This window comes from Paenibacillus sp. J22P143 (genome assembly GCF_059692035.1).
Genome location: NZ_JCAUAQ010000012.1, coordinates 57,672 through 115,049, shown reverse-complemented (window position 1 = coordinate 115,049; position 57,378 = coordinate 57,672). Strand labels below are relative to the sequence as shown.

57 protein-coding genes and 1 pseudogene (2 of these 58 running past the window's edge) are annotated in these 57,378 nt (G+C 46.5%); 20 read left to right on the top strand and 38 right to left on the bottom strand.

The window, feature by feature from the left end:
• The 3 genes from AC58PQ_RS17735 to AC58PQ_RS17725 all read right to left on the bottom strand — a co-directional run.
• On the bottom strand, positions 1 to 531 hold the 5' portion of the coding sequence (locus tag AC58PQ_RS17735; protein WP_497243739.1) for a polysaccharide deacetylase family protein. Its footprint begins 474 nt before the window's first position; only the first 531 of its 1,005 coding nucleotides appear in the window; it begins with the start codon at positions 529 to 531; the stop codon falls past the left edge of the window.
• A 467-nt stretch (positions 532 to 998) separates the two neighbouring features.
• Positions 999 to 2,645 (bottom strand): ATP-binding cassette domain-containing protein, encoded by a 1,647-nt coding sequence (locus AC58PQ_RS17730; protein WP_497243737.1) that lies wholly within the window; start codon positions 2,643 to 2,645, stop codon positions 999 to 1,001.
• Complete coding sequence (locus tag AC58PQ_RS17725) at positions 2,636 to 3,475, bottom strand: ATP-binding cassette domain-containing protein (RefSeq protein ID WP_497243735.1); 840 nt, start codon at positions 3,473 to 3,475, stop codon at positions 2,636 to 2,638. Before AC58PQ_RS17725 ends, AC58PQ_RS17730 begins: the two co-directional genes overlap by 10 nt.
• A 118-nt stretch (positions 3,476 to 3,593) precedes the next feature.
• Between AC58PQ_RS17725 and AC58PQ_RS17720 the strand changes: the two genes are divergently transcribed.
• The 4 genes from AC58PQ_RS17720 to AC58PQ_RS17705 all read left to right on the top strand — a co-directional run bounded on the left by AC58PQ_RS17720 (position 3,594) and on the right by AC58PQ_RS17705 (position 7,707).
• Complete coding sequence (locus AC58PQ_RS17720; protein ID WP_497243733.1) at positions 3,594 to 4,208, top strand: biotin transporter BioY; 615 nt, start codon at positions 3,594 to 3,596, stop codon at positions 4,206 to 4,208.
• 202 nt (positions 4,209 to 4,410) lie between these two features.
• A complete protein-coding gene (locus tag AC58PQ_RS17715) occupies positions 4,411 to 5,892 on the top strand; it encodes an S-layer homology domain-containing protein (protein ID WP_497243731.1) in 1,482 nt (493 codons plus the stop codon).
• A 144-nt stretch (positions 5,893 to 6,036) separates the two neighbouring features.
• Positions 6,037 to 7,209 carry a beta-propeller fold lactonase family protein gene (locus AC58PQ_RS17710; protein ID WP_497243729.1) on the top strand — a complete coding sequence of 391 codons (1,173 nt, stop codon included), beginning with the start codon at positions 6,037 to 6,039 and terminating at the stop codon, positions 7,207 to 7,209.
• A 189-nt stretch (positions 7,210 to 7,398) separates the two neighbouring features.
• Positions 7,399 to 7,707, top strand: coding sequence for a hypothetical protein (locus AC58PQ_RS17705; RefSeq protein ID WP_497243727.1), 309 nt, complete (start codon positions 7,399 to 7,401; stop codon positions 7,705 to 7,707).
• A 23-nt stretch (positions 7,708 to 7,730) separates the two neighbouring features.
• Here AC58PQ_RS17705 and AC58PQ_RS17700 read toward each other — a convergent pair whose 3' ends face one another.
• Together AC58PQ_RS17700 and AC58PQ_RS17695 are read right to left on the bottom strand one after the other, a co-directional pair.
• The gene (locus AC58PQ_RS17700) at positions 7,731 to 8,426 is read right to left on the bottom strand and encodes a response regulator transcription factor (protein ID WP_497243725.1); all 696 of its coding nucleotides are present in this window, start codon (positions 8,424 to 8,426) and stop codon (positions 7,731 to 7,733) included.
• Positions 8,423 to 10,633, bottom strand: a complete 2,211-nt coding sequence (locus AC58PQ_RS17695) for a sensor histidine kinase (RefSeq protein ID WP_497243723.1) — start codon at positions 10,631 to 10,633, stop codon at positions 8,423 to 8,425. Before AC58PQ_RS17695 ends, AC58PQ_RS17700 begins: the two co-directional genes overlap by 4 nt.
• A 605-nt stretch (positions 10,634 to 11,238) precedes the next feature.
• Between AC58PQ_RS17695 and AC58PQ_RS17690 the strand changes: the two genes are divergently transcribed.
• From AC58PQ_RS17690 to AC58PQ_RS17680, 3 genes are all read left to right on the top strand, one after another.
• A complete protein-coding gene (locus tag AC58PQ_RS17690; protein WP_497243721.1) occupies positions 11,239 to 12,003 on the top strand; it encodes a hypothetical protein in 765 nt (254 codons plus the stop codon).
• A 93-nt stretch (positions 12,004 to 12,096) separates the two neighbouring features.
• Positions 12,097 to 12,798 (top strand): response regulator transcription factor, encoded by a 702-nt coding sequence (locus AC58PQ_RS17685; protein ID WP_497243719.1) that lies wholly within the window; start codon positions 12,097 to 12,099, stop codon positions 12,796 to 12,798.
• Positions 12,795 to 14,384: a sensor histidine kinase gene (locus AC58PQ_RS17680; RefSeq protein ID WP_497243717.1), complete on the top strand. Its 1,590-nt coding sequence runs from the start codon at positions 12,795 to 12,797 to the stop codon at positions 14,382 to 14,384. The genes AC58PQ_RS17685 and AC58PQ_RS17680 overlap by 4 nt, the downstream gene beginning before the upstream one ends.
• Here AC58PQ_RS17680 and AC58PQ_RS17675 read toward each other — a convergent pair.
• Together AC58PQ_RS17675 and AC58PQ_RS17670 are read right to left on the bottom strand one after the other, a co-directional pair.
• A complete protein-coding gene (locus AC58PQ_RS17675) occupies positions 14,346 to 16,271 on the bottom strand; it encodes an ABC transporter permease (protein WP_497243715.1) in 1,926 nt (641 codons plus the stop codon). The genes AC58PQ_RS17680 and AC58PQ_RS17675 overlap by 39 nt on opposite strands.
• Complete coding sequence (locus tag AC58PQ_RS17670; RefSeq protein WP_497243713.1) at positions 16,258 to 17,025, bottom strand: ABC transporter ATP-binding protein; 768 nt, start codon at positions 17,023 to 17,025, stop codon at positions 16,258 to 16,260. The genes AC58PQ_RS17675 and AC58PQ_RS17670 overlap by 14 nt, the downstream gene beginning before the upstream one ends.
• A gap of 176 nt (positions 17,026 to 17,201) precedes the next feature.
• Between AC58PQ_RS17670 and AC58PQ_RS17665 the strand changes: the two genes are divergently transcribed.
• Both AC58PQ_RS17665 and AC58PQ_RS17660 read left to right on the top strand, forming a co-directional pair.
• A complete protein-coding gene (locus AC58PQ_RS17665; protein ID WP_497243711.1) occupies positions 17,202 to 17,873 on the top strand; it encodes a response regulator transcription factor in 672 nt (223 codons plus the stop codon).
• The gene (locus tag AC58PQ_RS17660) at positions 17,870 to 18,904 is read left to right on the top strand and encodes a sensor histidine kinase (RefSeq protein WP_497243709.1); all 1,035 of its coding nucleotides are present in this window, start codon (positions 17,870 to 17,872) and stop codon (positions 18,902 to 18,904) included. The genes AC58PQ_RS17665 and AC58PQ_RS17660 overlap by 4 nt, the downstream gene beginning before the upstream one ends.
• 375 nt (positions 18,905 to 19,279) lie before the next feature.
• On the opposite strand, the gene AC58PQ_RS17655 is transcribed toward AC58PQ_RS17660, so the two are convergent.
• From AC58PQ_RS17655 to AC58PQ_RS17640, 4 genes are all read right to left on the bottom strand, one after another.
• Positions 19,280 to 19,777, bottom strand: a complete 498-nt coding sequence (locus AC58PQ_RS17655) for a hypothetical protein (protein WP_497243707.1) — start codon at positions 19,775 to 19,777, stop codon at positions 19,280 to 19,282.
• An 11-nt stretch (positions 19,778 to 19,788) separates the two neighbouring features.
• Positions 19,789 to 20,271: an amidase domain-containing protein gene (locus AC58PQ_RS17650; protein ID WP_497243705.1), complete on the bottom strand. Its 483-nt coding sequence runs from the start codon at positions 20,269 to 20,271 to the stop codon at positions 19,789 to 19,791.
• A gap of 377 nt (positions 20,272 to 20,648) precedes the next feature.
• Positions 20,649 to 21,017, bottom strand: a complete 369-nt coding sequence (locus tag AC58PQ_RS17645) for a hypothetical protein (RefSeq protein ID WP_497243703.1) — start codon at positions 21,015 to 21,017, stop codon at positions 20,649 to 20,651.
• 946 nt (positions 21,018 to 21,963) lie between these two features.
• Entirely contained in the window at positions 21,964 to 22,701 is a 738-nt protein-coding gene (locus AC58PQ_RS17640) for a ThuA domain-containing protein (RefSeq protein ID WP_497243701.1), read from the bottom strand.
• Between the two features lie 200 nt (positions 22,702 to 22,901).
• Here AC58PQ_RS17640 and AC58PQ_RS17635 point away from each other — a divergent pair, with 200 nt between their 5' ends.
• The gene (locus AC58PQ_RS17635; RefSeq protein ID WP_497243699.1) at positions 22,902 to 23,858 is read left to right on the top strand and encodes an AraC family transcriptional regulator; all 957 of its coding nucleotides are present in this window, start codon (positions 22,902 to 22,904) and stop codon (positions 23,856 to 23,858) included.
• Between the two features lie 43 nt (positions 23,859 to 23,901).
• On the opposite strand, the gene AC58PQ_RS17630 is transcribed toward AC58PQ_RS17635, so the two are convergent.
• The 3 genes from AC58PQ_RS17630 to AC58PQ_RS17620 all read right to left on the bottom strand — a co-directional run bounded on the left by AC58PQ_RS17630 (position 23,902) and on the right by AC58PQ_RS17620 (position 26,024).
• Positions 23,902 to 24,717 carry an SPL family radical SAM protein gene (locus AC58PQ_RS17630; RefSeq protein ID WP_497243697.1) on the bottom strand — a complete coding sequence of 272 codons (816 nt, stop codon included), beginning with the start codon at positions 24,715 to 24,717 and terminating at the stop codon, positions 23,902 to 23,904.
• A gap of 82 nt (positions 24,718 to 24,799) precedes the next feature.
• Complete coding sequence (locus tag AC58PQ_RS17625; RefSeq protein ID WP_497243811.1) at positions 24,800 to 25,387, bottom strand: methylated-DNA--[protein]-cysteine S-methyltransferase; 588 nt, start codon at positions 25,385 to 25,387, stop codon at positions 24,800 to 24,802.
• 94 nt (positions 25,388 to 25,481) lie between these two features.
• Entirely contained in the window at positions 25,482 to 26,024 is a 543-nt protein-coding gene (locus AC58PQ_RS17620) for a bifunctional transcriptional activator/DNA repair enzyme AdaA (protein WP_497243695.1), read from the bottom strand.
• 153 nt (positions 26,025 to 26,177) lie between these two features.
• Here AC58PQ_RS17620 and AC58PQ_RS17615 point away from each other — a divergent pair, with 153 nt between their 5' ends.
• Positions 26,178 to 27,122 carry a DNA-3-methyladenine glycosylase family protein gene (locus AC58PQ_RS17615; RefSeq protein WP_497243693.1) on the top strand — a complete coding sequence of 315 codons (945 nt, stop codon included), beginning with the start codon at positions 26,178 to 26,180 and terminating at the stop codon, positions 27,120 to 27,122.
• 22 nt (positions 27,123 to 27,144) lie between these two features.
• Here AC58PQ_RS17615 and AC58PQ_RS17610 read toward each other — a convergent pair whose 3' ends face one another.
• From AC58PQ_RS17610 to AC58PQ_RS17590, 5 genes and pseudogenes are all read right to left on the bottom strand, one after another.
• On the bottom strand, positions 27,145 to 27,309 hold the full coding sequence (locus AC58PQ_RS17610) for a hypothetical protein (RefSeq protein ID WP_497243691.1): 165 nt from the start codon (positions 27,307 to 27,309) through the stop codon (positions 27,145 to 27,147).
• Between the two features lie 184 nt (positions 27,310 to 27,493).
• Entirely contained in the window at positions 27,494 to 28,327 is an 834-nt protein-coding gene (locus AC58PQ_RS17605) for a hypothetical protein (protein ID WP_497243689.1), read from the bottom strand.
• A 98-nt stretch (positions 28,328 to 28,425) separates the two neighbouring features.
• Entirely contained in the window at positions 28,426 to 29,634 is a 1,209-nt protein-coding gene (locus tag AC58PQ_RS17600) for a multidrug effflux MFS transporter (protein ID WP_497243687.1), read from the bottom strand.
• 391 nt (positions 29,635 to 30,025) lie between these two features.
• Positions 30,026 to 30,651, bottom strand: a pseudogene (locus AC58PQ_RS17595) (endonuclease); the annotation flags it as partial.
• A gap of 58 nt (positions 30,652 to 30,709) precedes the next feature.
• The gene (locus AC58PQ_RS17590) at positions 30,710 to 31,843 is read right to left on the bottom strand and encodes an NADH:flavin oxidoreductase (protein WP_497243685.1); all 1,134 of its coding nucleotides are present in this window, start codon (positions 31,841 to 31,843) and stop codon (positions 30,710 to 30,712) included.
• A 158-nt stretch (positions 31,844 to 32,001) separates the two neighbouring features.
• Between AC58PQ_RS17590 and AC58PQ_RS17585 the strand changes: the two genes are divergently transcribed.
• A complete protein-coding gene (locus AC58PQ_RS17585; protein ID WP_497243683.1) occupies positions 32,002 to 32,331 on the top strand; it encodes an ArsR/SmtB family transcription factor in 330 nt (109 codons plus the stop codon).
• Positions 32,332 to 32,576: 245 nt separating this feature from the next.
• On the top strand, positions 32,577 to 33,611 hold the full coding sequence (locus AC58PQ_RS17580) for a glycosyltransferase (protein WP_497243681.1): 1,035 nt from the start codon (positions 32,577 to 32,579) through the stop codon (positions 33,609 to 33,611).
• A gap of 75 nt (positions 33,612 to 33,686) precedes the next feature.
• On the opposite strand, the gene AC58PQ_RS17575 is transcribed toward AC58PQ_RS17580, so the two are convergent.
• Positions 33,687 to 35,825 (bottom strand): glycosyltransferase, encoded by a 2,139-nt coding sequence (locus AC58PQ_RS17575; RefSeq protein ID WP_497243679.1) that lies wholly within the window; start codon positions 35,823 to 35,825, stop codon positions 33,687 to 33,689.
• A gap of 193 nt (positions 35,826 to 36,018) precedes the next feature.
• Between AC58PQ_RS17575 and AC58PQ_RS17570 the strand changes: the two genes are divergently transcribed.
• Genes AC58PQ_RS17570 through AC58PQ_RS17555 form a run of 4 tightly spaced genes read left to right on the top strand, consistent with a single transcriptional unit; the run spans position 36,019 to position 38,888 of the window.
• Positions 36,019 to 37,044, top strand: a complete 1,026-nt coding sequence (locus AC58PQ_RS17570) for a GHMP family kinase ATP-binding protein (RefSeq protein ID WP_497243677.1) — start codon at positions 36,019 to 36,021, stop codon at positions 37,042 to 37,044.
• 2 nt (positions 37,045 to 37,046) lie between these two features.
• Complete coding sequence (locus tag AC58PQ_RS17565; RefSeq protein ID WP_497243675.1) at positions 37,047 to 37,631, top strand: D-sedoheptulose-7-phosphate isomerase; 585 nt, start codon at positions 37,047 to 37,049, stop codon at positions 37,629 to 37,631.
• Between the two features lie 4 nt (positions 37,632 to 37,635).
• Positions 37,636 to 38,340, top strand: a complete 705-nt coding sequence (locus AC58PQ_RS17560) for a nucleotidyltransferase family protein (protein WP_497243673.1) — start codon at positions 37,636 to 37,638, stop codon at positions 38,338 to 38,340.
• Positions 38,337 to 38,888: a D-glycero-alpha-D-manno-heptose-1,7-bisphosphate 7-phosphatase gene (locus AC58PQ_RS17555; protein ID WP_497243671.1), complete on the top strand. Its 552-nt coding sequence runs from the start codon at positions 38,337 to 38,339 to the stop codon at positions 38,886 to 38,888. Before AC58PQ_RS17560 ends, AC58PQ_RS17555 begins: the two co-directional genes overlap by 4 nt.
• A 231-nt stretch (positions 38,889 to 39,119) precedes the next feature.
• Here AC58PQ_RS17555 and AC58PQ_RS17550 read toward each other — a convergent pair whose 3' ends face one another.
• From AC58PQ_RS17550 to AC58PQ_RS17480, 15 genes are all read right to left on the bottom strand, one after another.
• The gene (locus AC58PQ_RS17550; RefSeq protein WP_497243669.1) at positions 39,120 to 39,698 is read right to left on the bottom strand and encodes a hypothetical protein; all 579 of its coding nucleotides are present in this window, start codon (positions 39,696 to 39,698) and stop codon (positions 39,120 to 39,122) included.
• Between the two features lie 120 nt (positions 39,699 to 39,818).
• Complete coding sequence (locus tag AC58PQ_RS17545; RefSeq protein WP_497243809.1) at positions 39,819 to 40,427, bottom strand: SMI1/KNR4 family protein; 609 nt, start codon at positions 40,425 to 40,427, stop codon at positions 39,819 to 39,821.
• Between the two features lie 294 nt (positions 40,428 to 40,721).
• Positions 40,722 to 40,952: a hypothetical protein gene (locus AC58PQ_RS17540; RefSeq protein WP_497243667.1), complete on the bottom strand. Its 231-nt coding sequence runs from the start codon at positions 40,950 to 40,952 to the stop codon at positions 40,722 to 40,724.
• A gap of 50 nt (positions 40,953 to 41,002) precedes the next feature.
• Complete coding sequence (locus AC58PQ_RS17535) at positions 41,003 to 41,197, bottom strand: DUF4177 domain-containing protein (RefSeq protein ID WP_497243665.1); 195 nt, start codon at positions 41,195 to 41,197, stop codon at positions 41,003 to 41,005.
• A gap of 56 nt (positions 41,198 to 41,253) precedes the next feature.
• Positions 41,254 to 41,589, bottom strand: coding sequence for a hypothetical protein (locus AC58PQ_RS17530; protein WP_497243663.1), 336 nt, complete (start codon positions 41,587 to 41,589; stop codon positions 41,254 to 41,256).
• Between the two features lie 107 nt (positions 41,590 to 41,696).
• The gene (locus tag AC58PQ_RS17525; RefSeq protein WP_497243661.1) at positions 41,697 to 42,065 is read right to left on the bottom strand and encodes a VOC family protein; all 369 of its coding nucleotides are present in this window, start codon (positions 42,063 to 42,065) and stop codon (positions 41,697 to 41,699) included.
• A 111-nt stretch (positions 42,066 to 42,176) separates the two neighbouring features.
• The gene (locus AC58PQ_RS17520; RefSeq protein ID WP_497243807.1) at positions 42,177 to 42,545 is read right to left on the bottom strand and encodes an ATP-grasp domain-containing protein; all 369 of its coding nucleotides are present in this window, start codon (positions 42,543 to 42,545) and stop codon (positions 42,177 to 42,179) included.
• A 29-nt stretch (positions 42,546 to 42,574) separates the two neighbouring features.
• Positions 42,575 to 42,919 carry a hypothetical protein gene (locus AC58PQ_RS17515; RefSeq protein ID WP_497243659.1) on the bottom strand — a complete coding sequence of 115 codons (345 nt, stop codon included), beginning with the start codon at positions 42,917 to 42,919 and terminating at the stop codon, positions 42,575 to 42,577.
• 217 nt (positions 42,920 to 43,136) lie between these two features.
• The gene (locus tag AC58PQ_RS17510) at positions 43,137 to 43,664 is read right to left on the bottom strand and encodes a hypothetical protein (RefSeq protein WP_497243657.1); all 528 of its coding nucleotides are present in this window, start codon (positions 43,662 to 43,664) and stop codon (positions 43,137 to 43,139) included.
• Positions 43,665 to 43,856: 192 nt separating this feature from the next.
• On the bottom strand, positions 43,857 to 45,479 hold the full coding sequence (locus AC58PQ_RS17505) for a response regulator transcription factor (RefSeq protein WP_497243655.1): 1,623 nt from the start codon (positions 45,477 to 45,479) through the stop codon (positions 43,857 to 43,859).
• A gap of 2 nt (positions 45,480 to 45,481) precedes the next feature.
• The gene (locus AC58PQ_RS17500; RefSeq protein WP_497243653.1) at positions 45,482 to 47,272 is read right to left on the bottom strand and encodes a sensor histidine kinase; all 1,791 of its coding nucleotides are present in this window, start codon (positions 47,270 to 47,272) and stop codon (positions 45,482 to 45,484) included.
• A gap of 107 nt (positions 47,273 to 47,379) precedes the next feature.
• Positions 47,380 to 48,723 (bottom strand): ABC transporter substrate-binding protein, encoded by a 1,344-nt coding sequence (locus AC58PQ_RS17495; protein ID WP_497243651.1) that lies wholly within the window; start codon positions 48,721 to 48,723, stop codon positions 47,380 to 47,382.
• Between the two features lie 148 nt (positions 48,724 to 48,871).
• Positions 48,872 to 49,702, bottom strand: coding sequence for a carbohydrate ABC transporter permease (locus tag AC58PQ_RS17490; RefSeq protein WP_497243649.1), 831 nt, complete (start codon positions 49,700 to 49,702; stop codon positions 48,872 to 48,874).
• Positions 49,703 to 49,718: 16 nt separating this feature from the next.
• Positions 49,719 to 50,663 carry a carbohydrate ABC transporter permease gene (locus AC58PQ_RS17485; protein ID WP_497243647.1) on the bottom strand — a complete coding sequence of 315 codons (945 nt, stop codon included), beginning with the start codon at positions 50,661 to 50,663 and terminating at the stop codon, positions 49,719 to 49,721.
• A gap of 165 nt (positions 50,664 to 50,828) precedes the next feature.
• A complete protein-coding gene (locus tag AC58PQ_RS17480) occupies positions 50,829 to 52,274 on the bottom strand; it encodes a DEAD/DEAH box helicase (protein ID WP_497243645.1) in 1,446 nt (481 codons plus the stop codon).
• Positions 52,275 to 52,464: 190 nt separating this feature from the next.
• Here AC58PQ_RS17480 and AC58PQ_RS17475 point away from each other — a divergent pair, with 190 nt between their 5' ends.
• On the top strand, positions 52,465 to 53,211 hold the full coding sequence (locus tag AC58PQ_RS17475) for an ABC transporter ATP-binding protein (protein ID WP_497243643.1): 747 nt from the start codon (positions 52,465 to 52,467) through the stop codon (positions 53,209 to 53,211).
• Entirely contained in the window at positions 53,208 to 55,169 is a 1,962-nt protein-coding gene (locus AC58PQ_RS17470) for an FtsX-like permease family protein (RefSeq protein WP_497243641.1), read from the top strand. Before AC58PQ_RS17475 ends, AC58PQ_RS17470 begins: the two co-directional genes overlap by 4 nt.
• A 2-nt stretch (positions 55,170 to 55,171) precedes the next feature.
• Here AC58PQ_RS17470 and AC58PQ_RS17465 read toward each other — a convergent pair whose 3' ends face one another.
• The 3 genes from AC58PQ_RS17465 to AC58PQ_RS17455 are packed head-to-tail and all read right to left on the bottom strand — an operon-like array spanning position 55,172 to position 57,093.
• On the bottom strand, positions 55,172 to 56,167 hold the full coding sequence (locus tag AC58PQ_RS17465) for a sensor histidine kinase (RefSeq protein ID WP_497243639.1): 996 nt from the start codon (positions 56,165 to 56,167) through the stop codon (positions 55,172 to 55,174).
• Positions 56,164 to 56,844, bottom strand: a complete 681-nt coding sequence (locus AC58PQ_RS17460) for a response regulator transcription factor (protein WP_497243637.1) — start codon at positions 56,842 to 56,844, stop codon at positions 56,164 to 56,166. The genes AC58PQ_RS17465 and AC58PQ_RS17460 overlap by 4 nt, the downstream gene beginning before the upstream one ends.
• Before the next feature lie 51 nt (positions 56,845 to 56,895).
• A complete protein-coding gene (locus tag AC58PQ_RS17455) occupies positions 56,896 to 57,093 on the bottom strand; it encodes a GNAT family N-acetyltransferase (RefSeq protein WP_497243635.1) in 198 nt (65 codons plus the stop codon).
• A 100-nt stretch (positions 57,094 to 57,193) separates the two neighbouring features.
• Here AC58PQ_RS17455 and AC58PQ_RS17450 point away from each other — a divergent pair, with 100 nt between their 5' ends.
• Positions 57,194 to 57,378: the 5' portion of an AraC family transcriptional regulator gene (locus tag AC58PQ_RS17450; RefSeq protein ID WP_497243633.1), read on the top strand. It continues 697 nt past the right edge of the window; only the first 185 of its 882 coding nucleotides appear in the window; its start codon is at positions 57,194 to 57,196; its stop codon lies beyond the right edge, outside the window.

The following is a 57,378-nucleotide window of genomic DNA, read 5'->3' as shown; positions in this document are numbered from 1 at the left end:
CAGCACCGGTTTATCGGGCACCGTGAGCCCGCTTCCATTTTCAATAAGGCTAATGAATGTAGTGAGAGAAATGGGAGTGTACCCGTGGTCATGCAGATATTTCATCTGTTCCTCTAGCTTCGTTGGGGAAATAACGACCACATTTCCTGGGTCAATTGTGACGCTGTGGTAGTTGAGTACTGGGATGCTGACTTTGGATGGAGAAGGTGTCGCAGTGACAACCGCAACGGGCCTGTAGGTGTCCGTTGTAACGGATGGTGTTTGATGTGGGGGTATGTCCACTTGAAGGGATGATGTTGGAGTTGGAACTGTGTCCTCTTGAAGTTGGCCCGGCTGTTCGAGCTCGTCCGGTGTAACGGCTGGAACCTCCATCTGTGCTGGCGCTGGAGATTCGACCAATTCCTCGGCTTGTACTTCTATATAGATTGGAGCTGATGAGGGATTGAGTCCAATGATGACAAGGAGAAAAAGCAGGGTTAACAGCCCTGCTAGCAGCGAGTAAAATAGGAATCTCTTTCTTTGGATGTTCATAGCTCACCAACCATTTCTAGAGTAATTGTCTATTACTCCATTTGTAAGCAATGGTTGAGAGAAATATTCCTAGATTTAGAGGGATGTGTGAGTTTCCAGAGTAACTTCACTCGTTGAGCCTCCTACTCGTACGAGTTAGTTCACCTTCGCCCATTTCACGAACGCCAAAGAAGCTCACCTGCTGCCCGTGGGCTCCACGAACAACCAAAAGCCAGGGGTGACGAGCACCCCCGGCTTTTGGTTTATCCGCCTTCGGTTATGCCTAACGGACCTGACAGCCTCTATTTCATGAAATATAGGCAATTTCGATTTCTAACGGACACAAGGATCGCTATTTGCTGATTTGTGTGCTCCAATGTACCTTTCGAGTGGAAATAACGGCAATGACGTCCGTTAGAATTGGATATCCCTGTTTTTGGGTCAAATAACGACTCTGATGTCCGTTAGATTTTCGTTAGCCGATGAAATTATGTGAAAATCAGAAGTCCCCATGCTAGTAGAGCTCCCACCACTAAGATCGTGTCCCCCCGCTGCCACTCAAGCGTGTTCTTCCGTAGAAGCAACATCTTGCCGTCGATTTGTTTCATCTCCATTGCAACTGTCATTTGCTCCGCTTTGTGGAACATCGCAAGTAATAGTGGAACAACCAGTGCCGGAATGTCGCGCACACGAACACTGCCTGGACGGACAGATGCTTTGCCTCGGGCACGTACGATTATCGAGAATTGCTGCCACTCCCGCAAGATGAGCGGAATGAAACGAAAAAGAAACGAAACGGCCAAGGAGAAGGAGGCCACTGGCAGCTTCACCTTGTGCAAGTATTTCAATGCCCAGTTCAGTCCCTGTACGAGCTGACCATAAGGGGTCGACATCGCGAGCCAATAACCGGCCAATAGGACCACAAATAAACGTGTCAGTATGAAGGTTGTGCTCCAGCCACTTTCGACATTGTAGCCCAGCGGTGAGAATTCAATCCCTGCCAGTGCGACGGAGAAGATTAAGAAAATCGCATAGGACATCGCGATTTTTCTGATCCCGCTCAGGACACTTCGCGGGAGGCCGAGAAACGCGCAGCCGACGAGCCCTGCGGCCACCGCGAGGCTGCCCCAGCCCTGCTGCCCCATCGTCCCGATGGCGAGCAGCAGATAGAGCAGCCACTTCGCGCGCGGGTCCAGCCGCAACCACCCCGCCAGCGGTGAGGGTGGTTGCAGCTGCCGCTGCGGTGGCTGCGCCACGCTTGCTGCGCGCGCGGCAGCTGGCGCCGAGGCGCTGCCGCCTTCGCGCAGCGCAGCCAAGATCGCCGACGCGGCAAGCGCCGGCGTGAGCCGATCCGGCGCGATGGCGATGCCAACGCGCGCCAGCTCTAGTGCGGCCTCCGCGCAGCTCGGGAGGCCAACCCCGGCGCGCGCCAGCACTTCGGGCGCGCGGCAAAGCTCTTGCGGCGAGCCGTCGAAGACGAGCTCGCCATGGTCTAGTACGAGGACACGGTCCGCTAGCGGAAAGAACGTGTCCAGGTCATGCGTGGCGATGACGAGTCCGCCACGGGTTCGCTCGCGCAGCATGCGCAGCAGCTCGCGCACGGCGGCCGCCTCGAGGCCGGCAGTTGGCTCATCCATGAGGAGCCAATCCGGCGCCGTGGCGAAGGTGGTCGCCAGCGCGAGCCGGCGCTGCTCGCCGCCGCTGAGCGCGAAGGGCGAGCGATCCATGGCGAATACGCCATGGGGATCAAGCGCATGCGTCGTCTCGCGGATGCGCCGTTCGCGCGCTTCTTTTTCCAATTTATACGGCCTGAGCGAATAAGCGAATTCTTGGCGGATGCTGCGTGCGAACAACTGCTGTTCCGGAAACTGGAAGGTTAAACCGAATCGCAGCATTTGCTTGGAATCAACTTTTGTAGACTTGAGCCATACGGGCTGTTCGTCCAGCGTAATCGTTCCCGATTGTGGCTTAAGCAGACCCGACATTACTTGCAGCAGCGTGGATTTCCCCGATCCTGCATGGCCAATAAGCAGCGTCATTGTTCCCTCTTGCAGGGTGAAGCTTATATCTTGGAGCAGCGTCACATCCGGTGAATCCGGAGCAGTTACTCCTACTCCCTGCAATGTTATCGACATGAGATCGCCTCCGCCAGCTCTTCCATATTCAGCGGAAGGGGTTGTAAAGTGAGACCCTGCTCTCGCAGATTCATCGCCGTTTGTATCGCAAAAGGCGGATCAAAGCCAAGCTCCACACAAGGTGAAGATTTCTCCCCGTCACGTTCAGCTTCTCCATAAAAGAACTTGCGCGGATCCCCATCAAAGGTAATCCTACCCGCTCCAAAACCGATCACACGGGTAGCATCCGCTACCTCTTCTAGCCGATGTGAAATCCAAACAATCGTCGTTCCACGTTGATGTGCTTGACGTACAGCTTCGCGAACTTCTTTGCGAGAAGCAGGATCCAGCATCGCTGTGGGTTCATCCAATAGTAGAATCTCTGGCTGAATAGCAAGTGCAGCTGCTAGATTAACGAGCTGCTTCTGCCCGCCTGATAAGGTAGCCATCTTACGCTCTGGTGAAAGTGATAAGCCAACAGCGGATAGCACATCCACATACCATGTCCTGCGTTCCTCTGCCGTTAGCTGCTGCGCTTGCGGTAGGAAGTCTAATTCCTCTGCGATCGTTTCTCCTATGAACTGTGCTTCAGGCAACTGGAGTACGCCTCGTGTCGTCGAAGTTACATCATCCGTTCTACGCTGAATTTGCCCTTCCGACAACGGGTTCAACCCTAGCAGCACGCTAGCAAGTGTACTTTTCCCGCTTCCATTTGGGCCCACTACAGCTATCCACTCACCTCTATGAATGTCTAGCGAAACGCCCGACCACACGCGCCGCCCTTCTCCCGACTCCATTCGATAGACGATAGAAGCATTCTTTAATGACATCAATTTCTCACTTGTAGGCATATGTAAAAAGTTCCTTTCACTTTTCTAGCAGTTGTGCTATCATCTCTATTGTCAACTTCATTTTGTCGTTCGGGTTTACAATGGATTAACAATACCAGAAACAGGAGTGGTCAACAATATGAAACTTACGTTACGTGGCGTTATTTTCAGTGCTTTATTTGCAGCTATTCTCGTCTTATTCAGCTTCGTAAAAGTCCCTCTTCCTACGTCACCTGTACCCATTACGCTTCAAACATTAGCCGTTATGCTTGCTGGAGGTTTACTAGGCGCACGATACGGATTCCTAAGTATGGCTCTTGTCATCGTACTTACCGCGCTGGGCTTTCCCCTTCTAGCTGGGGCTGGCGGTATTGCCAAAGTCCTCGGACCTACCGGCGGCTTTATCATGATCTGGCCGATATCCGCGATGCTCATTGGTCTCATTTTACCTCGTATTCGCTTAAAAGGCATCATGGGCTATGTCGCTGCGTTCCTTGTTCTTGAAGTTTTCGGCTCCCTCTTTCTTTATTTGGCCGGCGTACCGTGGTTAATGTATAAGGTTCCTACCTATACATTTGCAAAAGCAATGGCCCAAGGCTGCTATCCATTCCTTCCTGGAGATGCAATTAAAGCTGTCGTAGCTGCGCTCATCATTGCGCCAGTACGCCAAGTCTTCCCTCCGCAACGTCTTACCGGTTCATCTTCACACAGTATCGTTCAAAATGATACGAAGCAGGATGCGATCGTCAACTAATCATAACCATTTCATTCAAACCAACTAAGGGCTGTCCTAAGTAGCTGCAACTACTTGTGGATCGCTCTTTTTTTATACATTTTTACGAAATTGTAATGTCTCGCCTCTCATTTTTATGCGATTGTTATGCGCGAATTAGTAAGCTTAGACCTGTAGACAACAGCGCAACAAACAAATCCATTTACTTGAGGAGTGTTTCTCGATGAAAAATAACAATAAAGTTCTAGCCGCTCTCACCATTTCAGCAACTGTCGGATTATCCGCTCTTCTTCCTTACCATGCCCTTGCAGCCAATCCTTTCACGGATTCCGCCAGTGCGACTCAGATTCAGTCCGCTATTGAGCAATTAGCCCAGCAACAGGTGCTCTCTGGTTATGAGAACAATACCTTCAAGCCCAATCAAGCGGTCACACGCAGTGAGATTGCCAAAATGGTAGCCCTCGCGTTCCACGTGAATACGATGGTGGATGCAACGACAGTTAGTCCTTTTCAAGATGTAACTTCAAAAGACTGGTACTACAACTATGCGATTTCCCTACAAGCTCTCGGCGCAATGAATGGTGTGGCTAGCCAGCAATTCGCTGGAACGCAAACGATCACTTCCGAACAACTGAGCAGCGTCATGGCAACGGTACTCCAAGTAGATGCAGCAACGATTCGTCAGTTGCCAAGCTACGCTTCACTAAGCAGCCAAGTTACCCGCGGTCAAGCTGCTTTGCTCCTCGCCCAAGCCCAGCAAGTGGCGCCTGTTCGTGTGACGAAGCTGGAGGTTTTGAATGCCATTTCCCTACAGGTGACATTCTCAGCACCGATTCCATCAGCAGAATTAGAGCTGGAGCCTGCGTCCAAAAACTTTGTTTTTGACAACGGTCTTGTCATCAATAACGTACCGCGCCTGAAAACAGGCTCTGTATCCACGTATATTGTTCCGGTTCCAACACAGAAAGCAGGTACGACGTACTCGCTGACTTATAAAGGTCAACCTGCTGTTACTTTCACAGCTAGCACAGAGCGCATCCGTTTGGATTCCACGGCTCAGGTTGCCAATGATCTATTTGAAGTTGAATCCCATCTAGCTGACGGTGTTGCGGATTACGGTTATGTCATTGCCGCTTACAGCAAAGGCCGTCCTGGTTCATTTATCGTTGACGCATGGAATCGGTATAATGGAACGACCTACCAAATCCTATCTTCCATGCGGGGGCGCCAAGTCCAAATCACCCCTGAGGGTGGTGCAACGATGACGGCTAATTACTTGCCTTTCACGCAAGCAACGGATGGTCGCCAAGCGCCTAAGTTCATTTTGCCAAACGGAGAGACCTTCCACCCTGGTGTCACATATACAGTTTCCGCAGACTGGGCAACACTTACGAACCCTACTTTTACAGCAAAAGAAATCGCTCCGCTCCAACTTCAATCCGCTGACGCCGTAGATGCGAAGACGATTGCAGTCACGCTGACGCAAGATCCGAAGGACGAAATCTTCGTTTCACGCCGCGTATCCTTAACAACTGCTGATGGCACAGTATTAACTGCTGAATACAGCTTAACGACACGTAAAGGTGCTGTTGGTACTTTCACGCTTTTGAATAATGCTCAGCTGGTTCCAGATACGACTTATACGGTTGCTCCAGTGGGTGCATGGGCTACGGCTTCAAGTGTCACTTTAAACTTGAAAAAGTAATCAATGACTTTTTAATCGAATGACAAAAAGATAAGGAAGATGACCTGCGATCAGGTTCTCTTCCTTACCTTCGTTTTTCCCAACTTATCCACAGGTATTGTTTCCCTAAAATTCTTACATCCTACATCCAGAGGTTGACCATCTATGTTACTGAAAAATAGTTCCCTATTCGCACGCTTAACGCCGCTCACGCTGCTTCTGCTCTTACTTGGCTGTAGCAGCCAACAATCGCCCCCAGTCAACAGCCCCAACCCGACAAAGACATCAACAACATCTCCTACCTCTGCAGCTGCAACACAAACGCCCGCGACGAGTTCATCACCTGCTGAGAATGCGACCGCTTCCCCTTTGACGGCAACGACCTTAATGTTGACGCATTCGAAGAGTGACTATATGTCCTTCCTCGATCCCGCTTCAGGACGCTTCGAGAAGCTTGTCGTAGGTAAAGCCCCTTTTGCCATCGCAGAGGGGTCTAATCATCGTGCTTATGTGTCGACAGCCGAGGGTGTCGCCGTCATTGATACGAAGCTCCGCACACGAATTGCTCTTGTCCCTTATCAGGCCAATGTGGGTAAACCACGCTTTGGTGAATATCGCTCGGGCGGCATGGGGATTGCGGTATCGCCAGATGGTAAATTCGCTTATGTCGGTGTGTATCTCGACGGCGGCAAGAGTCAGCTTGAAATCTTGGATACAGAAAAGCTCACTATGACGGGGCGAGTCCCTGTCGGCGTTCGACCTTTTGATGTCGTGACGTTGGACGGCCGCGAAGTATACAGTATAGACCACGACGGGTACACGGTGACGGCTGTCGATCCTTTCAGCCTAAAAGGTCGCACGTTAGAGGCTGCTCCTTTCGGTAAAGGCGGCTTCGAGAAGCCGCACTACGCCGCCGTCCGCTCTGATGGCCGCTTACTTCTGCCTTACCAAGGCCGCGGTCTTGTGGTGCTTGACCCGAAGAGCGGCAGCTATACAACCGAACCTTTAACGGGCAACACCCATCAGGAGGGTGTTACGCTTACCCCGGACGGTAAGCAGCTGCTGATCGTTGGCATCGGTGAGGCAGGCAGCGCAACAGGCAAGCCGAATCTGACCGTGCTCGACGCCAATACCTACAAGGAGAAGATCATTCCGTTAGCCCGCATGCACCAAATGGTCGCCAGCAGTGCCGATGGTCGCTATGCCTATCTCACAGGGGGCGTCACTTATGCCGATACTGGCTGGAATGGTATGACGGTCGTTGATCTCGCAACAGGTACAACACGCGAATTCGCGCTGCCCGATTACCCGCTGGATGTGCAGCTGCTAACGAATTAATAGCAATATCAACTCATGATAAATTCAGGACTTTTAAACCATATACTAGCACACCATAATTGGATAAACTTGGGTTTCGAGCAATTTTCATAGAAAGGTAGTTGATTTGCTATGAATAAGTTCTTACCCATGTCCGCTATCCTTTTGTTGGTTATTTTGAGTGGATGCGAGAAAAAGGAAGTTACTTTAGTGGCTAATAGTGATTCTTGGAAGTTTAAAGTTAACTATCTCCCCAGCAAGCATGGATACGTGGAGAAACAAACAATTGAATACATGGGGAACGAATCTGTAAATAAAGTCGACATTTTTCTGAATCACAATTATAACAGTTCAACTGTAAATTCCTTACAGGTTGAATCTCTTGTGGGTCCTCAGGAGTTAGTTACTAGAAGCGAGGTCGATAATTGGAAAGACGCCACAAATGTTAAGATCGTTTGGACCGAAAAAGATAAGTTACAAGAGGAAACAATGAATCTTACCCCCTCCATCGAGAAATAACGAAGGATCTGAGAGCCCCCCCTTCAATCCCCCTTCGCCATATAACCAACACCAGGGTAGGTCACAATTAGCTCCTGCCCTTCGGTGTGGGCCTTCAGCTTTTGCCGAATCCGCGCAATCGTAACGCGCAAATATTCCACCTCATCGCGATACTCACTTCCCCAAATCTCGCTCAACAGCTGTTCATGTGTCATCACTTTGCCTTCATGCTGCAAAAGGAGAACGAACAGATTATACTCCGTCTCCGTAAATTTCACTTCCATACCGCCGAGTCGTATGCGGCGCTGAGCTAAATTGACACTCACCGGTCCAACGGTCAGTTCGCTAACCGTAGATGGTGCAGGCAGGCGCCCATCTAAGCGGCGAAGCACCGCATTGACTCTGGCGAACAGCTCGTCCAACGAGAAAGGCTTGGTCAAATAATCATCCGCACCGAGATTCAATCCCTGCACTTTATCCGCGCCATTGCTTCTTGCTGTTAGCATGATGACAGGCACACTTGAATAGGTGCGCAGTCTTCGCAATACTTCGAAGCCATCCATCCCCGGCATCATCAGATCTAGCAAAATCAAATCTGGATCGACGGCTTCCGCCTTCTCCAACGCCTCTGCCCCGCTTTGACAGGCCACAGTCTCAAAACCTAACGATTTCAGATTCGCCGCGATGAAACGAATGATTTTGGGCTCATCGTCGACAATCATGATTTTCTTTGCGCTCATGCTAGCTCATCTCCTCCTTCAAACCGTAGAATCGTCAGTGTGAATCGGCTTCCCTCGCCAAGCTGGCTTTCAACCTTAATCGTTCCACCGTGGGCATCCATAATCCCTTTGCAAATCGCCAGACCAAGCCCTGTTCCGCCTGTTTGACGGCTGGATGACACATCCACACGATAGAAGCGATCAAATATTTTAGCCAAATGCTCCTCCGCGATACCAATCCCATTATCCTGCACGTGAACATACACATACTTCTCATCCGCTTGAGTGGACACATTTATGATCGGTTGCCGCTCATTATATCGGACTGCATTAATGAACAAGTTCAAGAAAACCTGCTCCATCCGGAGTTTATCTGCGTAAACTAAAGCTGCCTGCGTAGGCAGCTCCACCTCGAACTGAAGCTGAGCATCGCTGATCTCATCGGGCAGTCTACTTCTAGCACTTTCGATCACTGCGGCTAGCTTCAACGGTTGCGGATGAATTCCCATCGCCCCCGATTCAATTTTAGATATATCCAGCCACTCATCAATGAGATCTTGAATACGGCCTATATCTTCATGTATGCCTTCAAGCAGCTCCAATTTAAAATCCTCATCCCAATGAGCATCCCTGCGCAGCAAGGTTTCCACTCCACCGCGAATACTCGTAATTGGCGTTTTGAATTCATGTGAGGCGAGTGAGATGAGATCGTTTTTGAGCGCGTCGATTTCATGCTCCTTCGTTCTGTCACGCCACACATAGCCGCGGCCAAAAACCCGCCCCTCCCGCGCGACTTGAAACGCAGATACCATCATAAATCGCGGCTTGCCTTGTGCTGTTTTTACGGTCAAAGCACTCTGTACCCTTGGCTCTGCCCTCAGCTTGCTAAGCTGGAGTTCGCCCTGATCTTCAGGCAAAAGCTCAGCGATTCGCTCGAATAAATCAGCCTCTGGCATATTAGCCAATTCACCCATCGGAATCGCGAAGCTTTCCGCCATCTGATGATTCGCATACAGCACATTATGCTGTACATCAATAAGCACAATCGCATCGGACATGCTCTCTAAAACCGCATTCAACGTCGCATGCTCGTCCTGTAATCGCTGTGTTCGCTCTTCCACGCGATGCTCAAGCTCACTATTCAGCTGCAACAAAGCGCGCTGGTTTTCCTTGATCTGCGCTGCCATGCGGAAGAAATGCTCCGCGAGCTGATGCAGCTCCGATGGCGCTCCACGCGGTACAACCTTCTGGTCAGGCTGCGCGAACGAGCCTCCAGCTAGTCGCTGCGTATAGCCGACTAAGGCGTGGATCGTGCCGTTCAATCTTTTGGCCAGCAGACTGCCTAGCAGCACAGTTAAGATGAGCGTGAACACTAACAACAGCAGCGTTATCCGTAAAGATTCGTTGAATGCCGCATTGACCGCCGCGGTCGACCTGCTTACCCACACAATGAGATTCAAGTCAGGAATCAGCTTAAAGGTAATGAGCTCTTTATGTGCGGAGGTGCCTAATGAATAGGTGCCTTCGCCTTGTTTTTGCATTTTGGCATCTGCTACGATTGGCTCTTTCGATAAATCGGCCATGGATTCCGTCAGCGCAGCATTCGGATGATAGATGGGCTTGCCTCCATGATCAAGTACGACAGGATAGGTTTCTGTACCATAATCATATTTCGTAACGAGCGTCTTGATTGGCGCTAATTCTAGAACAGCCAACACGAAGCCATCTACCTGCTTGCTGCCCTTGTAAATCGGTACGGCAATCGCTATAGCTGGTTGATTCAAGCTTTCGGGACCTTTAAATAACGAAGAAATAATGGCTTTCTGTCCTGCTTTTACACGTGATGTGTAGTCCCGATCGTTGACATCTGTACCAATCAAGTCTGTCGACATTTGATGTGTCGCTTTAATGGTACCTTTATCATCCACCACATAGATGCCCGTGAACCCCTCCAAATTCTCTTGGAGCGATTGCAGCTTCAGCGTCAGGCTCTCTCGGTTCCTGAACGCCGCATCCGAAGCCGAAATGGTAGCTGCTAATGTTTCAACGGCATTGCGATGATAGGACATATACGCTTCTACCGCGTCCCCTAGTCGAAACGTCGTCTGCCGCTGGTTCTGATTCGTTTCTTGTGTAATATGCTTAATTTGTGAAACCTGAAATCCGCCTAGAATCAGGATCGGAATCAAGGCCATTAGGGCAAATGTAATCGTTAAATGTGACCTCATGGAATAATGCTTCAATATGAAAACACCCCGCTCTCCATCGCAATCATTTGTTTAGTTTCCAACTTATTTTACCACTGGCAAATTTGTAATGAAAATGAAATCTAACCTTCATGTTGTTTTAATGTTAAATGCCTATAATAAAGACCAACCCCCCTTTAAAATATAAACTTAGACCCACAGCCCGTTGCTGTGGGTCACTTTTTTGTTCATAGCCCCCTTGGTATGACACCTGAACAAGAAGGGTTGACGAAGGACTTACCTTATTCGTGTCACGAAAACTGTTGCGAAGCATGCAAAAGTACAACCTTTTTTATTGAATTAACCGCTCAAGCTGAAATGCTTGAGAAAGTGCAACTATTTCTGCGATACTCATCTTTTTATCACCGTTTCGGTCCAAAAGGATGCACTTTCGCACTAATGTATCTATGTTTAGCCGTTTTCCCCGAAAATGAGTGTACTTTAGCATCTTTGACCATTTACGCTTACCAATCACACAATTTCCCACAATCTTACGATAGGATGTCCATAATCTTTCGGTACAGTAAGGGTGTAAGGGAAATCAAACATCCCTGCACGCTCCACAAATCGAAAGGAGTTTTCTAACGATGAAACCAACATGGAAAAAACGCGCCGTTCAAACGAGCATGCTCGCTATTATGACAACCATCGCACTTGGTGCTGTAAGTGCATCTGCGGCAGATACGACAACGGAAGCTAAACCAGGTCAAGCCTTGCAAATGGTAAAAGCAGTGGGCGCAGCGCCAGCGGCGTTCTTCCACTCTTCGCAAGCAAGCTTGCTGAACCAACCAGCGCATGAGCGAAACTACTTGAAGATGCTAGCAAGTACATACACGCCTGATGCTCTTGCTGATTGGAAGAAAGCACTGGACGACCGGAAGCAAGTCGAAGCTGATTTCCCGAAGCCGACCTTCTCCAAAGCTATGACACTCCCTCGGGAATTTTCCTTAGATAAAGTGGAGGGTGTCGCTCCTATGGACGTAACTTTTACAACCTCTGCAGCATCTGGTGCAGTAACCGAAAAGATCAAAGACCTTCCACAAGGAGCTGCAACGAGAGTCCTCATCAGCCACGCTATCCCAGCGGAAGGACTGCCTGCAGAGACGACCACCCGAGTTCTTCCAGTTGAGGCTGGAGTGACGAGTGATATAATGAAAGCAGCGCCTGTAGAGTTGCCAGAATCCTTCAAACGTCAGCAAAAGCTCGCCGAAGCAGTTGAAGCAGATGATGCGGAAACAATTCGCGCCTTACTGCCAGAGTTGTTGAAGGATTATGTGAAAGAAACGGAATCTTTGCGTGAAATGAGCAAAAATATCAAAGATCAGCAAGCAACTGAGGCTGAGAAAAAATAAGTTAACAGCTGTACGAGGTGGAACCGATCGCACAAAATAGCGATTCGGCTCCACTTTTCCCCATTTTGTCAGGCATGGAAGGTGTGGTATACGATGTATAGCATTTATTTAGTAGAAGATGAAGAACATTTACGAGGCGTACTAGCTGCCTATTTGGAGAAAGAGGGGTGGCAAGTGCGTTCGTTCCCTGACGGGACCTCAGCTAGAGAAGCGATCTTGGAGCGGCCGGACTTGTGGGTCCTCGACATTATGCTTCCTGGCGTAGACGGCTTCCAGCTCATGCGTGAGATTAAAGCGGATCAGCCGTCGCAGCCGGTTATCTTCATATCGGCCCGCGATGCCGATATTGATCGCATCATCGGGCTTGAGCTTGGCAGCGATGACTATTTGGCGAAGCCATTCTTGCCCCGAGAGCTTGTGATTCGTTCACGAAAGCTGCTGGAACGGGTCTATGCAAGGCAAGGAAATGGCGTGCCGTCATCAGTATCTATGGAGCGCCGCGCGCAGCTGACCACATTGACCCCCTACACCATTGATGAGCCCGCGCGCACTGTAAGCGATAGTGATGGCACCACGCTCGATTTGACCTCGAAGGAATACGAGCTGTTGCTCTATTTCGTTCAGCATCAAGGGCAAGTGCTTGAACGCGAACAAGTACTTCGCGGGGTTTGGGGCATCGATTACTTCGGCACGGATCGTGTCGTCGATGATTTAGTTCGCAGGCTGCGTCGCAAGCTGCCGGACATGCGATTAGAAACCGTATACGGATACGGGTATAGGATGGTGAAAGCATGAGACTACGACTAGGCCAGTGGCCGCTTGCTATGAAGTTATGGGGCGCCTTCGCCGCATTAACCTTACTGATTTTCACGCTGCTTGCGGTGCTATTACCTTGGACGTTAAAAGGCTTTTTCACCGAGCAGCTATATAATATTTTGATGGATACCCAAAGCGGTCTACAGGTAGAGGCAACTGCAGCGGTCGCGAGCCCCGTCTTTACTTTCCCTTTGTCCACTCAGCCTCTGAACGTAGCAACAAAACCGATTACTGCCCCAGGAAGCCGTGTTGTCGTCTCACAGAATGCACAAGAAAGCACCAGTAAGAGCCCTGGTGTTGGCACGGTCAATAGCGAAACAGCACCAACTAGAGTGCTTACGGAAGCTAGCGCAGCCATTGATCCCTCTATGTTGGCCACACAGCTCACCTTGCCTGTTCAAGACACAATAGCTGGACCCTCCATTCGTCATTTTATGATTAACGGTGCACAAGCCGCTCTTGCGATCGAGACAACAACCTCCAGCACGGGACCGTTCATAGTAGCTATGGAGAAAGATGCGCTAGCTCAGATGCAGCCCGTAGCCAAGTATACGCGCAGTATCGATAACAACAGTATCTTCTATGTGATTCGCAAAGAAATCGTCCAGGGAGCTGCACCTAACTTCATCGTATCTTACGCATGGGGAAACTACCGCAACGATCTCATCATGTCGATGTTCGGCAGACTTATGCTGTTAATGGTTGGCCTGATCGTGGTCAGCTGGCTGCCCTGCTTGCTGCTGGCTCGCTATTTCACACGCCCGCTCGTTCAGATGGAGCGCCATGTAGGACGGATGGCGGAACGCGATTGGCATGAGCCGATCGACACGGGCCGCCGCCAAGATGAGATTGGCCGTCTCGGCAAAGCCATCGAACTGATGCGTCAGCGTCTCGTGAAGCAAGACCGTGCGCAGCAGTTCTTCCTGCAGCACACGTCGCACGAGCTAAAAACACCAGTCATGGTGATTCGCAGCTATGCGCAATCGATCCAAGATGGTGTTTTTCCGAAAGGCACGCTGAGCGCGAGTATCGGCGTCATTATGAAAGAAGGCGAACGCCTGGAGAAGCGCATTCGCGATCTTTTACTGCTGAATAAGTTGAATTATTTTACAGCCAAAGAGAAGCCTTTTCACGCCTTTGAGATCGAAGCGGTCATCGAAGATGTGGTTGAGCGACTCCGCTATCGGCGTCCCGAGATTGACTGGGAGCTGCAACTCGCTCCACAGACGCTTATCGGCGATCAGGAACAGTGGAAAATCGCCCTAGAAAACATGCTCGATAACCAGCTTCGCTACGCAGAGAACTGTATTCGCATCAGCGTGAATCCCGCTCCTCATTTTGAAATTCGGATGCATAATGACGGGCCGCCGCTGGATCAAGACATCGCGGATAATCTATTCGAGCCTTTCCGCACAGGCGGCAAGGGACAGTTCGGTCTCGGCCTAGCCATCGTGAAACAAATTATGGACCATCACGGGATGTGCGTTCGCGCTTTGAATGAGAGCGATGGCGTTACGTTTACCATTTTACCTGCCAACGATGCGGTTGGAGGCACCAAGGCATAGCACATAGTAGCAGAAATAAATAGCGGCATAGATAATCGTTGTAGATACTATAGGAACTAGCAGATTTCCGCTAATCAATTGAATCGTCGCCAAGGCTTTCAAAACCATAATGCTATGCACAACACCTAGCAAGAGTGGCAGCATGAACACGAACAGCGTTTGTTTGGCGATTGTCGTGCGAATCTCTTTGCGGCTCACGCCGATTTTACGCAGCATCACATAGCGCTCTTTATCTTCATTGGCATCGGTTAGCTGTTTGAAGTAAATCATACAGCCCGTCGCGGCCAAGAAGACAAGTCCTAGGAAGCCCAGCGTGAATATATCCATGCCAGCTGACTCCATGTTTTGGCGATATTGAAAATAGTACGTGGACAGGCCGTTTTGATCTGTTTTCAGTTTAATCAGTTTATCGGAGGTTAGCTTCGTTGATCCTTGGTCTTTCACGACGTAGCCTTTGTAGATCACCTCGTCAGATCCTGGAAGCAGCGTCGCATACAATTTATCGCTCACGATGAAGACCAGATCAGGGAAGCCCCAAGGGAGCATTCTTCCTGCAATCAGCTGTTGGACGGTTAGCGTTTGCTTGCCTGCCTGAGCGTTGAAAGAAATCGTATCACCCTTCACTTCATTCAAAGTGAACGTCGAATATTTCGGCTGAATGACCGCGACATCGTTGTCTTGAAGTGAAACCTGCCTGTCTCTATCCAGCGCCTCTAAGGTACGATTGTACATGGAGGCTGAGACAAGCTTGATGGGAACTGCGCTAGGCGAGTGGCTCGATGGATGATAATAGAAGTTCGTCACGTCCGCCGTAACTCGAATGATCGGTACATCTAGCTTTGCCTTGATCGGATGATCTTTATCCTGTTCCAAAATGGTGCTAACCTGCCCATCCAAGCTAGCTCCTTGCGAAATGTGCATGTAGCTGAAAGGAGCTTCCTCCTCGGCTTCCTTTGTTATCGTAAAATAGGCGCTTGAACCTACCGTTACCGCACAGAGCGTTAGCGCACTTAGCAGCGCAATCATCGTGAACATCCGCGTATTTCCGCGAATCCGGTAAATCAGTTGGGCTGTCGATATCATATTCATGCCTGCATAGTAGCGAGACTTCGTCTTTTGGGCGATTTTCAAGATGTAAATGAGTGCATACCGAAATAGCAGATAGGTGCCAGCAATCAAGCTGCCGAAGATCATGAGGAAATTCCGCCCCATTTGTCCTGAAGTCGTCATGGGTTGGAACACGGTCCAATAGCCGATGACTAAGAGTACAATAGCAAGTACTGCTGAGAAAGCCGATGGCTTCGGAACATGCTCCCCTTCTTGCTCCGCCTTGAACAATTCAACCAATTGGAATCGATAGATCAAGCGATAGCTATGGATCGAAGTCACCACAATGATGATCGCAAACACGATCAGTGTGTTCACAATCGCCTCCGATGAAATACTGAAGCTAACTTCAACGGTGGCATCCAGCAGCTTGAGGAACATCATCGCAAACAGCTTGGTCAATAGCGTCCCCAGCACGATCCCCACCGCGACGGCGCCAATCCCCATCATCATATTTTCATAAAATAACATCGTCCCAATCTTCCGCTTCCTCACACCAAGTAAGGCGTACAGGCCTACTTCTTTCTTCCTCTTCTTGGTGAAAAACGAGTTCGAGTACCAGATAAATACAGCTACGAAGAGGATCAGAATGATCGAGGCTTGCTGGAAAACCGAGCGCATGCCCTCCCATTTCTGTACATTGGCCGCAATTTCCTCGCTGTAACGTAAAGAAACGAACGTATAGTAGATCACGACACTGAAAATCATCGAGATGAAATAGATCAAATAGTTTTTCAGATTACCGATGACATTCCTTCTGGCCAAACTAAATAAGGTCACTTGCTCCACCCCCTAGTACCGAGAGCACATCCATTACCTTGTTGAAAAATTCCTTTCGCGTAGACGTTCCCTTATTTAACTCCGTAAATAATTTACCATCTTTAATAAAGACGACGCGTGTACAATAGCTAGCTGCAAATGCATCATGCGTCACGACCAGAATGGTCGATTGATCCTGCACGTTCAAGCTCTGTAAGCTTTCCAGTAGCTCTGTCGCCGACTTGGAATCGAGCGCTCCTGTCGGCTCATCCGCTAGAACGAGGCTGGGGTTTGAGACAATGGCGCGACATGCGGCAGTACGCTGCTTTTGCCCGCCAGAAATTTGATACGGATATTTGTCTAGAAGTGCATCTATGCCAAACTTCTTAGAGATAGCCGCTACTCTGCTTTCCAGCTCAGCCACCTTCATTCTCGCTAGCGCAAGAGGGAGGATGATGTTCTCTTTTACAGTCAATGTATCCAGCAGGTTATAGTCCTGAAAAATGAAGCCTAGCTTGTCGCGGCGAAACGCTGCAAGTTCCGCTTCCTTCATCTTCATCAGTGAGATGCCATCCACTGTGATTTCCCCTGAGGTAGGTTGGTCAATCGTGGCCAGCAAATTCAGCAAGGTCGTTTTACCCGATCCGGACGGGCCCATAATGCCAACGAACTCGCCTTGCATGACGGTCAAATCGATATCCTGCAAAGCTGTGAATACATTTCCTTTGGACCCATATACCTTCTTCAGTTGCTTCGCTTCAACGATGGTTTTCATATCGGTTCTTCCTCCAATAAGCATGGTTTTTTCTTTATACCGCTATCCTACTATCTATGCGTCCTACCAACCATCGAAGTAACTTACAACGTATCTGGGTAACCTTACAATTTTGTCATGATTGTGCTACCATTTCTGGTAAAGCAACATTTGTCAGGCTTTAGGAGGTGTCAGTTGTGAAAATTATGATCGTGGAAGATGATAAAACGATACGAGATACGGTAGCTGAAGCACTGGGCCGCTGGGGGTTTGAAACGGTTGTCGCCCAGGAGTTTGATGCTGTACTCACCCTTTATGTGAAGGAAAATCCCCATCTCGTACTGATGGACATTAATTTACCGGCGTTCGATGGCTTCTATTGGTGCCGCCAAATCAGAGAAATATCGAACGTGCCGATTCTCTTCCTCTCCTCCCGCAATACCCCGATGGATATGGTGATGTCTATGAATATGGGTGGCGATGATTTTATCCAGAAGCCCTTCTACACCGACGTTCTCGTAGCCAAAATCAATGCCCTGCTTCGTCGAACCTACTCCTACATGGAAACAGCGGCCAATGTGATGGCGCATAATGGGGTCGTCCTTAATTTGAAGGATGGCGACATTGCTTGCGGTGATCAGAAGGCAGAGCTAACCCGAAATGAGTTCAAAATTCTAACCATTCTCCTGCAGCATCAAGGCGCTATCGTCAGTCGTGAGCAGATGATGCGCGGTCTCTGGGAGGATGAAAGCTTCGTCGACGATAATACGTTAACTGTTAATATTACCCGCCTGCGCAAAAAGCTTGCAGAGCTTGGACGCGATGATTTCATCACAACGAAGAAAGGGCAAGGGTATCTGATTCCATGAGCTTTCTCTCGTATTTGAAGGATAAACGGTATTTCCTGGGTATGTATGCGGGGACCATGCTATTCGTTTCGCTGATTATGCTTGTCAGTGTGAAGGGGCAGGCTGCGCTTAATAATATCGCTTACACGAATGCGGGTTGTTTCTTATTTGCTGCGTCTTATGTTACAGTTGGCTACTTCTATCGGAAGTCTTTCTTCAATGAGCTCAATGAGTTTCTAGGCAAAAGCAAACATCAAGATTGGGCCGTTGCCGCCCTGCCCGAGCCTCAAAGCGAAGAGCAAGAGCTCTATCTCCAGCTGTTAACTCAGCTGTCCAAGGATCAGGCTCATGAGACGCAACTCCTGCATGCGGAGATCCGTAACCATCAAGACTTCATCCTCTCGTGGATTCATGACGTGAAGCTGCCGATTGCGGCCAGCCGTCTCATTATGGAGAATCGCGCTGGCAAAACCGCCGAGTATCTCGTAGACAAGCTCGAAGACGAGCTTAGCAAGATCGATAGCTATGTGGAGCAAGCACTCTATTATTCGCGGATTGACTCGTTCTCACGTGATTATTTCATCTCGGAATTGGCGCTGAGCACCATAGTGAAGGAGAGTATTAAGAAGGTCGCTAAGATTTTTATTACGAAGCGGATACGCCCTGACATGGAGGATCTTACCCACCTTGTGAACAGTGACAGCAAGTGGCTCGGCTACATCGTGAATCAGATCGTGGCGAATGCTTTGGCCTATACTGAGAATGGCGGGAGTATTCGATTTCATTCCGAGGAAACGGAGTCTGAGAAGCGACTGATCATTCAGGATACCGGGATAGGGATTGATTCCGCTGACTTGAGTCGCGTTTTCAATAAAGGCTTCACCGGGAAAAATGGCAGAACGCATAGCCGCTCTACTGGCATGGGACTCTACTTAGCTAAGCAAATGGCGATCAAGTTGGGGCATGATCTGTCGATCACCTCAACCTTGGATGAGGGGACCACGGTCACGATTCATTTCATGAAGATGCAGCATTACAATGATTTGCGTTGATGTTTATAGTGAGAAAAGCCTCCAAGCCTGAGTGTTCAGGTTGGAGGCTATTTGGGTGTTTCGTGGCATCTGCGCCCCGGCCATTCGCCGGAATTACTTTTCTGTTGTATCTACAACAGATGTTTAGGAACGAGAAGCCTCTACCTTGGCGGCTGGTTGTTCGTGCTTTTTCAACAGCGAAAGCAAGATGACCACAAGTGCTCCTGCTCCAATCAAAGCTAGTGTCCAAATCGGACTGCTCAGATTCAAGTTCTGACGGAAGTAGAACAGGTCGCGCAGACCTTCGGCAGAGAAACGTAGCGGCAGCCACGAATATAACCAGTCGTGGCTGAACGATGGCAGTAGCTCTGGAGGTAGTTAAATAAATATATTAAATTAATTTGCAGTAAGATTGAGTTCTAGACGGAGTTCATGTACGGTCTTTTCACCTTTTTGGTATTCTTCTCTTCCTTTTTTAAATCGTTCGATCATTTTTCCTGATTCTTCTGCCTTTTTGAGATACGTATCGTCGTTATATCTTTTCGCAGCATCCTTAAATTCATTGACACCCATTGAATAGTTTTCAATGGCTTCATCTAATCGCTTAGCAAAATTTTCAGTATCGTCAGGGTCAGCTTCTAGTTGGAGCTTTCTTGTTTCATTACCGAGATTCTTAACTTTAATGCCTTGTTGGTTTTTTGCATCTTTGTCCTCTCTTGTTTTGTCAGGCATCGCGTCCAATAAATTGTGCTCAATAGTTTCCTTATCCATAGATGCCTTAGCTAAAGCTTTCAGAGAGACAATATCTTTTGCAGCTAGCGCGGTAATAGAAAATACACTTGCCGCAACTAAACATGTGGCTGTAATGGTAATTAGTTTTGTTTTTAATTTCATTGTAATTCCTCCTATTTATCTTTACCACTTTTCCACAGAGCCTGATCATTACTATCTAAACTTGTGGAGTGTTGTGCAACATATAAATTACCCGCATTGTACCAATTAATTGCAACGGAATGCTTAGTTTTGAAGTTAGCATCCGCGAATTGAACTATATCTCCGACCCAGAGGTCAGAATAAATTTCACTAAAATAAGTTAAAGCTTCATCCATGGTATATCTTTGCAACTGATACGCATGATAACCATTTCCAGCATCTGTGCCTCCCCAAAATGAACGAAAATTATGAGCACCCGCCCATGATGAAGTCCGATAATTTTGTGTAGCTGTAGGAGCGCCATTATAAGGAGGAACAATAGCACCTGGATTATTATGATACCGATCAACTGTATCTCTATTATATCCATGTACTCCCTGAAACGCCAAACCTCCTCCATCATGAAGAACTTGAGAAACGAAATTTGTACAATCTCCGCCCTCTATGATTACCAATAATAGGTAAATAGTTGCTAAATTTCTCTATTAATTGTCGAATTATGTAACTTATTTTTGAAGTAGATAGAATCTAAAGTCCTCCATAGTTAATAGAAATCCCTTCCCCCCGCCGGGAACCCGCGATTGCGCAGCAAAAAAGCCCAATGGACCAAGAGTGTTCTTCTCTTGGTCGCTTGGGCTTTTAGTGGGTGGCGGTTTTCGGTGGCCAGAAATACATTCACCTTGATCTAGTGATGTGAAATAGTGGACACATCCATTACAATAGGAGGAAAACAGAAATGAGTAATCCTATATGAGACTTGAAGAACTCGAGAAGCTAGAATGTGATCTTAGGTTAGACAACATTGGCTTTCAAGAGGTAGCAGATCGAATATTTAAGAGTTCGAAGCCTTGGCAGTTAATCGAATGGAAAAATTTAAGAGACAAAACTTTGAAAGATCATTGCGACTTGGACTAGGTGTTGGTGAAGGACCACCACCTGAGTACGTAACCTCAATGTGATCTGGGTACTTGTATGTCTCAGATACCAAATCGACGGTGAACGCGGCGTAATAAACCCTTACCTTTGCACCGTTAGGTGGAGTCCCTAGTTCTTTGGAATATCCTGCATGATTGAAATCTTGTGAATAGGTTACAGTGTAATTATCAGAACTGTTTGCATTGACAGTACCATCAGTGGTAGTGGGGTCAGCATTACCCGAACTAACACCCGCAGGTCCAGCGATTGACGGCCCCATATTCACTTGAGAAGTTCTTCAAAACTTATTTGTCACCCAACGCAAGGTTTTGCTGGCTTTTCATATAAAATCGATTTACAAATTAGTAGAGGGTCCCATATCATTTCCCGTCTATCCTGAAACCTTAACTCTCCGCAAATTTGATTACGAATCGAAAGCAAGCATCCTCTTCGTACCACATAGGAAAGTTCGTCCCCCATACATTGTTATAGAGTTGAAAATGCATACCTTCAGATTCTAATCCGATCGAATTATTAAACTGTAACAATCTTGGCTCATCAGGGGCCACTAATGCTGCATCTAATGATCCAATACTTAGTTTGCCATCCCCCCCTATAAAAGATGCCTTCATTAATAACGTGCATATTCCGAATCCCGTCCTTACGACATCTAGGGGTGAGATACGTTCTCCAAATTTAACCAACCTCCACCTGTTTGGGTTATCAACTTGGGGGATAAAAGAAAACCACAGCGCTTCAGACAACCGAGATGCGGGTTTATCAAACCACGTGAGTTCTATTTCCAAAACCTGTTCAGCTTTGGCAAACCTGTACATAAGCTGTACACAGTCAGGCTTAGTTTTTATTAAACATATTGATGTGTGCTTTCATTTCCTTCAAATTGCATGCTTTTTAGATATTTTCTTGTCGCTCTTACGCTTTGTAGGGATTTTCTTGTCGTTGTACTGCGACGAGTTACTCGATTCTTTCGAGTAATTCAGTCCGACTGGCCTGGATTCGCGACGAGTTACTCGATTTTTTCGAGTAATTCAGTCCGACTGGCCTGGATTCGCGATGAGTTACTCGATTTTTTCGAGTAATTCAGTCCGAATGGCCTGGATGCACGACGAGTTACTCGATTTTTTCGAGTAATTCAGTCCGACTGGCTTCAAACATACAAAGCAAATATGCCCCCAAATAACTGGGAGCATACATGATCATAAGCAATGCTATTAAGCTTTAACTTTCGCTTTAATCTCTTCCAAAGGCTTGTGATTCCCGTATTTCGGGTACTCACGCGTGGATGGTGCTGCCCACTGAACCGCATTGCTGATCACGCGGCGGATTTGCTCGTTGTAGTATGTGCGGTACGTTTCGTGACCTGGACGGAAGTAGAAAATCTTCCCGTTCCCACGGTGGAACGTACAACCGCTGCGGAATACCTCGCCGCCTTCGAACCAGGAAACCATGATAAGCTCGTCCGGTTGCGGGATATCAAAATGCTCGCCGTACATTTCCTCAGCTTCAAGGTCAATGTACTCGCCAATGCCTTCCACGATTGGATGACCTGGAGCAACGACCCATAGGCGTTCCTTCTCGTCAGCTTCGCGCCATTTGAGATCACAAGAAGTGCCCATAAGGCTTTTGAACACTTTAGAGAAGTGACCGGAGTGCAGGACGATAAGACCCATGCCTGCCCATACACGCTTTTGAACACGAGCTACGATTTCATCTTGTACTTCGCCGTGCGCTTTATGTCCCCACCAAATCAGTACATCCGTATTGTTCAAAACCTCTTCCGACAGACCATGCTCGGGATCATCTAATGTTGCATATGTGACTTGAACGTCACCGCTAAGTCCCTCACCAATTGCAGTGTGAATCCCTTCCGGGTAGGCAGCGCGGACGATTTCACTTTCTTTTTCATGACGGTATTCATTCCAAACGGTTACTTTAAGTTGTTGACTCATCTTCCATGACCTCCAAAGATAGCGTGTACATTCTTACTTCTAAGTATAGATTTTCCCAACCGCTTAGGAAAGGCAGAATTGTGCCGACTTCTTATTCAATAGTGTCATCTGCTGCCCTAGGGTGTTATACTTAATGGGATTAACGCTTAGTATCCTTTACCAATCGTCTATTCAAAAATGTCCAACCTGTGAGGTATTCCATGCCTATGAACCCTACTCTTAGACCTACGAACTTAACTGAAATTAATAAGGAAGAGGTCGTTTACCAGAATCCGCTTCTCTTCTTGAAAATATGGGAAATCAAACATGACACGCCCCAATTCGGCTTTCCAGAGCCCTGGACATGGCATTGGCATAAGCAAGTTGAGTTCCTGGTAGTGACCCAGGGCCAACTTGCTATCCAAACCAAGGATGCCTATACGATCATGGAGGCTGGGGACGTCATGTTGCTTGGCTCCTCACAGCCGCATCGTACGCATAAGTACACGGAAGCGCCTCTGCATCAAATCGTATTTCAAATTGATCTTACACAGCATTTTGACCTAAGCACACTAGCTTATTTGCATTTATTTTCGGAGTTGACGCACTCGCTTGAGCCGTTTAATGCTCTTTTTCGTTCGAATAGGGCGGTTAGAGCAAGCGCTTACCAGCTCATCCGGCAAATTCATGAGGAGTCACAATCTCGTCAGATTGGCTATGAACTAGCCATTGTTGCTGCCATTAAGCACCTCCTGCTTCTTCTACTGCGCAATGATAAACGTGATCTCGCAGGACTAACCGAAGACTCTGGCATCTCTCGCCTGCGGCCAGCGCTGAATTATATAGACGAGCATTTGACCGAGCGAATTACGGTCGAAGATGTGTGCCGCATTCTGAATCTGAGCTATCATTACTTTATTAAGTATTTTAAAAAAGTGATGGGACTATCCTTTATTGATTATGTGAATTACAAACGTATCAAAAAAGCCGAGCGCCTCCTGCTCACAGGGGATCTCAGCATTATGGAAATCAGTTATGAAGTCGGCATTCAAAATATGGCTCAGTTCTACAAACTGTTCAAGCGACATAATCAATGCTCGCCTAAGGAGTTTAAGCAGCGGTTGCGTGACCAGACGGAGCTACAGGATGAGCAGGAGGGTGCGCAAGACACTGAGTGAGAATCGGAGCTGAAAGAATCGGAGCTGAAAATAATAAAGATTCTCAGGGGAGAAATCCTTCCTGACTGACAAATACACGCTCCTGCGGGAAATGCCGCAGGAGCTGTTCGTGCACGCGCAAGTACGCGTCCCGACTGTACCAGTCGGACAGCTCCAGCGCGTCATAGATCTTGCGCACGCCGATGCGTTCCGTGCGCTTGCCTCCACCACCATCGCCCATGAAATAGTCGTCGATGCATACCCGATCCACGATGCCAGCCAGCCGCTCGGCGAAACCGTCCGAGCATGGCAGGGCAGGCGCTATCGTGGCCTGCACCGGGATCCCGCGCGCGGCGAGCTCGCGCAGTGCTTCTAGCCGCGCCGCGATCGGTGGCGCGGACGGGGTGAACGCGCGACGGATGTCCTCGCGGTCCGTCTCCACCGTCATGCTGACTCGGACGCGCTCGCCGAGCAGCTGAAGCAGGTCCGCATCCCGCGTCACGAGCGGGCTGCGGGTTTGCACGAACAAGAAGTCCGGCTGCTGCACGGACATCACCTCGAGGAGCGCGCGGGTGAGCCGCTCCTTGTATTCGATCGGCTGATACGGGTCCGTCGCCGAGGAGAAGAAGATCGTGACGGGCCCTTTGCTCTTCGCCCTCGCCAGCTCCTTGGCGAGGAGCGCGGGCGCGTTCTCCTTCACGTCGACCCAGCTGCCCCATGCTTCGCTGCGGAATAAGGCCACGGGCATTTGCCGCACGTAGCAGTAGGAACAGGCGAAGGCGCAGCCCGTGTACGGATTTAACGTATGCGAATAACCTGCGAGGAAACCGCTTGCCTTCGTCAGCAGGGTCTTCGATTGCTTCCGCTGCACATCAACCATGGACATACCTCCTTCATGTTACTTGGATACTGTTCATTAATCACCTATCCACCACTAGCTACTCACTAACTATCACTCACACTTACCAATTACCATTCCTCTCTAACCGCAACAATTTCTCCTTATTCCCCAATCCGCCGCGATAGCCCGTCAGCGCCCCATCCTTCCCGACCACTCGATGACAAGGCACGACGATGAGCACGGGATTCGCCCCAATGGCGGTTCCAACCGCACGTACGGCACTGGATCGCCCCAGCGATTGGGCTACCTGTGAATAACTCACGGTTTCACCATGTGAAATATCGTGCAACGCTGCCCACACCCCCTGTTGAAACGCCGTCCCATGAAGATCCAATGGAAGTGAAAACACCATCCGTTCTCCACTCAAATACTCGTCCAGCTGCTGGATATAGGGCTTCAACATCCCCCCATCTTCTACCCAACTGCTCTGAGGTCCAATTTTACTTGCCCATTTGCTGAATTGCAGCCACGCCTCCTCGTCGACACCATTTCCTGCATCCCCGTCATGAAACTGCAGATAACCTAATCCGATATCTGTCACAGCCAGTAGGAAGTTACTCCCCTGCAATCGTACTAATCCCCAATAGATTGATGCATTTTTCGTCTCAGCGCCACTTATCTGCAAGCCCATCGTCTCCACTCCTGTCATCACTCCCACTCATCCCCTCTCCACATATGCGGCTTATCCCCCACTATCCAAAATGCTCCATTTAGTTGCATCAACGATCCCCTGTCGGTTATGGTTAATCAACGAACTTTTGACGAAATTCCGTCGGCGTAAGCCCGGTTTTTTTCTGGAACAACGTCGCAAAATGGGCCGCATTCGCCATCCCCACCTGCGCTCCGATCACATGTACGGCCATGTCCGAGGTGAGCAAAAGCTTTTTAGCCGCCTCCAGCCGGGCCTGCCCAATATACATAAGCGGCGTCACGCCTGCTATTCGTTTGAATGTCCTTTGCAGATGAAACGTACTCGCATAAAAATGCTCCGCAAGCGTCGCTAACGACAGCGGCTCAGCGAAATGTTCTTCGATATGCGCCTTCATTTGCTCGACCCATTCCTCATCGGGAAGTCTGATGCCGTCAGGCCGACACCTTTTACAAGGACGAAAGCTCTCTGCTATTGCCGCCTGACTGTGATGAAAAATACGCACATGCTCCCGCTTCGGAAGCCTAGATTTGCAGGAAGGCCGGCAGAAAATCCCTGTCGTCGCCACCGCATAATAAAACGTCCCATCATACGCCGCATCATTCGTAACGATCGCTTGCCAGAACCGCTCCTGCATACCGAGTGCCCCTCTCCTTGTGTTCCTTTTATACGCTCAGTATACCCAAACAGACCTGCGGTTGTAAGTGCACAGAGATGAGAAAGCAAGATTACAAAAGCCGCTATCGGCGATAATGCATGTAACGACTTCCTACTTATAAGGAGAATGACAATGCCACACCTGAAAACTTTTGACCCATCCAGCCTAAAATGGAACGAACAAACGAGCACGCTCTCGTTAGCTCTGCCTGAGCCTTTTCGATACGAACAAAATATCGGCTATTTAAGCCGCTCAACCAATGAATGCCTATTCGCTGTGGATAACTCTAGCATTTATAAGTTGCTGCCTGTTGGGGATAACCTAGCGCTTATCGCTGTCCACAGTGAGGATGACGAGGTGCTTCATATCCGAATTATTCACTATAGTGGTGCTAGTTTAACCGCTGCGACCCGCGAAGAAATCGCTCGTTATGTGTGGGAGTGGTTTGATTTGGGGACGGATCTGGCGCCATTGTATGCGATGGAGGATCCGATTCTGCGTCAAATGACGGAAGAGTTCCGAGGGCTGCGCTTGATGGGGATTCCAGATTTGTTTGAGGCGATGAGTTGGGGGATTATCGGGCAGCAGATTAATTTGGCTTTTGCCTATACGCTCAAAAGGCGTCTAGTCGAGACCTTCGGCACTTCCCTCGTCTGGGAGGGGCGAACGTATTGGGCGTTCCCGACGCCAGAGCGAATCGCTGCGCTCACGACCGAGGATTTAACCGCTTTACAATTCACAGGTAAAAAAGCGGAGTACCTCATTGGCGTTGCCAATCTCATGGCGGAAGGATCGTTATCCAAGGCTGGGCTCCTTGCGATGAGCGATTTCCTTGCCATGGAAAAAGAACTGCTGCGCATTCGCGGCATCGGCCCCTGGACGGCCAACTATGTGCTGATGCGCTGTCTGCGCAACCCCGCCGCGTTCCCTTTGGCCGATGTCGGCCTGCATAACGCGTTGAAGCATGTGCTCGGGCTGGAAGCCAAGCCCTCGCTTGAAGAAATCCGCCAGCTAGCCGAGGGCTGGCGGGGCTGGGAAGCCTACGCCACGTTTTACTTGTGGCGGGTTTTGTATTAGCGCGCGGCAGGGGCATCGCGCATCATGGTTTCGCCGGCGGTTCCACACTCAACGCTTCCTCAACGCTTTCATCCGAGCAATCGAAACAAACTATGGACTTGTCTTCCTGAACAATGCCATCCAGAAATCCCATTTTGCAATAAATGGGTTTCTCACAAGCGCGACAATGACCGATGAGTTCCTCCATCTGCTTTCCTCCTCCTCCTTAACTACTCTGTATGACACGATATGCTTGTGAATAACTTCTACGCTCCGAGCCACTTCCCTCCAGCTCCCCACTCGACACCAAAAAGGTTGCCCCTCTCGTTATCATCGAAAGTGGCAACCTTTTGCTGTTCCTAAAGGGCGATTACCTGCTAGCCCACCATAAATTAAGTCGCCGCGGGCGCCACTGTTGACGGAGCTAGTCTATGCTCCCCGTCACGACCTGGCTTACCTTTGAAAGAACCGCCGTCGCCACGCGGTTGTGGCGCTGGGCGGTCGCCGCCTTTGCGTTGGACGAAGTTTTTCAGCTCATCGGTCATGCTGTCTTTGAGCTTGGCGATCAGTTGATCTTCGGAGATGCCTTTCGCTTCCGCGATTTCGGCTAGGGACTTCCCAGCTTTCCGCTCAGTAGCCAGCTCATCCTCAGTGATGCCTAGTATGGCGGCTATTTCTTTCGAATCGCCCCATACTCCGCCTGGCATTGGCATGTTGCCGCCGCGAGGCATTGGCTTTTTATCGAAGTTCATCGCCTTCGGCGTGGCTTCGACGATTTTTTTCAAGCGATCAGCGAGACCAGCTTTGAGCTTATCCGCCTGCTCTTGCTTGATTTTCCCCGCGCTAAGCGCTGTATCGATTTTCTTCGTTTCCGCCTCGGTTAGTTTGGCAAGAAAGGCATCTTCACTGAGATTAGCTTTCTCCTGCGCAATTTGAACGAGGGATTTACCTGCCGCAATTTCCGTTTTCAGGTTGCTCTGATCGATGCCAAGGATGGAAGCAAAGTCTATGAAACCATCTATACCGCCTCTACCAAAATCAAATCCGCCTCTCGGCGCTTGATGCTTCTCTATTTTGCCTCTATCTTGAAACTTCTTAGGTACTGATGACGTCGTCGTGTCTGTGCCCTTAGCAAATACTTGGTTATGCTGAAGTACGAAGCCGCCACTGATCAATAAGCCAGCTGCGAGTGTGCCGATAAGCCACGTTTTATGAGTGCGCTTCATGCGAGTTACCCACCTTTTTCACGAATTGGTCGATTCTTCTTCAGTATAGAAGATAATTGTGAATAAACTTTGAATTTTCGCAAAAAAGTGATTTCCCTTTACGCTTTTTCTCGCGTTAGGAAAACGAAGCAAACAACAGCACCTAGCTCCATAACTGCGATGATGATGCCTAAAGGTACAGCCGTTTGGCTGCCGCCAAGACCAACGAGCGGAGCCACGAGCCCTCCGATGACGAAGGTCATCAAGCCTAGCAAGGCTGCGGCGCTGCCGGCTGTTTTACCTTGATTTTGCAGAGCCAAAGATGAGGTTGATACGGAAACTGGACCTATACAAGCAACGATGAGGAAAAATGCCGGCAAAATCAGATAAAGTCCTGCCCCGCTTAGTGTTGCGACGAGCAGCAGCAGCCCACCAAGAACGGCTAGTACTAAGCCGCCAGCAAGCAGATGGTGATTGCTAACTTTGCCCGCTAGTCGCCCCGTTATTTGACCGGCAAGGATCACGCCTGCACCATTCACGGCGAAGATGACACTGAACATTTGTGGAGAAACATCAAAAATATCCTGCAAAACAAACGGCGACCCCGAAATATACGCGAACATGCCGGCAAAAACGAGCCCCTGCGTGAGCGCATAGCCCATGAACAACCGGTCGGTGAGCAGACCGCGGAAAATACGCAGTGTGTTTGTGAGGCCGCCTTTGGTGCGGCGTTCAGGTGGATGGGTTTCTTTTAGCCCAAGTACAACAATAAAGAGCATCACCACACCGATTAGGCTGAGCACAAGGAAAACGCCGCGCCATGAGGTGAATTGCAGAAGCTGTCCCCCGATAATCGGAGCGAGGATCGGAGCTGAACCATTCACGAGCATCAGCAGCGCAAAAAACTTCGTCAACGCCACCCCTTCGTACATATCACGAACGATAGCCCGGGAAATCACGATCCCAGCGGCTCCCGCCATCCCTTGCACGAATCGTAGGATGAGGAACGCCCAGATCGACGGAGCAATCATACAGAGTGCGGAGGCAGCGCCATAAATCAAGAGGCCGACCAACAGAGGCATGCGTCTTCCGCGTACATCACTCACCGATCCAGCGACAAGCTGACCTAGCGAGAGACCGAGCATGCAGGCGGTTAGACTCATTTGAGCGAGCGATGTAGTCGTATGGAGATCATCCGCAATGACAGGCAGCGCAGGTAGATACATATCTAGGGAAAGCGGCCCGAAGGAGGCGAGTAAACCGAGCACTAGCACCATCCATAATCGGCTGCCGCTCGTTATTTCTTTAGATTGCGAAGCAATGGACATATGTGATCACAAACTTTCCTGTGTAATTCATTTAACCTACCACTGGGATTGTTTTTTGTCTAGATTTTCCCTAGAAGGGGGGAAGCTCTCATTGGAAAGCAGCGAAGGTATGCTATTTGTACGATTTCCGCTTCAAACACAGCATATAACCTAAATAAGAACTCGCCATCATCTTATTTGACGAAAAGTGCTGCATCTACCTGAAATAAGAATTCAGGGAGTCGTTATTTCAGATAATTCCGCGTAAAAACACCAAATCACAGCCAATAAGAACTCCCCATCATCTTATTTGTTGAAAAGTGCCGCATCTAGCTAAAATAAGAACTCATGGAGTCGTTATTTCAGATCATATACGCATGGCAATCCCCGCCTCGCCCCAAACAAAATGAAACGGATCAATAATGGCCAGCGTGGATCCCGCATGCATCGCTACACTGGAGACCCCAGTCGTGATGCCAAAAGCTTGCGCAGGCGCTACGATGTTATTCGCAGTAATGTCGCCGAGAGCGTTATAGCGAAAACACAGCCCGAACTGTGTCGCCAGCCAATCTGAGCTAGCTACATCTTGCATCGCCGAGGAGTCTGCCTCCTCCGCGCTCATGCCTGCTGCTGGAATGGTCCAAGCACCACGGCGGTAGCCGTTGAAAACCTCGGAGCCATCCCAGCGTTTTTTGTTCCGGTCGGCATTGTAGTGATCGCCGATGAAGAATATACTGCCGCCCCCGGCCACATATTGGGCTAAGGCGTTTTGCTCACTTGTTTTGTACGGCACATTAGACTCCGCTACCACAAAAACATCATAACCGCTCAAATCGGCCAACGTAATTGGCGTCGTTTTGCGCAGCTCTTTTACATAATAACCATTATTCGCTAACGCATTGGCGAAATCCGAAAAAGCCCCATCAATGACCCAATCCGCTGCTCCTGCCGTCTGCTCGTGTGTGTTGTCGAAAAGTACTTTCTGCCTGCATTTCCGTTTACGACCTTGGCTTCAATGAATGGCGCTGGATCCTGGGGCGTATAGCAAAAAGAGATGACAGCAATGTCATCTCTTTTCTGTGTTCTTGGCATCGAATTAGTATAACCGTTGCAGAGCACCTGGGGAAAAAGGAAGCAATTCCGAGAATCTCCCGTCGCGAACCTTGCCAGCCCACGCAGGGTCGACCAACAGCGCGCGTCCGATGGCAACGAGATCAAATTCGTTCTGTTCCAAACGGACAAGCAACTCGTTGATGTCAGCCGTTCCTGCGCTTTTTCCTCGGAAGGAACCCAAGAATTCATCATCTAAACCGACTGACCCTACAGTGATCGTTGGTTTACCCGTTAGCTGCTTCACCCAGCCTGCAAAATTGAGGCTAGAGCCTTCGAACTCAGGTTCCCAGAATCTACGCGTGGAACAGTGGAAAATATCCACACCCGCTTCCACGAGTGGAGCTAGCAATTGACCGAGCAGCTCCGGTGTAGCGGCGAGTTTGGCTGTATATTCGGATGATTTCCACTGCGACAGCCTAATAATAATCGGGAAGTCAGGTCCGACTGCACGGCGGCAAGCCTCGATGATCTCGACAGCAAAACGCGTGCGAGCCAGTAGATCGCCACCATATTTATCCGTGCGTTGATTCGTTTTCTCCCATAGGAACTGGTCGATCAGGTATCCATGGGCGCCGTGGAGCTCGATACCGTCGAAACCAATCCGTTTCGCATCGGCTGCCGCTTGTGCGTAAGCTTGCACGACTTGCTCGATGTCCTCTTGCGTCATCGGTTCATTCACTTGTTCGCCCGCTAAATTGCGTCCTGATGGTCCAATCGATGGTGCTTCCGGATGCGGAAGCGAACCACTCTTGCGAGTCATCCCGATATGCCATAACTGCGGCACAATACGTCCGCCCGCTTCGTGAACAGCATCGGCGACCCGTTTCCAGCCTGCGAGCGCTTCTTCGCCATGAAAGTTAGGGATATTCGGACTGTCTGTTGCCGCTGGGTGGTTGATCAGTGTACCTTCCGTAACGATCAGCCCAACGCCGTTCTCCGCGCGCCGACGGTAATAATCCACCACGTTCTGCCCTGGGACACCGCCCGGCGAGAAGCCTCTCGTCATTGGTGCCATCACGACTCGATTTGCTAAGCTAAGATTTCCTAGTGTAAAAGGCTTGAACAACGCCTCGGTTGAATGGGATTGCGTTGCTTGATCCGTATTTTGATTCGTCATATTCGTTCCTCCACTCTAATTGTTTCTCTGTACATCATGATTATAAAATGCGTTCGCCGCTCTTGGTTTGTTTATTAGTTCGATTATTATCGAATAATAGAAATATAGCATGAGGTATGGTAAAATGCAATCACTACGTTAAACGAGGAGGAAGCATCTTGAAAATACTATATCACCCGGATAAAGAGGATATGCAGCTCTCGTCCGTCCTCTATGCGTTAAGCGATCCTGTCCGGTTATCCATCGTCTCAGACCTACATAAATTAGGGGAATGCACATGTGGTGGCATCGAAGTTTCCGTCGTGAAATCCACCTTGTCCCACCATGTGCGCACCATGCGTGAAGCAGGCGTCGTGCACGTCCGTGTGCAAGGGACCCAACGGTTTTTGTCCTTACGGAAGGATGATTTAGAAGAAAGATTCCCTGGCCTGTTGATGTCCATTCTTAATGCTTACGACAGTTGTTCGAATGAGCAGCTGCCAGAGTAACTGGAAGTAAGAAATCAACCCGCTGTAAGGTAGCCCCACAACAAAAGAAAACCTTGAAAGGCTGGAAGCCAATCAAGGTTTTTCACATAGCATGAAGCTAACTACATTTGGCAAAAAACCAAATGTAGTTATTCGTCCATTCGTAGGCAGAGACGGTTGAATATACTAAGTTGGATTGCAGGAATGGCAACGGTGCATGCATGAAATGCTTAATCATTTCAACCACACCACGAAGGAGGTCCACAATGAAAAAAGTTCTCCAACTGGCGGCTAGAAAGGCGGCCAAAACGAACCGAAAACTCAAGCTGCGTAAGAGAATCCGCAGGAAAAATGGGATTAAAATGAAACGAACGCGGAGAACCATAAAATTACACAAGCGTCCTTTACGAACCATTAAACTCCGCAGACGTCCGCTGCGAAAGTTTAATAAACGTATCAGAAGAAGCAAATCTTTACGATCTACGCCTCCGGCGAAGGGGCCGCTTCGTCCATTATTAAACACTCCGTTAGTCTATGGACCGGTGGATGTTCCGCACGCTCCGTTATTCGAGCCAAAGCCGAAACTTTCGGTCATCGTGCCGATATTGAATGAGGAAAAGTTTCTCCCGCTGTTTCTAGCAAGTGTCGCTTCCTATGCGGATGAAATTCTGATCGTGGACGGAGGAAGCACCGACGCCAGTGTAAGCATAATCAATGATTGGAAAAACCGCGCGAATATTCGATTGTTCACTATTAAGCAGTCGGGCATACCCTACTCTGATGATTGGAACGAGTCCGTCGTAAGGAATTTCCTAGTCGACCAAGCTGTAGGAGATTGGATTATGGCAATCGATGCGGATGAGATGATGGATGACAGCTTCCGAGATGCATTGCCCCGAATCATGGCACAGAAAGAAGCCGATGCCATCTCATTTCCGTGGGTGCAATTCTGGATGAATCCTCAAACTGTACGAGTAAGTGCACCGAACGACGAACACTGGTCCGTCCATAAATGGCTCATGTGGCGCAATCATATTGGAATACGGTACGACGATGCCAAAAATCATTGCAAGTTGCAGCTATTCGGACGCTACATGTGGGAAATACCCAATATCGTTGAGTCGATTTCGGCCTACCATTACCATTATGCTTTCGGTTCTCGTGTGAAAGCGAACGATAACCGTCGCCGTGATGTTGATCAATACTTAGGGAAACCGACGGATCGTATCGAGTATGACATTTTGACGAAGCCTTTTAGAGGGAAACATCCAGCTGTTATGGAGAGATATTTTGCTGAATAGGTGGGAGAAATGAACGACAAAAAAGTGACTGAAAGTCGAAACCTTCAGTCACTTTTTTTCTGCTTTTATCCGATCCTATAAAGCTAAGTTTATACTCGCCAAGGCATTTGTTCTGGAGAAGTAAGTTTCCACGTATTGTTTACCTTGTTCGGCCTTGTGCTCTAATAGATCGTTATTGTGATATAACCGGATGATTTCTTCCGCGAATGCCTGAGGCGTGTTCTTCGGTTCAATCGTTTGGATAATATTCTGCAACCCTTCGATCCCTGTACCTGTAGAAACGATCGGCATCTGATGGCACATGGCTTCCACCGTTTTGCCTTTCACGCCTGCGCCGTAGCGAAGCGGAATGACGGCAATTTTAGTGCTTCTATACAGTTCTCTAAGTTCATGGTCAGATACAAAACCTTTGACAATAATCCGGTCCGAATGTAATCCTAGTACATCCGGCGGAGGATTGGAACCTGCAATGAACAGCTGTATATCAGGAATGGATTGCTGCACAATAGGCAGGATTTCGCGACAAAACCACAAAATACCGTCGGTGTTAGGACTATGGCTGAAGCCGCCAATAAAGAGCAGACCGCCCCGTTCATGCCATGCCTTCGTTCTCGGTATCGTTTGGTCAAAGTAATAGGCTGGAAGTAATATGGCATTTTTATTCGGAAAATTCCCGTCAATAATTCGTTTTTCTGATTCGCTGCAAGTTAGAACGACATCCGCTTTGCTAAACATGTCAAACTCCAGCCTCTTGATGTTCTCTGATGCTTGGAGCAACTCTCGGTTTCGTTCCAACCCGAACCGCTTTAGCTCACGGACGTAATGCAAGTCATGGCCATAGTACAGAATTTTAGCCCGGGTATAGGCTTTAATGAGATCCATATATTTATGTGAGACGTTAGGTCGGTTCAAGAAGACATAATCGATGTAATCCTTGTGCTTAACAATCCAGTGCTCGTTATAATTACCCTGCGGTCCGTAAATGATCTCGATGCCCAGTTGTTCGAGTTCTGAGCCATAGGGTTCCTGTTTGATTAAATTGTCTGGTATAAACTTCACATTAAAACCCATGTCCACAAACAGCTTCAGATACATGAACGTCGTTCGGCTGCCCGCATCTTTGTCGAAACTTGGAACGCCAGAGTCAATGAACACAATGGTTTTTTTATCCCTAGAGCGTTCCCTTGCCCAAAAGAGGTGTTCACTGTTAGCAAGATGATCACGATCGAGTACTTCCGCCCATTTGGATCGGAATTTCTGTTGGTTAACCACCTGATATTTCTTAATTCCTGCGTTGATGTCTGTGCCGTGGGATATTCCCTCGTAGTGCACCACAACGGATTTGGGTTGGTAGACGACCTTGTACCCGAGTTGTCTTGCTTTGAATGCAATGTCCACATCCTCTGAATAAGCAGGTGCGAATTGTGCGTCAAAACCGCCTATTCTCATCCAAAGGTCTTTGCGAATCATTAGCGATGCCCCGGAGATATAATCCACTTCCTTAACATAGTTGTACTCATGTTTGTCCGGGCTATCTAAACGACCGTAATTCCATGCAAACCCGTTTGTAAAGACGATACCGCCGGCTTCCTGAAGTCTTCCGTCCGGATATATCAACTTAGAGCCTACGATTCCGATGGATGGGTCTTTTTCAGGTAAAGAGAGTAGATGAGCCAACCAACCAGGAGTCACAATGGTGTCATTATTTAGAAATAATACATACTTTCCTCTAGATATCTGTGCCCCATGATTGCAGTTATGCAGAAATCCCCTCTTCACCCTATTGCGGATGACAGTAACTTGATTGACGAAATGTCCGATATGAGCTGCTAAGTCGTTGGAAATATCGTCCATTATGATGATCTCGTAAGGAATTCCCTGCGTGTTCTTGACGATGGACACCAAGCATCGATAGGTATATTCCCGTTTGTTATATACCGGAATAATAATGCTGACCAGTGGGTGAGCAGATCTCGGCACCCTCAGTTTACCCACGCGTGCTAATCCTTTACGGATCCGACGATGCTTCAAGCGCCGGATCCTTTTGCGTTTATTAAGCTTCAGAACTGACCGTTTCTTCCAACGGGCATGTACGGATTTTCCACGTTTGAGCAATAGTCGCCGGCCTGTAGCTTTTTGTTTGAGTCTACGAAGCTTACGAACGTGTACAGACACGACTGTCCCTCTCTTCTTTCTCCTAGCCTTTAGCTTCACCTATACACCTCCTGGCCGTAACTCCCTATCACATAGCTATACTATTCCCTCTGGAAAAGGTCTGAATGGGACAAACGTATATTTTCATTACGTGAGGAGTTGGAAATATTCTTCGCTGCACCATCCGTCCATACAAGTTGTCTTAGCCACACATATGCTGAATTGTTGGACAAAAAAGGAACGGAGGAAGCACATGATCATTAGATCTAAAGCCCCTTTAAGATTGGGACTAGCTGGAGGAGGAACGGATGTGTCGCCTTACTGCGACTTATTCGGAGGATGCGTACTGAATGCGACGATTGATTTGTACGCCTATTGTACAATTGAGGTCATCGATGACGGTAACCTTACTTTTATCGCTGCGGATCTCAATGAAGAGTTCCATACTGTCGCTCTCCCAGTACTAGCGTTGGATGGCTGTCTAAGCCTGCATAAAGGCGTGTATAACCGGATTGTTAAGCAGTATATGCCAGACAAAACTCTCTCTTTTCGAATGACCACCTATTCTGACGCTCCCGCAGGCTCTGGTCTCGGTTCATCCTCCACGATGGTTGTCGCCATGCTGAAAGCTTTCGTGGAATGGCTTAACCTACCACTCGGGGAATATGAAATTGCACAACTTGCTTATGAGATCGAGCGTATCGATGTCGGGTGGGGTGGAGGAAGGCAGGATCAATATGCGGCCACCTTCGGCGGATTCAACTTTATTGAGTTTTACGAAAACAATCGGGTTATTGTAAACCCGCTACGAGTGAAAAACTGGATTATCAGTGAACTGGAAAGTTCGATGATTTTATATTATACGGGAGCATCAAGGGAGTCTGCTCGGATCATTGACGAACAAGTCCGCAATACGCTGGCCAAAAAGCCGTCGGCCCTAAAAGCAACTCACGCATTAAAAGATGAGGCTTATGCAATAAAGGAATGCATTTTAAAAGGAGAAATCTCCAAGTTTGCCGAGCATCTGGGGAAATCATGGCAGGCCAAGAAAAAGATGGCTGCCTCCATAACCAACGACCGGATTGACTTCATATACGATACGGCGATTCATGCCGGTGCATTAGCAGGTAAGGTATCCGGAGCTGGGGGGGGCGGATTTATGATATTCATCGTGAATCCCGTCAAACGCATACAGGTGGTTCATCGATTGACCGAATTAGGAGGAAAAGTGTTTCAAGTTCATTTTACAAAAAACGGTACGCAAGGATGGAGGGTATAAATGTGAAGGCGTATATTAGCAGCGAAATTTTGCGGGCAATGGAGATTAAACGTGAGATTGCTAAGGATAACATTGTACTGAGTTTAATCGAGCAGGCAGCTAGAAAAATGATCGAGGTTTACCAAAGGGGAAATAAAATCATGATCGGCGGCAATGGAGGAAGTGCGGCAGATGCGCAGCATATTGCCGGCGAATTCGTCAGCCGGTTTTATTTCGATCGTCCCGGCCTGCCGTGCATCGCCCTTACGACGGATACCTCCGTGCTTACTGCAATCGGCAACGACTACGGATATGAGAAATTGTTTGCACGGCAAATTCAAGCGAACGGCCGAACGGGAGACCTCTTTATTGGCATTTCCACTTCCGGTAACTCTGCCAATGTGATAAGAGGTTTAGAAATGTGTCGTTCCATGGGGATCACGACAGTTGGATTAACCGGTGAAACGGGAGGTAATATGGCTAACCTCTGCGATATCTGCCTTCGTATACCGTCCCAAGAAACCCCGAGAATTCAGGAAGCGCATATACTGATTGGCCATATTTTGTGCGCGATTGTAGAAGAAACCATATTTGGCAAGGGATTTTAACCCTATGGAAGCAGTCATTTTAGCTGGTGGACTCGGGACTCGTTTGCGGGGGGTTATAGGGGATGTACCGAAACCGATGGCTCCAGTAGGGGGCGAACCATTTCTTCGTTACATTATGGAACGATTGGAGATGCAAGGGGTTCGCAAGGTGGTACTCGCGGTCGGATACAAACATGAAACCATCAGCTCTTATTTCGGCCATCGGCTCGGAGAAATTCGAATCGCCTATTCCGTGGAAGAAGAACCGCTTGGCACCGGAGGGGCTATAAAGAAGGCGATGGATCAGACTTCCAGCGATCAGGTGCTGTTAGTAAATGGAGACACGTTGTTTCAGGTAGATCTCCGGCAGCTGATGCAGGTTCACCAAGACCGCACTGCCGACTTGACGCTTTCGCTTAAACCGATGAGGCAGTTTGACCGCTATGGTGCCGTTATCGTAAGTCCGGACAGTCGGGTGTTGCGCTTTCAGGAGAAACGGATATGCGAATCCGGCTTGATTAATGGCGGTGTCTACGTAGCTCGTGCCGATTTATGGGAGCCATTCGAGTTGTCTGCCAAATTTTCATTCGAGCAATTCCTTGAAAATCCTGGGGTAGAGAAGCTTAACATGTATGGCTACCCGAGTGAAGGTTATTTTATCGATATTGGTATTCCGGAAGACTATGAGCGCGCGAAGTCTGAGCTTGGCACCAGAGGTGGGAACGGATGAGGCCGAAAGCGCTTTTGCTCGACCGGGATGGTGTCATTAACCTAGATAAATCGTATGTTTACAAAGTAGAAGATTTCGAGTTTAACGAGGGTATCTTCGAGACGCTTTTTCGTTTTCAGCAAGCGGGGTTTTTGCTCATCATCGTGACCAACCAAGCGGGAATTGGGCGGGGATATTACACGGAGGACGACTTTTGGACATTAACGGCGTGGATGACAGGGCAGTTCGAGGCACATGGTATTCGGCTAGCCCGCGTATATTTCTGTCCCTATCATCCGGTACACGGTATCGGTGCATATAAACAAGACGCATTCTGCCGAAAGCCGAATCCAGGTATGATTTTGCAAGCCATGCGGGAGTTCCAGCTGGACCTAGCCTCATCGGTGCTCATCGGTGATAAAGAGAGCGATATCGAAGCCGGTTTGCGTGCGGGAGTCGGGACCACGATCTTGATCCGTGACAATGATGTGAGTTCTACAACAGCGGCTACGTTTACTGTGAGGCATGTTGGTGAGGCGGCTGAGTATTTTTTGGGGAAGTGTAAATAGGACACGAGCGCATTACTGAACTGAGTTAGCATTTACCTCTACAAAAAGCGAAACGAGTAGGCCCATGCGTAATTGCATGGGCCTACTCGTTTCGCTTTTTGAGAAGTAGTGAACGGGACATTGTTTCTGATGGGTCCGACGGACTTAGCCTCGGGCAGACCAAGGGCCGACTGGCTTACAGCGCGAATACGGTGTTATAGGATGTCAGCGTCTTCTCTGAAATACCCACAATTAATTCCTAGCTATATTTCTAATGATCAATTCTGGTGAAGACTTCGTAGAATTCCTATCAAAATGAGAATGTCGCGAATATGAAGTAGCAAGATAAGAACAACTATGAAAAAGCAACTTTAAACCGAGTTGTGATGTATTTATTATTGCTAAATCCTTATCTGCTTTTATTCTAAGTTGTTCTTCATACTTCCAATGTTCCCATGTGTCCCATATAGTTTCAACATGTGAATTCACCAAAGGAAGTCTAATCATTTCCGGTTTAATATAACCTAATGATTCCTTAATTTTTCTAACATCCTTCTTTGTTAGAGGATTGACGGCTCCGTTAAAAATAAATAAATCTGTATTCTCTATTCCTTCTCGTTCTAAAAATATAACATCATTACTTTTCATTGAATGTTGAATTAAACTTGCCAAAATGAACAGTTCATCACTGTCCGCTGCATCGATTAATAGGAAATGTCCATTTTCTTCTTTGACTGTTATATTGAACATCTTTTGATTTAACACCACCGTGTTAACGGCATGAGAACCGATTTCACTAGTTATTCGTGTTATTAAAATTGACTTAGTCATTTTAAGACTCCACCGTTTTATCGAGTTTTTAATTTACGCAAATTTCATATAAAACATTGTTGTGTTCCCGAAGCGTGAGTACTGTGTTAGCCGAAGTTTGTCGCTTCATTGAATTCATTTTCAATCAGTCTTTAATTTCAACCATGTTCTCCATTTGATAGCGTTCGCACTATCGGGTTCAATTCCGGTTGTAGCACTATTTATGAAAGGTACCATCTGCCAATCTTCTGAGCCAACACAACCAATCAAAGTCCATCTATCAATAAAATCTATAAAGTTATTACCTAGTTTATATCCATGTCCTTCTCCATCATCATGTGATAAATAGATTATTGGGTAGTCTTCTGATTGTCGTAAATCAAAAGCTATAAAGTCTCCATTTCCGACTTCAATAAAAGCTAATTTATTGTGCCATACAGAGTCATATTCATTATGAGGGTCTGAAAATACTTCCCGTTCCCATCCCCTTCTTCCTTTCTCAATGTCAATTAATCTCTCTAAACTCCAATTAAAATCACTGCCAAATATGCCTCTAAATTCATTCGGTAATGGCGTCAAAAGATCTCCACCATCTGGGAGTGTCCACGACAGTTCTACTTCACTTGAATATTCTGTTAGCACTTTAATAAATGAAGATGATAACTTCACATTTAATTCTTCTTCGACTTTTTTTATTTGTTCGATTTGAGCAGGCGACTTAATAATAACACCATTTGCCTCTCCACCAATGTCTCTAATAGATTTTAAAACAGCTTCCCAGCGCTTCTCCCAAACACTCCATAGACAATCTTTTATTTAAATCAATCCTTTCGACTAATTTCTTGATCATAATCTTGATATTATCTAACTCGGTAGACCAAAGGGCGTCCTCAGCGTGAATACGGTGTTATAAAATGTCCCCGCCTTCTTCGATCTACCCTCAAAATGTATTTAGTTCTCTTATTCTTCTTGTGTCTTTATATATCTGTTGATCAATATGATTAATAAATTACAAAATATCGATAAATCATTCCATGTAATGAGTCATTCTTTCTTTATTAATCCTAAAACTAAACTAACTATACCCGACAATACGATAAAATAAGGAAAGAAAAAAGTTGGTGTGCTCCAGTGCATTTGTAATAAAGAAATTCCTACTAAAACAATTCCAATACCAAACAGTAAAAATTGTAACGATGATCTTTTCCTAAATAATGCAGAAAACACCATCAACGCAACAATAAATAGGCTAAATCCAGAATAAAAGTAATACATGTATTGTCTCCTTTAAAAAGATTCATGTAACTAATTAGTCTTGCGTTCTACTATTTTCTTCTCTTAAATACAACAATTATATCCCTGGAAGCTCCTTGAGACTGACTAGTGTCAAAACAAGAAACAAGCTCCCATCCTTCTTGTCCATGACTATTCAATTGTTCCTGAAATTCTTTTTCATCAATTTTCCCTCCTAAAAATCCGCCAGTCTTGAATTTCATAGTTTTGTACTCCCATTTTTCCATATCATTTAGTCCTTTCCTATGTGTTTATAGTAATCTTGAATTGCCCACAAAAATCTTTAGTCTGACACTCCAAAGTGTAAAAAATAATATTTGTCTTGATATTTGATAAGAAAATCATTCCAATCTAATTCATAAAAAGTACTCGGTTCACTAATTACATTGAATACCTTGAGATCTTCCGTCTGGAACTGATTTTCTATCTGCTTAATAAAATGATTAACCGTGTCTTCTCTAATTAAATTTTCAGGGATATTTATAGGCCAATCATAATAAAACCACTTCATTGTTGTCTTAAATAATTCTGCTTGCCAATCACCTAATTCAATAAGTCTTACCTTATCTGATTCCAAAAAGTTTAAGTGATTTTTTATAGAATCACTTAAATTATTCATATGTTCAACTTTTGAAATATCAAATGAACAAATTTGATTTGTTTCAGAATTCAGTCGTGAAAAGGCCAACAGATATCCATTAATAATGTCTTTAAGCGCAAAACAAATTACTGATAATACTCTATTAATTCTACTCTTCTTCCGTCAGAATCTTCTAGAACTGCTCTAAATCCCCGATCAGTTTCAATAGGATTTGAGATTATTTTGCCTTTTAATACATCAATTGATTGAATAACTTTATTAATATTCTCAACGTAAAACCCAATCATTAATGCTCCAGCATCTTTCCAATTGGGGGTATTGGCTTCTATTCCTGGATAAATCTCAATCACCAATTCATCTTTAACATATGAATAATGGATTGGTCCATTTCCATGTTGTTCTTCATTCAGTTCAAGACCTATCCCTTGATAGAACTTCCTAATTTCTTCGATTCGAGATGTTCTAAACATAATAAAGTTAATAGATGTTTTCATACATCCCTCCGATTAACCTACTTTTGTAGTAGGTTATATGTCGTTATCACGAACCGAGCCCGCAGCGAGAATACGAAGTTAGCTGATGCTTCAGCCTTATTCAAATTAACCCTAAAAATCTTTAATTGCCTTATAAAATACTTCTAAGTCTACTTTATCTGGTAATCCTGAAACTTGACCGTCTCCTACTTCAATTACACACCACTTATTATTTTCTGTTTTAGCTATATCCATCGTGAAAAAGGTACTCTTAATTCCTATTGCTAATTCAACATACTCATCTAGGTTTGGTATATCATTCGTATCATAAATTGCTTCATCCCAATATTCAAAAATGTGCAATAGCTTATGGTTTAAGAAAAACAAACGATATTCCTTTGCCAATGGCATTCCACTTTTCGGATGAATGGCTATTTTCTTTAATGGAACAAATTCTCTAAATACAATCCCACCACTTAATTCTTCCCCTTGTCTATTTATGAAGTTTTGAATTACGGTTTGTGCATGAGTTATATTGGAAGCGTATAGTCCTTTAATATCTCATATGAATGCGGGAAATAGTGACATGCAAGGTATTCTTCAGGAGTATTAATCAACTTTATATTCCTCTCAAACAGACCATTATAAAGTAATTCATAGAAGTGAGGTTTCATCATCCATCCTCGATAAATTGCAGATTCTGTATTGTTTGAGGGACTAACTCTTTTTATTGCTTCACTTACATTTTCTGCAAACAAATTTTCTAATGAAATTAAAGCAACTGGAAAACCTAATTTTTTTGCACTTAAAAACTCATTTTCATAATCAATATCTACCTTTTTTTCATTTATAGGATCACAACAAAAAATGATCAAAAGAATCACTCCTTATTTATTTATTGCAGAAGTTTCAGCTAACATTGTTGTGTTTACGAACCCGAGAGGCTTAAAGGAGCGTCAGCGACTGGGTCGCAAACTTAGCCTCACAGGGTTGTCTGCCTGAATCGCTTCCTTGAAATCCTTCGGGCAGACCAAGGAGCCGTCAGGCTCCGCTGCGGAATGCGTTGTTATGCGATGCTCCTGACATCTTCGATTAATCTATCCAAGTTATCCTTACATTCGTTATTTCAAATGGGTTTTTCTTGGGCCATACAGGCAATTCATCATGATAACCTTTAATAAATTTATACTTCTTCCCATCGGACTTGTTAGTAAAAAGTATGCTATATGCCTTAACTTCACCCTGTATTATTGCTAATTGAAAGGTTGTAAATGTGTTAGTTACACCTCCGCCGCCAATAATACTATCCTCAATTTCTTCTATTGTATTATATTCCTGAATGCACATTTCTTCGTTATGACCGATGTAATCAAATATTAAATAGTCTCCATGAATAACTTCTTCTCCAGTAAGAGGTGTCTCTCTGTCTCTAAAGTAATAACAATTCTTATCTATATTTAAAAAATTTCTTAGAATTTCATTATGTTCACCAATGATATCTACTTTTTCGTAAATATAATTAAAAATGTTGTTTAGTTCCTCTTCAGAATATTTTTTATCTTTCAAAAATGAGTTGACCACTATTTTATAGACGAGGTCTTTTAATTTAATCTTTACCATCTTTTTCTTCCTTTCCCTTGGAGTTTCAACTAACGTCTTTACGAACTTCGTATATTCCTGAATTACGTATGTATTCGCGAACTTCGAGCCATATCCTTTTTATGTAAATTTGGTCAGACATAGAAAAAAGCCTGCATCTCTGCAGGCTTTCGCACTTCCCAGGACTCTCGCGCCTCTACCGACCCGATCTCCCTAATTCCCCTTCGTCTGCCCCCGATACACATTCGGCACGAAGCCCGTGTGCGCCTTGAACAACTTGCCGAAGTAGTTCTTGTTCTCGTAGCCGAGCATGTCGGAGATTTGTTCCACGCTTTTATCCGTAATCTCGAGAAGCTCCTTCGCTTTCTCCATCTTCATCCGCGTCACGTACTCGATGAAATTCTCGCCGGTTTCCCGCTTGAACAAGCGGCTCAAGTAGCTCGGATGCAGGTGCAGATGTACCGCGGCATCTTCGAGTGATATTTTCGAATCGAGATGGTTGTACACGAACCGTTGGCACTCCAGGATTTCACGATTATGCGACTCTCTATACACTTGTCCCGCCCACTGGATCGCCTGCTGCAAATAATCCTTGAGCCACAGCTCCATTTCACGGATGGAGGACAGCTCGTGCACATCATGGTGCAGCAGCTCTGAGGAGAACGTCGATTGATAGTGCTGCAGCGACTTGAGGCGCATTCGCACGTCGAGGATCATTTTGAGCAGCCAATCCTTGACCTCCAAGGGACGGAACCGATTATATTGAATGAAATCGGCCCATTTCGAGACGAACGACTCAATCCCTTCCATACGCTCATCGAAAACCACATTACGGAACTCATCCAACGCTTGTGCGTACTGAGCCAGCAGCTCCCCGCCATCTCCGAATCCCTCCTGCAAACGCTCTAGCTTGGAGATCGAAGATTCAGGCAAGTAGAAACGCAACGCTCGGGCCTCCACCATACGAATTAATTGATCCTTCAAGGCTCGAACATCCTTTACCGGCGTTCCAGTGATGAACGAGAATGAAATTTTCGCGTACTTTTGCAGGCAAGTCTGAAGCTGTCGCAGCGTCTGCTCCATCTTCTGGCTGTTGTTCACATGCAGCTCAGAGAAATGCGGGAATAACAGCACGATTTCTCCTGTATCGTAGGTGAATAAGGTAACTTCCTTTTGATCCATCAGCAGCTCTTCCACGATATTCTGAATCGTATATTCGAACAAATCCGTCGATTGAAACCGGCTATTCGCTTCTTTCACCCGATTGGCATAGCCGAATACAGGCAGTACGGCATGCTTATTCAGCTGGATCCCGAAGTCCCCCGCTTTCGCACTCCACTCCGCAGAATTGAATAAGGGCTCATTCACCGTGCTGCGGATAAATTGGCGCTTGGACGCTCCGCGCTGCTGAGAGACCTCTTTCTCTAGCTTGCGGCTCTTCGACTGCTGCCGGTCCTCCGCATCCAACTGTTCTTTGAGCCGAGTCAGCACCTCGGTAATATTACTGACATTCATCGTTTCCTTCAAAATGTATTCACTCACCGACAGCTTAACCGCCGCCTGCGCGTAGTGGAATTCGTCGTGACAGGAGAGAATCACAGCCTTCACGTTCGGATCCCCTTCGCGGAGGGACTTGATCAGCTCTAGCCCGTTGATCTCTGGCATTCCAATATCACTGATCAGTACATCTGTTTTGGTTTGCTGTCCTGCCTTTAAGGCGTCTAACGGATTGGCATAAACGCCAGTCAATTGATAGCCGAGCTCTTCCCATTTTATTGTCGTTTTCAGAAATTCAAGAACCGGGATATCATCATCTACAATCATGACGGTGTACATAGTCACACCTCCTTCTCGGGTTGCTGCGGAAAGCGCAGAATAATCTGAGTTCCTTGTCCCAGACTACTTTCAATGTCGTAATCGAATCGATGTCCGTAAATCATGCGAAGTCGTTCAAACACATTATGTAAACCAATCCCCGATAAGGAAGGACTGGTTGTCTCTTCCTCTACAGTCACCGTTGGAGTGACCTCCAAGTGATCACGAAGCTCCAACAAACGCTCTGGTGTCATGCCTACACCGGAATCATTGATCTCCACTTGCAGCCTGCCATCCTCCGCAATTCGGGATGCGATGGTTATTTCACCTGCTTTACTTTTAAGGCCATGAATATACGCATTCTCTATGAGCGGCTGCAGAAGGAAGCGTGGAATTTGGATCAGAAGGGTGTCCGACGCCGCGGATACCCGCAGGATAACCTGATCACCGTGCCGTGAATTTAGAAGACGCACATAATGTTCGTTAATGCCAATCTCTTCATGCAGCGATATATACGCGTTGTTGCGGTTGATGGTCATTCGTAAAAGAGCGGATAATGAGCTGATCAGCTCCGCGTTCTCCTCATCGCCCTTCATCATGATTTTCAACCGAATCGAATTCAGCACGTTAAAAAGAAAATGCGGATTTATCTGCGCTTGCAGCATCGCCAGCTCTGCTTTGCGCTTAAGCTCTTGTTCTCGCTTGTTCTCGAATAGCGTCAGCTCGATGCGATCGATCATACGGTCAAACACATAACCAAGCCGACCGACTTCATCTCCACCACTAATGTTGGAGCGTTCACTCAATTGACCGGATTCGATCCGGACTACGGTTTGAACCAGCTTCGCAATAGGCTTCGTCAGTGTTCTCACTACATAAAGGAGCACGACTGCGAACAGAATCAGAAACAGTAGCTGAATCCCAAAATCGGTCTTCCGAAACGATTGGATTTGCTGTGCTGCGGCCTTGTATGGCGTCATGCTCACGAGCTTCCATTCCGGCGTAATTTGATCACTTTGCATAATATATTCTTCGCCTGCAACCTTCACAAATGAAGAACCTTCCTCCATAGGAAGCTGATCAAAATAGGTAAATGGCTTTCCGATTCGTCTCGTATCTTTATCTACCAGGATTCGTCCATCCTCATCAATGATGACCATGGATTCCTCATCCCCATATTGGGCAAATAAATCTTGAAGAACCGTGGGCTCAAGTCCGACAATAACATAGCCATAGGTTACCTCATTGGTTCGGAGCGGCTTTGCTGCCGTTAATAAATAAGGCTGCGTCGACTCTTTATTATAATTGGGCTCAGCCCCAATCCATTTCACATTATAACCAGATACTTGGTTTACATCTTTCATCCACTCTTTAGCCAAAAATGATTTCGGATCAAAATCATACGTCGTATAGGAGGCCACATACTGGCCATTCGGCAGCAATAACGTGACATTCAAATTTTCAATTGGATTAATCACTGTATCGATCCGATTGTCAATCGTTTGCTGATTGATGAAAATATCCCCAATTGGTGTGTTTCCATTTACATGACTTAAATTCAATATAGGCTCTTTCAGATCCTTATCAAATTGAATGAAATTCATGATATACAACATGTTCTTCATTTCTCTGGTTACGATCTGATTGGCGATGCGCATCGCCTGCCGCGAGCTGTCTTCCACCTGCGAGCGAACCGCATCCCTTGTGAACAAAATCGACACATTCATCGAAACGATAGATGGCAGAACCAGACAAATTAGAATCGTTAGTACTAATTTATTACGAAGTGATAATGAGCGAAACCATTGCAGCACTAACGCTTCCCACCTTCTCCAATAAAATGGGAAAAAAGAGGGGCCCTGTGGCCTCCTCTTGCTTCCTATACCCATTATACCAGTAAAGCTATCCTAATCGTTACCGATTACTTCGCGTTACTTTTTCTGATGTCTTCAAGTTTTGTTTTCGCTGTTGCGATTGTTTTCTCCAGATCTTGCTTACCAGTCAAGAACAACTCAACTTGCGTTAAGTATTCTTTCTCTTGTTGCAATGCGTACGTTGGAGGAACAATCAATTTTGAAGCTTTGTTTACTTTTAAAGTAGATAGCAAGGAAGTTTTGTCGATAAACTTAACTTGATCTGGTTTACCGCTTTTTAGAATCGCTTCTACGTTGGCATTAATGTCCGCTTTCTTCCAACCGGAGAAGAACAGACCTTGTGTTTGAATACCTTCTGTTGTGTACCATTTCACGAAGTCATACGCAGCTTGTTTGTTTTTGGAGTTAGCAGCTACACCCATGAAGTCAGCGCCACCTAGCGTCAAACCATTCGGGTCTTTCGCATCATATTTCGGATACGGTGCAAATACCGTGTTGAATTTCGCATTTTGCGTAAGCTCGCTTACCATCCAGTTCCCAGTTACTAACATTGCTGTTTTACCACCATAGAACACATCGCGGTAAGCCATTTTTTGCGAAACCACTTCGAAGTAAGGCACAGATGTTTTATCGATATTTTCCATTTGGTTACGTAGATTCAAAGAGAAACGAACCTGTGGATTATCAATGTATTCAGTACCATCGGGTTTAACGAGGTACGGGTTATCACTATTGTTGTTCAAACCAAGCAACGCGTATTCTTTCCAGTTGTGGAAGTAGGAGCCATACTGTTTCGTTGCGCCATCACCTGACGTTAATTTCTTCGCATATTCCGCATAGTCATTCCAAGTCCACTCTGTCGGAACCGGAAGCTTAGCTGCGTCCAATTTGTCCTTGTTCAAGAGGACGAACCACTCAGCCATTTTACCAGGAAGCGCATAGTATTTACCATTCACAACAGGATCAAGCTTATATTCATCTTTCACAACAATCTTATCTTTGGCCAAGTAAGCATCTAGTGGCTCAAGAATTCCTGCGCCTACACGTTGTGCAAAATCAGATGCACTGGAGTACATCACAACGTCCATTTGTTCACCGGAAGCAGCTAGTAGATCAAGCTTTTTCATACCTTCTTGGGAATCGCCCTTCTCGGACATGCTCTCATAGACAACTTTTACGTTCGGGTGAGTCTTGTTGTAAGCTTCTACGGTTGCATTCCAGTTCCCTTGTACCTCTGTGTACCAACCTTGTACTTTAATCGTAACAGGCGCTTTCGCTGCTGCTGTGCTGCCGGCAGTTTCAGTTGCTTTATCTTCACTTTTACTTCCACAGCCTGCAAGCGCAGTAGTGATGGCTAGAACACCGCTTAATACGAGTAAACTCTTTTTCATATAAACCCCTCCAAGAAGATATTTTTATTATGCTTCGTTGTTTGAAAACCTTTACATCACGAATCGTAACAAACTTACTTGGAGCACACGAGGCAATATTTTAACCTCATGCACTCTTATTTTGACATCTTGCTGTTGGACCGAAAGATTACCCTTTAACGCCCCCCGTAGAAATCCCCTCAATAACCTGCTTCTGACCAAGTATGAAAATGATAAGTAATGGTAAGATAGCTGAAACCGATGCCGCCATAATTAAGGAGTAGAACTCGCCATTTAGATCAGCAAAGGAGTGAATTCCTAGTGGAAGTGTGAATAAGCTCTTCGTTCTTAAGAAAATCAATGGACTCTGGTAATCATTCCATGTCCATATGAAACGCAGGATCGCATAGGTTGCAATCGCTGGACGTACAAGCGGTGTACAGATGGTCCAGAAAATACGGGCATGTCCTGCGCCATCCATCCTTGCAGATTCCATGTATTCGTCATGAATGCCCAGATAAAACTGACGAAGCATGAACGTACCGAGTACACTGAAGGACCCCAGAAGGATTATTCCCATATGTGTGTCATACAAGTGCATCCCGCGAAGTAAAAGGAATTGAGGCACGAGAATCGCCTGACTGGGAATCATATAAATCGCGAGAACGAGTATGAAGAGCACATTCGAACCTCGGAACTTGATTTTGGAAAAGGCATAAGCGGCCATGGATGAAAAAAGAACGGACAAGGCCGTTGTGATGACGGTCACCTTTATCGAATTCCAATAGTATAAGGGGAATTTCGACGTCGTCCATACGGTTTTATAATTTTCAATCAAGCTCCAATGCTTTGGAACCCACTGAATCGGGAAGATGAACACGTCGGCTTCAGGCTTCATTGATGCAGATATCATCCAAAAGAATGGCGTCATGAACAGGATGCCGAACAGGGCCATCACGATCGTTAGAATGATCTTTTTCAAACTTTTATTCTTATCCATGTGTGAACCTCCATTCTTAGTAGTTGACCCATCTACGTTGGCCAAACCATTGAATTAACGTAATCAAGAGAACCAGAATCACAAGCACAATCGCCATCGCAGAGGCATAACCCGATTGTAGGTTAATGAAGGCTGTTTCATATAAACGGAATACCACAACACTTGTTGAATTGGCAGGACCGCCATTCGTAAGTACGGAAATGACATCGAAAACTTTGAACGTTCCGATAATACCCGAAACGAGCAAGAAGAATGTAGTAGGTGACAATAAAGGCACGGTAATGCCGTAGAACTGCCTCCATTTCGATGCTCCGTCAATATCAGCAGCTTCATACAAATCCTTCGGAATGGATTGAAGTCCTGCCATGAAGATAATCATGTTGTAGCCGATGTTGATCCAAACCATAAGTCCCATTACACAGTACAACGCATAATCAGGATCTGCTAGCCACTTAGGCGGATTCGCGAAGCCCCAGTCCATTAACGTCTGGTTAATGGGTCCGTACGTTGGGTGGAAAAGCACTTGAAAGACAATCGCTACCGCAACCACACTGGAGATATAAGGAATGAAATAAATGACTTTAAAAACACCTTTAAAATACACTTGCTTATCAATCAAAACCGCTAAAACAAGCGAAATAATGAGTGTTAACGGAACAACGACCATCAGAATCATGTTGTTCTTCAAGGAAAGTAGAAATACGCTATCGTGAATCAGCTTTATAAAGTTGTCCAACCCAAGGAATTTCACCTTCGAAAATCCAGCAACAAAGTTCCAGTCCGTAAAGCTTAAGATGAATGACGCAATGATTGGAAATAAGGTAAAAACAAATAAGCCGAGTATCATGGGACTAACGAACGCATATCCGGCCAAATCCTCTCGAATTTGTCGCTTGGAACGCTTCGGCTTCACTTTGGTTGTTGCGATACTGCTTGCTTGAGATTGTATATGGTTAGCCATGAAATTCACCCCATGTCGTGTTTTCTCTAGTCTACCTTGTGTGCGTTTCATGGATAAGTCACAGAATTGACCCTTTCGAGTAATATTTTAACCTTCCGGGCTGTTTCTTATTTGAAAAGCGAAAAAAACCAGAAAGCCACAAGGCCTTCTGGTTCTCCAATTCCACTATTTATTCGCTTCATGCACCTTCAGCAGTTTCCCCTTGATGGTGGTGTTCTTCATAATTTTCAGGACGAGAGGCCCCTTGCCATTCAAAATGTCGACATACGACACATTATCCTGAATCGTGATGATCCCGATATCCTCCGAGGAGACACCTTCGATCTTGGCGAGGGTGCCGACAAAGTCGACAGCGCGAATCTTTTTCTTTTTGCCCCCGTTAAAATAGAGCTTCATGATGCCTTTGTTCAATTGGTCACTGCGATCGCGCTTGATGACAGGCGTCGCCTGCATCTTCTGATCGAAGGCCGCCTGCTTCGCGGCAACCTCTTCCGAGTCCGGCGCGTCATGCCGCGGAATCTCGAAGCCAAGATAGCCTTCGATATCGGCGAGGAACTTGTCCTCATGCGGCGTTACGAAAGTAATCGCCTTGCCCGTCTTGCCAGCACGCCCTGTCCGACCGATCCGGTGGACATAGCTCTCTTTCTCCATCGGGAGATCGTAGTTGATGACATGCGTGATGTCCTCGACATCGATCCCTCGCGCCGCGACATCCGTAGCCACCAGGAACCGGAACTCGCCACGTTTGAACGCATTCATAACCAGGAAGCGATCGTCCTGCATCATGCCGCCGTGAATTTTATCACACGGAAAGTCCAACTGATCCAGCAGCGTATAGAGCTTGTCCACATTCTCCTGCGTCCGGCAGAAAATGATGCAATTATCCGGATTCTCCATCACGAGGACGTTCTGCAGCAAGGGCCACTTCTCGTTATCCCGTACCGTAATGAGGGAGTGCTCGATTTGAACCTTCGCCGCCTCCGGCGTTGCGATTTCAATATCAATCGGCTTCCGCATATACTGATGGCACAACTGCTCGACATCCTTCGGCAACGTAGCTGAGAAGAGCATCGTCATCCGATCCGTCGGAAGCTCATCAATAATCGCGCCCACCTGTTCAATGAAGCCCATTCGCAGCATTTCGTCCGCTTCATCAATGACCAGATACCGCAGTCGTTCCACGTCCAGCGTACCTTTCTGAATATGATCCAGCACACGCCCCGGTGTACCGACGACCACATGACACTTCTGGTGCAGCTCCAGCTTCTGCTTCGCAAATGGCATCTTGCCGTACAGCGCCACTGCCTTGATTCGCTTAAACCGCCCGATGTTGGTCATATCCTGTTTCACTTGATCGGCTAGCTCTCGCGTCGGGGTTAAGATGAGCGCCTGCGGCCTGTTCTCTTCCCATTCCACGAGCTCACAGATCGGTATGCCGAACGCCGCCGTCTTCCCGCTTCCCGTACGCGACTTGACCGTTAAATCTCTTCCTTGCATGGCGATTGGAATCACCTTATGCTGCACATCCGTTGGCTGTGTATAGCCTAATGTCGTCAGCGCCCGCGTAATATCCTCGCTTAGTTCATAATCGTTAAAGCTTCTTGTCGTCACGTTTTGACTCCCCTTCTTGTTGCTGTATCTCTATTCTACTACAGATGGAGGCGGAAAAGGAAAGAGGGGAGCCGCCTAAGCGTTGCTGTAATGCGTGGAGTATGACAAAAATGTCACTTTAGATGTTCATATATCGATGGTTAGTGAGCACATTAATAGGTATAGTTGGGTGGTGAAGGAGCGTGCAACCATGGCTACAAGTATACAAACCAAGAACTTATCGAAATCATACGGCAAAACGCAAGTCTTAAGAAACATTGATATGACCATTGAACAAGGGGAATTCACAGCGATCATGGGGCCTTCCGGCTCTGGCAAAACGACCTTATTGAACACCCTCTCCACGATTGACGCTTTTAATGGCGGGGAGGTTTGGATCGAGGGAAAATCGCTGTTAGATTTGAAAAAGAAGGAGCTACGCGAATTCCGCCAAAAGCGAATGGGATTTCTTTTTCAAGATTACAACTTGTTGGATACCCTAACGGTGAAAGAAAATATTCTGCTGCCGCTCTCGTTGCAAAAAACACCTGTAGCGGAAATGGAGCAGCGATTAACGAAATTGATTGAAGCATTAAATATTGAATCGATTATACATCAGTATCCATCTGAAATTTCTGGCGGCCAAAAGCAGCGCACGGCTGCAGCGCGGGCGATCATTACGAATCCAGCGATTGTGTTTGCCGATGAGCCTACGGGTGCGCTTGATTCGCGATCTGCCACCCAGCTGCTGGAACAAATTCAATTACTCAATCAAACCTTTAAGACAACGGTTCTGATGATTACCCACGATTCGTATGCAGCTAGCTACTGCGGGCGTGTCATTTTTCTCCGTGATGGCAAAATCGTGAATGAAATGTTTAAAGGCGAACAATCGGAGAAAGAATTCTTTGACCGCATCCTGACGATTCAAAGTGCTATTGGAGGGGACCGACGATGAGTTTGCTTGATTTATCATGGAGGAATATGAAGCGGAACTTCCGTTTGTATACCATATATTTCATTTCCATGCTTGTCGGGGTTGTCATTTACTTTACCTTTTCCGGTTTAATGTTCAACGAGGACGTCGTTAACGCCATTCAAAATAAGGAAAATTACAAACTAATTATTTTTATTGCCGCAATTATCGTCTTTTTGTTCATTGTATTCTTTATTTTGTATGCGAACTCTTTTTTTATGAAGCAGCGAAAAAAAGAATTTGGCATGTACTTACTTTACGGGATGAAAGAAAGACAAATTGCCACAATGGTCTTTTTTGAAACGGTATTTTTAAGTACCATTTCTGTATCCGGCGGTATCGTAATCGGGGGATTGCTATCGAAATTTTTTGGTAAAGTATTAATGAACTTGATGCACTACAAGGAGAATATTTCTTTTTCTTTTCCACTTGAAGCAATCGTCTCAACCATTCTGTTATTCGCTTTATTAATCGGTATTATCACGATTCAAAGTTATTTTAGCGTCCGTCGTGTACAGTTAGTTGAACTATTTCATGCCAAAGAAAAAATGGAGAAACCGCTTAAATTTTCTATGACTCTGGCGATTTTGTCCATCATTTTGATTGCGGCGTCCTACTGCACAATTACCCTATCCGGAGATACAAACATCTGGAAAGATTATTTTAAAGAAACATTAATTGCTACAACAGTGGCATTGATTGTCGGAACGTATTTATTTTTCCGCCAGTTTTCCGGTTGGATTTTGCAAAAAATGAGTCAACGTAAAAATTACTTGCATGGAAACAAAGTGTTATGGATTTCCTCCCTTCGTTTTTCTATTCGAGGAAATACAATGAATTTTACGTTTAATTCATTGATTAGTGCTATTGTCATCTTTGCAGTTGGATTTATAGCTGTCGATTACGCGGTAAAAGGTGACGTTGTAAAAAAAGAATTTCCAAACCATTTTGCCTTCTCGACGCAAGATAAGGAAACACAAAAACAAATTGAACACATGATGAATGAATCACATCCCATTATTGCTCATGAAACCATTACTGGCATTCAAACAGAAAAAATACCAAATAGAAAAATGTTTCTTAGCTATCCCGAATATTACACAGAGGAGTTTTACATTTTCCCCGAGTCACAATTAAATGCGATCGTTGATTTACGTGAAGTGGGTGAAAAAGTAGATGTAAAAGATGAAGAAGCGATTGTTTTAACAAGAGGATCAGATCAACCAACAACCTATACGAGTCCACAGCCTGAAATTACCGTTTTAGAAAACCATACATTCCGTGTAGTCGAAAGAATACGATACCCGTTGTTAAGTATCCCATCGAGTCCTAGCGGTAAAACGAAGCCTCAACCTTCTGTACTCGTTGTTTCAGACGAAGCTTTTGAACGCTTAAAACAAAATCGCACCCTATTTTCCTATGAAATTTATCAAATTGAAGATCCGAAAACCTCCAATAACATATCACGAAATCTATACGATATCGTTGCGAAGACGGAAGGAGCCTATTATTCAGCTTATATCGATATGTATGCTATTGATACGGAGTCGTCATCACTAGTATTGTTCTCTGTTGCGTTTTTTGCTGGCATTGCCCTGTTTGCTTTAGGAAGCGTCATTTACTTTAAACAGCTGCGTGAAGCTACAGAAGAGCGGAAACACTACGCGATATTACGAAAACTTGGTATTGGCGACAAGGAAATCAAGAAGATTATTAGGAAACAATTGCTGTTCGTATTTCTGCCGCCACTATTACTTGGATTGGTACACAGTTGGTATCTTTTATACTACACAGTCATCCTAATCATCAAAGATTTACCTTCCTTAACGACGATTATTTTCTCCGTCATGGGATTGTACGTGTTAACATATGTCATCTTTTATGTATCATCCATATCTATTTACTACACGATCGTCAGCGAAAAAACACACGGTGAGTAATGTTACTCATCGTGTGTTTTTTGTAAGTTTAGATAGGGGTCATTGTCCTTCGGAAAATGAATCATACATTGCGTATATACGCCAACTTCAGACGTACAGGTAATATAATGGCCGAGCTTGTTCGATAATTGCTGGGCCAAATATAAACCCATTCCGGTCGATTTGGGATGCGATCGTCCTGTTTCTCCCGTAAACCCGCGATTGAAGATTCGCGGAAGGTCTTGGGGGCTAATGCCAATCCCGCTGTCCCGAATCAGCAGCTGTTTCTCTTGCGGCGTTTCGAATGCGGAAATCGTAATTTCCCCGCCATGTTCGGTATATTTCAAACTATTCGTCACTAACTGATTGATAATAAACTGCAGCCATTTCGGATCACTTTGAATCACAAGCGTTTCTGATTGTAGGCCAATACGAATTTTTTTGGAGAAAAAGGTTTTCGAATGTGACTTCACGATCTCTTTCGAAATCTGGATGACATCACAATTTTGAATCGCGTAATCCTGGTTAAAACTATCGAGCTTGGCGTAATAGAGCGCTTGGTCGACGTAATTTTCTATCTTCGCGATCTCCTCCCTTACACTGTTAGCGTCCATATCGGTTTGCTGAAGTAAGCGAAGAACCGCAATCGGTGTTTTGATTTCATGGAACCAAGAAACGATAAAATCATAATGCTCTTGCTGCCTCTCCTGAACCCGATTCATTTCATGGATGTGCTGCTTTTTCAGCTCCTCGATGTGTTGCTGGGCGAGTTCTCCTTCCAGCGATAAACTCTCATAATCCTCACTTTTCATTTGTCGGATTACACGTACATATTGCTGGTAGCGAAACAACAAGAATCCCAGTAACACAATCGAGGACAAGACGAAGGCATAGAAGAATGTCCCCCATACCCAGTCACCATGGCTATCTGTAAAAAATACTGCCGCCGGGATCAGGAACCCAGCCAGATAGAGATAGATATAGGACTTTTCATAGGCGAGATAGCGAAGAAAGGTCATTCGATCAAATACCCCATTCCTTTCCGGGTGACAATGAAGTCCTCCAGTCCCAACGCAGTGATTTTCCTGCGCATCCGGTTCACGTTCACGGTCAGTGTATTGTCATCGACGAACTGCTCTTCATTCCATAGGGCCTGCATGACGTCCTCGCGTGAAACAATTTTCCCGATATTCCGCATCATTAGCTGTAAGAGGATGAATTCATTCCGGCTTAACTCCGTGACTTGTCCTTGATATTCAATTGTGGAATTGGTGACATTCAATTTCAAGCCGCGGTGGACGAATCGAAGACTCTCATCTTCCTGATACGTATATTTCCGGCGGATAAGCGCACTGATTTTGGCGACAAGAATATCCAAATCAAATGGCTTCTGGATAAAATCATCCCCGCCCATATTAATCGCCATAATAATATCCATATTCTGAGTTCTGGATGACAAGAAGATGATCGGCACCTTGGAAACCGCGCGTATTTGCTGACACCAGTAGTATCCATCAAAAACCGGAAGATTAATATCCAATAGGATGAGATGCGGATGCGGATCTGACTGCTGAAATTCCTTGAGAACCTGGTCAAATTGCGTGACTTCCACCACATCATATTGCCACTTTTTCAACGTATCCGCGACAATCCGTCTAATTTTCTCATCGTCCTCAATCATCATGATTCGATACATGGAATCCCTCATTATTCTAATAGTGCGATCTACCTTATTTTAGCATAAACCTTAGATATTCCTTATATAATCAGGCATTCTTCGCATAAATCGCTCCGTATCGTGCTCAAAATCAAACTGCTTGTACAGCTCATGCGCATCTTTTGTCCCCAACAAGCCCACAAGATCTTTATATTCATCTGAGGTGGTCAAGCTTTCAACTAGCTTCTTGCCGATCCCCATTCCCCTGTAATCTTTGCCTAGCAGCATACTATTTCCGTCCCCTCGGAAAGTCCTGCAAACTTGTGCACGAAATGTCGGGCACTCCTTTTCCATGCCTGCTATTCTATGAATATAGGAGGTCAGAATTATGGATTTGCTTAAAAACATGAATGGTGCAATCAAGTACATTGAAGAAAACCTAACTAGTACGATTGACACGAAAGAAGTAGCGCGACTGGCCTTATGCTCGGAATTTCATTTTAAAAGAATGTTTTCCTTTCTTGCTGGCATTCCACTATCGGAGTATATTCGCCGCAGGCGTCTAAGTCTTGC

What these genes read in the sequence shown, in the direction of transcription:
- AC58PQ_RS17525 (WP_497243661.1), bottom strand. Translation starts at nt 42,065, where the DNA reads ATGAAAACATCTATTAACTTTATTATGTTTAGAACATCTCGAATCGAA.
- AC58PQ_RS17685 (WP_497243719.1), top strand. Translation starts at nt 12,097, where the DNA reads ATGTATAGCATTTATTTAGTAGAAGATGAAGAACATTTACGAGGCGTA.
- AC58PQ_RS17720 (WP_497243733.1), top strand. Translation starts at nt 3,594, where the DNA reads ATGAAACTTACGTTACGTGGCGTTATTTTCAGTGCTTTATTTGCAGCT.
- AC58PQ_RS17670 (WP_497243713.1), bottom strand. Translation starts at nt 17,025, where the DNA reads ATGAAAACCATCGTTGAAGCGAAGCAACTGAAGAAGGTATATGGGTCC.
- AC58PQ_RS17710 (WP_497243729.1), top strand. Translation starts at nt 6,037, where the DNA reads ATGTTACTGAAAAATAGTTCCCTATTCGCACGCTTAACGCCGCTCACG.
- AC58PQ_RS17530 (WP_497243663.1), bottom strand. Translation starts at nt 41,589, where the DNA reads ATGAATAATTTAAGTGATTCTATAAAAAATCACTTAAACTTTTTGGAA.
- AC58PQ_RS17680 (WP_497243717.1), top strand. Translation starts at nt 12,795, where the DNA reads ATGAGACTACGACTAGGCCAGTGGCCGCTTGCTATGAAGTTATGGGGC.
- AC58PQ_RS17725 (WP_497243735.1), bottom strand. Translation starts at nt 3,475, where the DNA reads ATGCCTACAAGTGAGAAATTGATGTCATTAAAGAATGCTTCTATCGTC.
- AC58PQ_RS17580 (WP_497243681.1), top strand. Translation starts at nt 32,577, where the DNA reads ATGAAAAAAGTTCTCCAACTGGCGGCTAGAAAGGCGGCCAAAACGAAC.
- AC58PQ_RS17700 (WP_497243725.1), bottom strand. Translation starts at nt 8,426, where the DNA reads ATGAGCGCAAAGAAAATCATGATTGTCGACGATGAGCCCAAAATCATT.
- AC58PQ_RS17490 (WP_497243649.1), bottom strand. Translation starts at nt 49,702, where the DNA reads ATGGATAAGAATAAAAGTTTGAAAAAGATCATTCTAACGATCGTGATG.
- AC58PQ_RS17505 (WP_497243655.1), bottom strand. Translation starts at nt 45,479, where the DNA reads ATGTACACCGTCATGATTGTAGATGATGATATCCCGGTTCTTGAATTT.
- AC58PQ_RS17460 (WP_497243637.1), bottom strand. Translation starts at nt 56,844, where the DNA reads ATGTATCGAATCATGATGATTGAGGACGATGAGAAAATTAGACGGATT.
- AC58PQ_RS17695 (WP_497243723.1), bottom strand. Translation starts at nt 10,633, where the DNA reads ATGAGGTCACATTTAACGATTACATTTGCCCTAATGGCCTTGATTCCG.
- AC58PQ_RS17605 (WP_497243689.1), bottom strand. Translation starts at nt 28,327, where the DNA reads ATGAAGCGCACTCATAAAACGTGGCTTATCGGCACACTCGCAGCTGGC.
- AC58PQ_RS17615 (WP_497243693.1), top strand. Translation starts at nt 26,178, where the DNA reads ATGCCACACCTGAAAACTTTTGACCCATCCAGCCTAAAATGGAACGAA.
- AC58PQ_RS17495 (WP_497243651.1), bottom strand. Translation starts at nt 48,723, where the DNA reads ATGAAAAAGAGTTTACTCGTATTAAGCGGTGTTCTAGCCATCACTACT.
- AC58PQ_RS17465 (WP_497243639.1), bottom strand. Translation starts at nt 56,167, where the DNA reads ATGACCTTTCTTCGCTATCTCGCCTATGAAAAGTCCTATATCTATCTC.
- AC58PQ_RS17570 (WP_497243677.1), top strand. Translation starts at nt 36,019, where the DNA reads ATGATCATTAGATCTAAAGCCCCTTTAAGATTGGGACTAGCTGGAGGA.
- AC58PQ_RS17590 (WP_497243685.1), bottom strand. Translation starts at nt 31,843, where the DNA reads ATGACGAATCAAAATACGGATCAAGCAACGCAATCCCATTCAACCGAG.
- AC58PQ_RS17610 (WP_497243691.1), bottom strand. Translation starts at nt 27,309, where the DNA reads ATGGAGGAACTCATCGGTCATTGTCGCGCTTGTGAGAAACCCATTTAT.
- AC58PQ_RS17600 (WP_497243687.1), bottom strand. Translation starts at nt 29,634, where the DNA reads ATGTCCATTGCTTCGCAATCTAAAGAAATAACGAGCGGCAGCCGATTA.
- AC58PQ_RS17625 (WP_497243811.1), bottom strand. Translation starts at nt 25,387, where the DNA reads ATGACAGGAGTGGAGACGATGGGCTTGCAGATAAGTGGCGCTGAGACG.
- AC58PQ_RS17455 (WP_497243635.1), bottom strand. Translation starts at nt 57,093, where the DNA reads ATGCTGCTAGGCAAAGATTACAGGGGAATGGGGATCGGCAAGAAGCTA.
- AC58PQ_RS17640 (WP_497243701.1), bottom strand. Translation starts at nt 22,701, where the DNA reads ATGAGTCAACAACTTAAAGTAACCGTTTGGAATGAATACCGTCATGAA.
- AC58PQ_RS17560 (WP_497243673.1), top strand. Translation starts at nt 37,636, where the DNA reads ATGGAAGCAGTCATTTTAGCTGGTGGACTCGGGACTCGTTTGCGGGGG.
- AC58PQ_RS17555 (WP_497243671.1), top strand. Translation starts at nt 38,337, where the DNA reads ATGAGGCCGAAAGCGCTTTTGCTCGACCGGGATGGTGTCATTAACCTA.
- AC58PQ_RS17690 (WP_497243721.1), top strand. Translation starts at nt 11,239, where the DNA reads ATGAAACCAACATGGAAAAAACGCGCCGTTCAAACGAGCATGCTCGCT.
- AC58PQ_RS17485 (WP_497243647.1), bottom strand. Translation starts at nt 50,663, where the DNA reads ATGGCTAACCATATACAATCTCAAGCAAGCAGTATCGCAACAACCAAA.
- AC58PQ_RS17630 (WP_497243697.1), bottom strand. Translation starts at nt 24,717, where the DNA reads ATGGTTGATGTGCAGCGGAAGCAATCGAAGACCCTGCTGACGAAGGCA.
- AC58PQ_RS17660 (WP_497243709.1), top strand. Translation starts at nt 17,870, where the DNA reads ATGAGCTTTCTCTCGTATTTGAAGGATAAACGGTATTTCCTGGGTATG.
- AC58PQ_RS17470 (WP_497243641.1), top strand. Translation starts at nt 53,208, where the DNA reads ATGAGTTTGCTTGATTTATCATGGAGGAATATGAAGCGGAACTTCCGT.
- AC58PQ_RS17655 (WP_497243707.1), bottom strand. Translation starts at nt 19,777, where the DNA reads ATGAAATTAAAAACAAAACTAATTACCATTACAGCCACATGTTTAGTT.
- AC58PQ_RS17550 (WP_497243669.1), bottom strand. Translation starts at nt 39,698, where the DNA reads ATGACTAAGTCAATTTTAATAACACGAATAACTAGTGAAATCGGTTCT.
- AC58PQ_RS17715 (WP_497243731.1), top strand. Translation starts at nt 4,411, where the DNA reads ATGAAAAATAACAATAAAGTTCTAGCCGCTCTCACCATTTCAGCAACT.
- AC58PQ_RS17535 (WP_497243665.1), bottom strand. Translation starts at nt 41,197, where the DNA reads ATGGAAAAATGGGAGTACAAAACTATGAAATTCAAGACTGGCGGATTT.
- AC58PQ_RS17730 (WP_497243737.1), bottom strand. Translation starts at nt 2,645, where the DNA reads ATGTCGATAACATTGCAGGGAGTAGGAGTAACTGCTCCGGATTCACCG.
- AC58PQ_RS17540 (WP_497243667.1), bottom strand. Translation starts at nt 40,952, where the DNA reads ATGTATTACTTTTATTCTGGATTTAGCCTATTTATTGTTGCGTTGATG.
- AC58PQ_RS17620 (WP_497243695.1), bottom strand. Translation starts at nt 26,024, where the DNA reads ATGCAGGAGCGGTTCTGGCAAGCGATCGTTACGAATGATGCGGCGTAT.
- AC58PQ_RS17635 (WP_497243699.1), top strand. Translation starts at nt 22,902, where the DNA reads ATGCCTATGAACCCTACTCTTAGACCTACGAACTTAACTGAAATTAAT.
- AC58PQ_RS17510 (WP_497243657.1), bottom strand. Translation starts at nt 43,664, where the DNA reads ATGGTAAAGATTAAATTAAAAGACCTCGTCTATAAAATAGTGGTCAAC.
- AC58PQ_RS17475 (WP_497243643.1), top strand. Translation starts at nt 52,465, where the DNA reads ATGGCTACAAGTATACAAACCAAGAACTTATCGAAATCATACGGCAAA.